This window comes from Roseovarius gahaiensis (assembly GCF_011601345.1).
Taxonomy (GTDB): Bacteria; Pseudomonadota; Alphaproteobacteria; order Rhodobacterales; family Rhodobacteraceae; genus Roseovarius; species Roseovarius gahaiensis.
The window spans coordinates 1-55,395 of sequence record NZ_JAAORB010000005.1 but is presented as its reverse complement, the minus strand read 5'-3'; the positions used below and the strand labels follow the sequence as shown (position 1 = coordinate 55,395).

Here is a 55,395-nt window from a genome sequence, read left to right as displayed (position 1 = left end):
CCGACAGGCGCAGATCGACCCGTCCTAGAAAGGTTTGAATTTCAACGACATCGGGCACGTTGCGGGCTGCGTCTAGAAAATCGTCGAAGGCCCGGGGCTGGGTTTTGTCCAGTGTGATCCGCAACGATACCTCAACCTCATACCCAAGCGCACGCCAATTGATGACCGCGCGGTTGGCGCGAATGACACCGGCGGCCTGTAACTTGTCCAGTCGGCGGGCGCAGGTCGCAACGGTCAGCCCGGCCAGATCGGCCAGATCGGCCGGGCCAAGGGTGGCGTCGTGTTGATAATGGCGCAGCAGGCGCAGGTCCACATCGTCAAGCATGATATTTCCACAAAATTGCAAACAAAGAATGAATACTGCTAAAATATTGGAAAATATACCCGATATGACCGCCTAATTTCCGTCTTTACGGTAGTCTACCTTGGAAACCTGAACCGAAGTGGAGAACTCAATGCGCGTTTATTATGACCGTGATTGCGACATCAACCTGATCAAAGACAAGAAAGTGGCCATTCTGGGCTACGGCAGCCAAGGCCACGCGCACGCTCTGAACCTGCGCGACTCTGGTGCCAAGAACCTGTGTGTTGCCCTACGCGACGGCTCGCCGTCGGCCAAGAAAGCACAGGCCGAAGGCCTTGACGTGAAAGAGATTTCCGAGGCCGCCGCATGGTGTGATGTGATGATGTTCACCATGCCCGACGAATTGCAGGCCGAGACCTACAAGAAATACGTGCATGATCACATCAAACCCGGTGCGGCGATTGCCTTTGCCCACGGTCTGAACGTGCATTTCGGCCTGATCGAGCCGAAAGAAGGCGTCGACGTGATCATGATGGCCCCCAAAGGCCCCGGCCACACCGTGCGCGGCGAATACGTCAAAGGCGGCGGCGTGCCCTGCCTTGTGGCCGTTGATACCGACGCGTCGGGCAAGGCTTTGGAAATCGGCCTCAGCTACTGCTCGGCCATCGGCGGTGGCCGTTCGGGCATCATCGAGAGCAACTTCAAGGAAGAATGCGAAACCGACCTGTTCGGCGAGCAGGCCGTTCTGTGCGGTGGCGTTGTGGAACTGATCCGCATGGGTTTCGAGACGCTGGTCGAAGCGGGCTACGCCCCTGAAATGGCGTATTTTGAGTGCTTGCACGAGGTGAAGCTGATCGTTGATTTGATCTACGAAGGCGGCATCGCGAACATGAACTACTCGATCTCGAACACGGCCGAGTATGGCGAATATGTCAGCGGGCCGCGCGTTCTGCCCTACGAGCAGACCAAGAAAGAGATGAAGGCGATCCTGCACGATATTCAGACCGGTAAATTCGTGCGTGATTTCATGCAGGAAAACGCGGTTGGCCAGCCGTTCTTCAAGGGCACGCGCCGCATGAACGACGCGCACCAGATCGAAGAAGTGGGCAAGAAACTGCGCGATATGATGCCGTGGATCAGCGCCGGTAAATTGGTGGATCAAGAAAAGAACTGATCGGGACCAACAGCCTTTGATTTCATGGATTGACCCCGGCCCATGGCTGGGGTCTTTTCCGTTCGAGCGGTCGAAAAGGGTATCGTAAGTGCCAGAAATTACCGGAAAAAGTTGGGTGATGGTGGCCGCGCTTGGCTTGGTCTGGGGCGCGACCTTCATGGTGATGGAAGTGGCCCTGCGTGGGATCACCCCGTTCTGGCTGGCCGCGGCGCGGATTGGATTTGCGACACTTCTGATGGTGGCGATCTGGGGCTGGCGTGGCTTTAAGTTATTCGCGCAACCCCTTGGAAAAATGGATGTAATACGTATCGTGGCCATTGGCGCGCTGTCGTCCGCCGTGCCCTTCATGTTGCTGAGTTGGGGGCAGCAATATGTGACATCGGGATTTGCGGGCGTGTCGATGGCCGCCGTGGCATTGCTGGTGCTGCCGCTGGCGCATTTCTTGGTTCCGGGTGAGTCTTTGACGCCGCGCAAAGTGGCGGGGTTCGTGATTGGTTTTCTGGGTGTCGTGATCTTGATCGGTGGGCAGGCCTTTGCATCGACTGGCCAATCTTTGGAGGGGTTTGGCCGTGCTGCCTGTGTCGCTGCGGCGGGGTGTTATGCGGTCAGTTCTGTTCAAATGCGGCTCTTGCCGCAGGTGGATTCGATAGGGCTAAATGCTGTGACGCTGCTGATCGGGGCCGTGATCGTGATTTTTGCCGCTTGGGCCATTGAAGGCCCACCGCCGTCAACTGACCGCAACACGTTGTATGTATTGCTATTTCTGGGGCTGGTGCCAACCGCCGGGGCCAGCCTGTTGCGGGTGTTGGTGATCCGCTCGGCGGGCCCGGTGTTCATGAGCCTTGTGAACTATCAGGTGCCGGTCTGGTCTGTGGTTCTGGGGGCGCTTGTCTTGGCCGAACCATTGCCGCCAAGCCTGTTGTCGGCATTGGCGCTGATCCTCTGCGGTGTGGGGTTGAGCCAATACGGCCCGTTAAGCCGCCTGTTTCGCCGTCAGTAAATTATAAAATCTCAATGCGAATGCTGCATATCTGGCCGTAAAACCGCCAAAAGTTACATTTTTTCGTCCATTTGGCGGAACCGATCCGAAATTCAGTCCTTGCCCTGTTGGCCCAAGGTGGCGGATTGCCACAGGCGCAGCGCCTCGGAGGTTTCGCGCACGTCATGCACCCGAAGCATCTGAACGCCTTGGGCGACGCCGGCAATGGCCACGGCAATCGAGCCGGGGGCGCGGTGGCGCGCCTCTTCGGCGCCGCCGATGGTGCCGATGAACCGCTTGCGCGACGCGCCCAACAGGATGGGGCAGCCAAGCGCGTGGAAGAGCGACAAATTCTGTAACAACGTCAGGTTGTGATCCAGCGTTTTGCCAAAGCCGATACCGGGATCGACGATGATCTGATCACGTGGAATGCCAAGCGCGGTCAGCACCTCAACACGGTCTGACAGGTAGTCATAGACATCAAGGGCCACGTTATCATAGCGCGGGTCCACCTGCATCATATCGGGTGTGCCTTGCGCATGCATCACGCAAACCGGCAGGCTGGCCGACGCCGCAAACGGCGCAAGGTCGGGATCAAAGGTGAAGCCTGCCACATCATTGATCAGGTTTGCACCAGCCTCGTGCGCGGCGTGGGCCACCGGCGCTTTGCGGGTGTCGATGGATATCGGGATGTCGGTTTCGGCGCGGATCGCCGCGATCACCGGGGCGGTGCGGCGGATTTCCTCGTCAATCGGGATTTCCGAGGCGCCGGGCCGGGTGGATTCGCCGCCCACGTCGATGATCGCCGCCCCTGCGCCGATCATGTCGCGGGTATGCGCCAGCGCCGAGGCGGGTTCAAAATGTAGGCCGCCATCGGAAAAACTGTCGGGGGTGACGTTGAGAATGCCCATCAGGCGCGGTTCGGACAGCTCTAACCCGGCCACAGGGGCGCGCGGGGCGGTCAACCGCGCCACAACCTCGGTCGGGGCGCTGTGTGCAGGGCTGAGCTGCGGCGGCGCATCACGGCGCAGCAGTTCCACGGTATCGAACCAAAGCGGCCCACCGGCAAGCGGCAGCGCGCCGTCAGGCCGGGCATGGTCATAGCGGGCAATAGGGCGGTAATAGGTGGCCATGAAACGCTCCGATCTGCGCAGGGTTGTCCCTTTATTGACGGATGAGGCGCAAGGTCAAGCCAGTGCTGCGCAGGTTTACAGCCCTGATTGCGCGATGTCCTGCACAAGAATTGGCACATCCGCGCCCGAGGCGGGCGGGGTTTCCCCGATCAACAGAAGGTCGGAGGCGTCAATATGGCCCGAAAACCATGCTGCAAGCGCCACGGGATCATCTGGCCCGGTTGACGGGCCATCGACCGCATCCAGCACGATTTTGGACGGCGCCCAAACGCTGATCTGGCCGTTTTTCATGGCCCAATCCAATTCGGTCCTTGTGTTAACGACAACGCAGCGGTCATCGCGCCCGGCCAGAACCCAAGCATTTTGTTCGATGGCCAGCAGATCGACGCGGCGTTGGGTCATGGTATGGCCGGTGCGCGGCGGGGCGGTGTCGGACATGCCGACACAAAGAATCACCGGTTCGGCCCGTTGTTCCAATTGATCCAGCCAGCGGCCTAGATTGGGTGAGCGGATTGCGGCATTGGTCAGAAACACCACATGCGGATGCGGGGTGGTGTCGGTGTGATGGGCCACGGGGTTGGTGGCAAGATCATCGACCGAGCGCACGATTTCCACGCCAAGCGCACCGGGGCCGCGATCAAGCTTTTCGATCCGCACGAAGGTGCGCACCGCTTGGGGCTCCCACAGGATGCGTTCGGCGATCCGTTCGGACAGTGTTTCCAGAAGGTTCAGCCGTTCTTCGGCCAGTTCTGCCGCGATGGCCTCGGTCACCTTGTCATAGCTGAGGATGCGATCAACATCGTCGTCAAGCGGGTCGGTGATGGGGCGCACTTCGACCACGACGTTAAAGCAAACCCGCTGCGTGACGCCGCGTTCGGCCTGAAACGCGCCGATCTCAACCTCGACGATATGGTCGCGCACCGAGATACGATCAAGCGGACCATCCGGAGCTGTGGCATCCGCGCGCTCGGACGGGTGAGCAAAGGCAAGGCGTATTTCGTGTGACATGGCGCGGTGTTCCGTGTGGCTGTGTTGCGCGGGGCTTAGCATGGCGGACCTGCCTCGTGAAGGCGCGAAAGCGACAGGGGTCGGGGCAGGGGCGGCAGCCAAGGGCAGGGGGCTTGTCCGCCTCTGGCGTGGCGGCCCGCGCCAGAGGGATAAACGCAAACAAGCCCCGGCGGGGTGCCGGGGCCTGTGGTTATTGTTAATCAGCCGTAAGGGTTAGTGGGCCGGTTGTTTGTCCCAGTCTTCCCGCTTGGGAAGCTGCTCGAACGTGTGTTCGGGCGGCGGGCTGGGCAGGGTCCACTCCAACGTGTCGGCGTATTCGTTCCACGGGTTCGCCTCGGTCGAGCGGGCACCACGGAACAGCGAGTAGAAGACGACGCCGAAGAAGAACACGAAGGACGCGAAGCTGAGGAATGCCCCGATCGACGACCAGTAGTTCCAGACCGCGAAGGCCTCGGGGTAGTCGATGTAGCGGCGCGGCATGCCCTGACGGCCCAAGAAGTGCTGGGGGAAGAAGGTCAAGTTGGCGCCGATGAACATCGCCCAAAAGTGCAGCTTGCCAGCCCATTCAGGATACATTCTGCCGGTCATCTTGGGGAAGTAGAAGTAGATCCCCGCGAAGATCGCGAACACAGCCCCAAGGCTCATCACATAGTGGAAGTGTGCGACCACATAGTAGGTGTCGTGATACGCCCGGTCGACGCCCGCCTGGCTGAGAACAACGCCGGTGACGCCGCCCACGGTGAACAGGAACAGGAAGCCGAAGGCCCACAGCATGGGGGTCTTGAACTCGATCGAGCCGCCCCACATCGTGGCGATCCAGCTGAACACCTTCACCCCTGTTGGCACCGCGATCACCATCGTAGCCAGCATGAAGTACGACTGCTGGGTCAGCGACATACCGACGGTGTACATGTGGTGCGCCCAGACGACGAAGCCCAGAACACCGATCGCGATAATCGCCCAGACCATTGGCAAGTAGCCAAAGATCGGTTTGCGCGCGAAGGTCGCGATGACGTGGCTGATGATGCCAAAGCCCGGAAGGATGATGATATAAACTTCGGGGTGACCAAAGAACCACAGGATGTGCTGGTAGAGCACCGGATCACCGCCACCGGCAGGATCGAAAAATGTCGTGCCAAAGTTACGGTCGGTCAGCAGCATGGTGATGGCACCGGCCAGAACAGGCAGGGCCAGCAGGATCAGCCACGATGTGACAAAGATCGACCATGCGAACAGCGGCACCTTGAACAGGGTCATGCCCGGGGCGCGCATGTTCAGGAAGGTGGTGATCATGTTGATCGCGCCAAGGATCGAGCTGGCGCCCGAAACGTGCACGGCAAAGATCGCCAAATCCATCGAAATACCAGTTTCGGTGGTCGAAAGCGGCGGGTACAGCACCCAACCGACGCCCGAGCCAAGCTGGCCATTGCCGCCAGGCGCCAGCAACGAGGCGACACCAAGCGCCGTCCCGGCGACAAACATCCAATAGCTCAGGTTGTTCATGCGCGGGAACGCCATGTCAGGCGCGCCGATCTGCAGCGGCATGAAGTAGTTGCCAAAACCGCCGAACAGCGCCGGAATCACCACGAAGAACATCATCAGCACACCGTGGTAGGTGATCATGACGTTCCAAAGGTGCCCGTTTGGCGTGCATTCGCCTGCGGCTGCGGCGGTAAAGCGTGCGCCTTCAAGGCACATATACTGAACGCCGGGTTCCATCAGCTCCAACCGCATGTAAACGGTAAAGAGCACCGAGATCAGGCCAACGATTGCCGAAGTCACCAAGTAGAGAAGTCCAATGTCCTTGTGGTTGGTGGACATGAACCAACGGGTGAAAAACCCGCGCTGGTCTTCGTGTTCGTGGCCGTGAATGGCTGCGTCTGCCATTGTCTGCCTCCTGCTGGTAAAAAATCCGGGCGCACGCCTTGTCTGACGGCACCCCCGTCCATTCAGGTTTTAGAATGACTGGGGCAGGCAGGCAATGCGAGAGTTTGACCCAGATCAAATAAATTTGTCGCACCCTCTTGCGCGGTCAGCGGGTGTGCCATGTCCGGGGCGTGTGCAAGCGTGCCGCGTCGGACGGCACTGGAGCGCCATGAAACAGCAAAGCCGCGCGGGTTTGCCCCCGCGCGGCTGCAGTTAACCGTCTGACGTAAAATGTTTATTCCGAGAATGTCGCCAAGAAGGCTGCGATGTCTTCGCCGCCTTTGCGCAGTTTGTAGGTCATCTTGCTGCGACCATCGAGGAAACCGTTGGGATCTTTGGCATATTCAACGATGTTGGTTTCATCCCAAACCAGACCTTCCTCGGCCTTAGCCATCAGGGCGTCGGAATAGCGGTAATCCTCAACCGAGCCTGCGGCACGGCCAATCACGCCGTATAGGTTGGGGCCGACACGCCCGCCCCGGACGATTGATTCACCTTCGGGCGATTGAATCATGTGGCACGCCTTGCATTGGCGATATTCTTTTTCGCCGGCGGCGGCGTCGCCCTCGGCCAGTGCCGGGGCACCAAGCGCCAGAAGCGCGGCAGTTGCTGTGATAAGAGTTCTCATTCCGACCTCACTATGGTGGTTATCTATCGCGCGTTTGTAGGCAATACATAACAATTTCACGCCATGCGGCAAGCGCTGCTTGTCCCTGCGCGGGGGAATTGGCAGCGGCGTTTTGTCGTCCTTCCGGCACGGGCCGGGGCAGGTGCGGCCTGTCGCGTGGCCCTTGCCAAGCGGCGCGCGTGCCCCTACGAGGCAGATCATGAGACTTCTATTTTTGGGCGATGTCGTGGGCCGGGCAGGGCGGCGTGCGGTGGCTGATACCCTGCCCAAGCTACGCGATGAATGGCGTCTGGATTTCGTTGTGGTCAATGGCGAGAACGCCTCGGGCGGGATGGGCCTGACGGGCGATCACGCCAAGGGTCTGCTTGAGGCGGGTGCGGATTGCGTGACGCTGGGGGATCATGCCTTTGATCAGCGCGACATGCTGCAATTTATAGAATCCGAGCCGCGCGTGATCCGGCCGATCAATTACGCCAAGGAGGCGCCGGGGCGCGGGCACCGGGTGTTTTCCGATCGGCGCGGGCGCAAGGTGCTGGTGGCGCAGGTGCTGGGGCAGGTGTTCATGAAGCGCTGTTTCGATGACCCGTTTTCAGCCGCCGACGCGGTGCTGCGCGCCCATCCGCCGGGCGGCGCGGTGCAGGCGTCGTTGATTGACATGCATTGCGAGGCAACCAGCGAAAAGATGGGCATGGGCCATTTTTGTGATGGCCGCGCCAGCGTGGTTGTCGGCACCCATACCCATATCCCCACCGGGGATGCGCAGATTCTGCCGGGCGGCACAGCCTATCAAAGCGATGCGGGCATGTGTGGCGATTACAACTCGGTGATCGGGATGGAAAAGGCCGAGCCGATGCGCCGCTTTGTCACCGGCATGGGCAAAGGACGATTCCAGCCTGCCATGGGCGATGTCACACTGTCGGGGTTGTTTGTGGAAACCGATGATAAAACAGGCAAGGCGCTGCACTGTCGGATGGTGCGCCAAGGTGGCAGGCTGGAGCAGGCCATGCCCTGAGCGCAGGTTTCGTGATGGTGCTTGCCGCATCTTGCGTCATCGGCGAAACTGCGCCGCGCAGTAAGAGTAGCACCCAAGGGGCAACGGATAAAAATAATGGAATTGTTCGAGTTTTCGCAAACGGGGCAGGCGATTGTCACGTTGCTGGTTGTGGCGGCGATGTTCACGCTGTTTATTCGCGAGATCTACCCCACTGAAGTGGTCGCTATCACTGGTGCGGCGGTTTTGCTGGCTTTGGGCGTGTTGCCTTACGATGCGGCGCTGGCCGTGCTGTCGAACCCGGCCCCGTGGACCATTGTGATGCTGTTCATCATTATGGGGGCCTTGGTGCGCACCGGGGCGCTGGATGCGTTGACAACACTGGCCGACCGCGAGGCCAAAGAACGCCCCAAGGTGGCGATTGTGCTGCTGTTCGTGTCCGTATTGATCGGATCGGCCTTCATGAACAACACCCCGGTTGTCGTGGTCATGATCCCGGTCTTTGTGCAATTGGCCCGCACTTTGGGCGTGTCGGCCAGCAAGCTGCTGATTCCGCTAAGTTACGCGGCCATTCTGGGGGGCACGCTGACGCTGATCGGCACCTCGACCAACCTGCTGGTCGACGGTGTGGCGCGCACCCATGGCATGGCGCCATTCACCATTTTCGAGGTCACGCCGCTGGCGATTGTTCTGGTGATCTGGGGGGCGATTTACCTGCGGTTCATCGGGCCGTATTTGCTGCCCGACCGCGCCTCGATGGCCGATATGCTGTCGGATCGTTCGCGCATGAAGTTCTTTACCGAGGCGGTGATTCCACCGGATTCTAACCTGATCGGGCGCGAAGTGACCGGCGTGCAACTGTTCAAGCGCGAGGGCGTGCGCCTGATCGACGTGGTGCGCGGCGATCAATCCCTTCGGCGCAACCTGAAGGGCGTGGAGTTGCAGGTGGGCGACCGGGTCGTTCTGCGGACCCAGATGACCGAATTGCTCAGCCTGCAGCGTGACAAAAGCCTCAAGCGTGTCGATCAGGTGTCGGCGGTCGAGACGACGACGGTCGAGGTATTGATCACCCCCGGCTGCCGGATGGTGGGGCGCACACTGGGCGCGATGCGGCTGCGGCGTCGGTTCGGGGTTTACCCGCTGGCGGTGCATCGTCGAAATCAGAATATCGGCCGCCAACTGGATGATCTGGTGGTGCGCGTGGGCGACACCCTGCTATTGGAAGGGGCGCCCGAAGACATTCAGCGCCTGTCGCGCGAGATGGAGCTTGTGGATGTCTCGAAACCCTCGGCGCGGGCGTTTCGGCGCGGTCACGCGCCGGTGGCGGTGGCGGCGCTGGCGGGGATCGTCGCCTTGGCGGGCTTTGCCGTGGCACCGATTCTGGGCCTTGCGGTGGTCGCCGTGGCCTTTGTGTTGGTAACGCGCTGCATTGATGCGGACGAGGCGTTTTCCTTCATTGACGGGCGGCTATTGGCGCTGATTTTCGCGATGCTGGCCATCGGTGCGGCGCTGGAATCGTCGGGCGCGGTGCGCTTGATCGTCGAAGCACTGGCCCCGATCTTGCAGGTCTTGCCGCCGCCCTTGATCATCTGGGCGATCTTTCTGCTCACCTCGGTCTTGACGGAATTGGTCAGCAATAACGCCGTGGCGGTGGTGGTCACCCCGATTGCCATCGGCTTGGCTGATGTCATGGGCTTTGATGCCCGGCCTTTGGTGGTGGCGGTGATGGTTGCGGCGTCGGCCAGTTTTGCCACGCCGATCGGATACCAGACCAATACGCTGGTCTATGGCCCCGGGGGCTACAAGTTCACCGACTTTATGAAGGTAGGCATCCCCCTGAACCTGAGCGTTGGCCTGCTGTCCAGCGCGCTGATCCCGCTGATCTGGCCGTTGTGATCAACGTGTGGGCTTATGCGGGCGCAGGCCGCGTACACTAAACGCGACGGTAGGTTTCCAAGCGTTGACTGCGCCCCGGTCAAATCTTGCCGACGTCCGATGCAAGCTGGCTTTGCAGCACATCCAGTTCGATATCCAGCTTTGATCTTTCATCGGTCAGATACTTTCTGGCACGGGCGTCGAATTGGCCTTTAAGCTCGTCCAGCATGGACAGATACCGCGCCTTCGTCTCAGGGTCTTGGGAGGCCATATAAAGAACCGAGAAGCGGTCAGTGGCGTCGCGCGCTGCATCCAGATACACGCCCAAATGGCGGCGCATCTCCCGATGGCGCTCGGGCGCTTCGTGCAAAATGTCGAACAGGCGTTCCGCGCTGTTCCGGAAGGCCATGAAACCGGCTGTCGTCTCGGTGTCGCCAATGGTGGCGATGCAATCTTGGATTTGATGCAACACGGTCTTGGCCTGACTGACGACATCGTTGGCGCGTAGCGTTTCTTCCGCCAGTGGTCCGGAAACGCTTTTGTCTTTCAAAGGGTCGATTCCGAAGGCGGTTATGAAAAGCCCCGATGCGACAAGGCCTACCAATGCGGCCTCAAGCGATAGACCGTGGCGGAAATAGACTGTAACGGCCACCGCGCCGCCCATCACCACAGCCGCGAGCAGTTTCAGAGGCAGCTTCGGTTTCCGGGCGATAGGCGCCGCGTTGTAGGCCTCTTCGGCCCGCAGCCCCAGCGTCAGAAGCCAGGTTGACGCTCCGTAAATCAGAATGAGGCCCAGACCCTCAACCATCGAGATTGCGACACCGAAAAAGACACTCAAGAGCAGCGGGGTGGCGGCAAATCCCAAGAACTGTGCGGATTTCAGGTTGCGGGGATTTTTGGGCAGACTGAAGGGCACCCCGGTTTTCTTTGAAAGCATGCGACCCCCTCAGATCAGACAGATACGGAAAATAAGCGCAAAAAGGACCAGATACGCGGTATTCGCGAGGAAGCCACTGCTGATCAGGCCTTGCTCAAGACTCGCGTTCACCATCGCGGCCGAGCGATGGAAAAGGCGGCGTGTAAATCGCACCATTTGAACGACGGCCAAAACGCCCAGACCGCAGACGAAGATATAAAGCAAACCACTCATGATGTTGGTCTACCGCTGAATTTGGGCGAAGCTTCGGCATTATCGGGACAGATTGATGAAAGATGGTGTGCGGCGGGGCCAGATCGCGTGTCGTCGCGCCCAGACATACGCGACCTGATAACAGCCGCTCTTTGCGCAGGTGTGTGGCGTGCGTGAGCGATAGCGCCAGACTATGGCAAGTCTTCTTGGGGCAGGCTCTAAAAGGCGTGGTCCGCATCTGCCATAAATGCCCAGCAGGGCAAGGGCCTTCAACTGGTAAGAATGCGGGACAGAGCGCGCGCTTCATCAATTGTCACGAGCCGAGACAGCGACGGGCCGTGGGTGCGGCCCGCCGATGGCGCGGCGGCCTTCGGCCTTGATTCCGCGCCTTGGGTTTCTGCCGAAAGGTTTTCATCAATGAACTCAAGATTGGCCAACATGGGCTCTGACCAGCGCTTTGCCGTATCCCACACGAATGGCGGCTTTTCGAAAGGCGCGCTAACTCCCACGTCCAGCACCCTACAGGGGCCAAACCAGCATGATCATCGGCACCGACACGGCGATCACGATCGCCTCAAGCGGCAGGCCCATGCGCCAGTAATCGCCAAAGCGATAGCCGCCGGGACCAAGGATCAGCGTGTTGTTCTTATGTCCGATGGGGGTCAGGAAGGCCGATGAGGCACCCACGGCCACGGCCATCAGGAACGCATCCGGGGCCACGTCCAGCCGGTTGGCGATTTCGATCCCCACCGGGGCCGCGACAATCGCCGTGGCGGTGTTGTTGAGCACATCCGACAGTGTCATTGTGACCGCCATCAGGATCGCCAGAATGGCCCAGATCGGCAACTCCCCGGTCAGCCCCACAAGCTGCGAGGCCAGAAGATCGGTGCCGCCGCTGTCGTTCAGCGCCTCGCCCAACGGAATCAGCGAGCCCAGCAACACGATCACCGGCCATTCGATCTGATCGTAAAGTTCGCGCAGAGGGATAATGCCGCTGATCACGTATCCCACGACAACGATGCCAAGGGCGATCGACAGGGGAAAAATCCCGGCCGTGGCGGCGGCCACGGCTGCGGCGAACAAGCCAATCGCCAGCCAACTTTTGTTTTGCTGCGTGATAGAATAGCCCCGTTCGGCCAAAGGCAGGGCACCCAGCCACCGGATCACCTGTGGTCCGGTGTCGGCGGGGGTCAACAGCAACAGGATATCCCCTGCCATGATCTTGGTGCGGCGCAGGTTCTCCGAGACCTTGCGGCCCTGACGGGACACACCCACAATGACCGAGCGTTGCCGCCAATGCAGCCCAACCGCCTGTGCACTGGTGCCCGCGATTCGCGCATCACGCGGCACCACCGCTTCTGATAGTGTCAGGCCTTGGCTCTCGCCTTCGATTACGTCGCGACGGTCTGAATCGGTAAAGGTCAGGTCAAGCGCTGCGCGGAAATCATCCAGCGCATCCGGGTGCGCTTCCAGCACCAAAACGTCGTCGGCCTGCAAAACCGCATTGCGCGAGCTGCCGTAGCGGCGGTTGCCGTCGCGGATCAGCCCAAGGACCGACACATCGCTTTTGGTCGCGGCGTCATCCAGTTCAGACAGGCGTTGGCCGATGATGTCATTGCCTTCGGGGATACACAGTTCGGCCAGGTAGGCCGACGCTTCTTGCAGGGCATCCGACGGATTATACTTGCTGGCACGGCTGGGGATCAGCCGCCAGCCAACCAGCGCGACAAACGCCATGCCAGCAAGGGCCGTGACGGCACCCACCGGGGCAAAATCAAACATCTGGAAAGGTTCGCCCAGTTTGTCCTGCCGGATCGAAGCAATGATGATGTTGGGGGGCGTGCCGATTAGCGTGACCATGCCGCCAAGGATGGTTGCAAAACTGAGCGGCATCAGCGTCAGGCCCGGTGCACGTTTGGCCTTGCGGGCCGCTTGTAAATCAACCGGCATCAGCAAGGCCAAGGCCGCGACATTGTTGATAAAACCCGATAAAACCGCACCGACCCCGCCCATCAGGGTGATATGCGCGTGAACGCTGCGGCTGCTGTCCACCACCGACCGGGTGATCATTTGCACCACACCTGCATTGACCAACCCCGCCGAGACCACCAGCACCAGCGCCACGATGATCGTGGCCGGGTGGCCGAACCCCGCAAAAGCGTCATCAGGCTTGACGACACCCAGAACAACGGCCGTTAAAAGCGCGGAAAAGGCCACAAGATCAAAGCGGTAGCGCCCCCAGATCAACAGGCCGAATACCGTGCCGAACAGGCCGAAAAGGATTATCTGGTCTTGGGTCATGTTATGCTCCGGTTGTGTGATGACAGCCAAGCCGATTGCGCCGCGCTGTGCAAGCGGGTTGCGATGCGGGCCGGGCGTGCCTTATATCAGGCCAAAATCAAGCAGCTTGAAATCGGAGACACGCATGGCCGGCCATTCAAAATGGGCAAATATTCAGCATCGCAAGGGGCGTCAGGATGCTGCGCGCTCCAAGCTTTTTTCAAAGCTTTCCAAAGAGATAACCGTCGCTGCCAAAATGGGTGATCCCGACCCCGAGAAAAACCCGCGCCTGCGTTTGGCGGTGAAAGAGGCCAAGTCAAGCTCGGTTCCAAAGGACGTGATCGACCGCGCGATCAAAAAATCCACCGCGGCCGATGGGGAAGAGTACGAAGAAATCCGCTATGAGGGGTATGGCCCCAACGGCGTGGCGGTGATTGTCGAGGCGATGACCGACAACCGCAACCGCACCGCCAGCAACGTGCGGTCCACCTTTACCAAGAACGGCGGTAATCTGGGTGAAACGGGTAGTGTCGGTTTCATGTTCGAGCGCAAGGGCGAGATCAGCTATCCGGCCGAGGCAGGCGATGCCGACACCATCATGATGGCCGCGATCGAGGCCGGGGCCGAAGACGTGGAAAGCGGCGAGGATGGCCACGTTATCTGGTGTGCCGACACCGATCTGAACGAGGTCTCGACCGCGCTGGAGGCCGAACTGGGCGAGAGCACCTCGACCAAGCTGGTGTGGAAGCCCACCACCACCACCGACATGGACTTTGAGAACATGCAAAAGCTGATGAAGCTGATCGAAGCGTTGGAAGATGACGACGACGTGCAGCGCGTCACCACCAATTTCGAAGCGTCCGATGAGGTGATGGACCAGCTGGCCGCCGAGTGAACACGTCCGCATGATTGATCACAAGCGGCGCCCTGACCGGCGCCGTTTTCGCATGAGGTTGCGGGCATATGCATGGTGACAGCCCAAATAGCAGGACTGAATGCACAGATTCCCGGATAGTCCCCGCCATCTCTGGCGGTTAATCGGACGCAAATAGGCGCGCGCTGCTGTAGCGTCACCTATTGGGGCAGCGGACAGATAAGATCGGGGCAGGTATCATGCAGGCATTGATGGCGGGATTCGCCTTGGGGTTTTCGCTTATTCTGGCGATTGGGGCGCAGAATGCGTTCGTGTTGCGGCAAGGGCTGCGGCGGGAGCATGTTTTGCCCGTGGTGCTGGTCTGTGCGATCTCGGATGCGGTTCTGGTGACGGCGGGCATCTTGGGCTTTGGCGCACTGGCGCGGGCGGTGCCGGGGCTTGAGACGGTGATGCGTTATGGTGGCGCGGCGTTTCTGATTTGGTATGGCGCGCGCAATTTCATCGCTGCGTGGAGCGGCCGTGAGGTGCTGGAGGCGGGTGCAGCTGCGGGCGGTCTGCGTCGGGCACTGCTGACCTGTCTGGCGCTGACATGGCTCAATCCGCATGTCTATCTGGACACGGTGGTTTTGCTGGGCTCGGTCAGTGCGCAATATGACGACACGCTGGCGTTTGGCGCGGGCGCGGTGACGGCCAGTTTCACGTTCTTCTTTGCACTAGGGTTTGGCGCGCGCGGGTTGGCCCCGCTGTTTCGACGCCCCGCAAGTTGGCGGGTTCTGGATGCGGGGGTGGGCCTGACCATGTGGGTCATTGCGGCCAAGCTGTTGCTGGGCTGAGCGCTTACAGCATAGGAAGTCGGCGTTCGCGCCGGATCACCAGCAGGATGGCGATCACGGCCGCAATCGCGGTTGTGAGCATGATCCACAAAAGCGGGTAGGCGCCCGACCCGGGTGTCAGCCACGCCCCGGCCATGGCCGACAGCGCTGCGCCGCCGCCGATCATCAAGGCACCCGACAGGCCGCTGGCCGTGCCAGCCAGATGCGGACGCACCGACAGCGCGCCTGCGGTGGCGTTGGGGATGACCATGCCGTTGCCGAGACCCATCAGCGTCATCAGCCCAAAGAAGGTCAGTGGCGTGCCGTAGCCTGCGTAAAACAATGCCAGATTCGCGCCGATACCGCCTGCGTTGATCAAAGTGCCCCAAAGGACCATCCGATTCACCCCAATGCGGGTTGAAAACCGCCCCGAGACGAAATTGCCCAGCATATAGCCGATGGCAGGCGCGCCGAAATACAGGCCCAGTACCGCTGGATCGAGGCCAAACACCCGGTCGCCCACGAAGGGCGCACCGCCGAGATAGGCAAAGAACGCGCCCGACGACAAAGCCGAGGCCAGCGCATAGCCCCAAAAGCGCGGCGAAGTCAGAAGCTCGGGATAATCGGTGATTTGCTGGCGTAGGGTCTGGCCCGTGCGCGGCGCGGTTTCGCCAAGGTCCCGCCATGTCAGCCACAGCACCAGCGCCCCAAGCACAAACAACGCCCAAAAGGTTGACCGCCAGCCAAAGGCCTGATCCAGTACACCGCCGATCGCGGGGCCGATCATCGGCACCACGGCCATGCCCATGGTGACATAGCCGATCATGCTGGCGGCTTGTGCCTCGGGGACCATGTCGCGCACCACGGCGCGGCTAAGCACCATGGCCACGACGACGGTGGCTTGCAACATGCGAAAACTCAGGAACATCAACGTGTTGGTGGACAGGATGCAGCCCAGCGTGGCCAGCAGAAAAATCACCAGCCCGCCAAGGATGACTGGACGACGGCCCAGCCGGTCCGAGATGGGGCCCATGACGATTTGCAACGCCGCATTCACCGCCAGATAAAGCGCCACCGACAGTTGCAGCACACGGTATTCGGCCCCGAATTCCGCCGCCATGCCGGGCAGGGACGGCAGGAAAATGTTCATCGCCAGCGCCGAAATACCCGCTAGCAGGATCAGCGTGGCGATATGCGGTGGCGTGGCGCGATCAAGAAATCGAACGGGTAAGGGCTTGGTCATGGCACAGGGGTAGGCCCGCGATTGGTGATTGTCCATGCACAAGGGTCTGTGGCAGGTTGCACAGATAGGCGCACAGACCGGCGTATAGGGTTGGCGCAGTGATGGTGGATGCGGGACAGGAAAAATTTGCACTTTTGCAGATTAGCAAAACTTTATTTGCTTTGGTTTGCAAATTTGCCCGAATTTCCTTTGTCCATGGCGCGGCATTGCTTATGGTCGCGCAAAATCGCAAGGGGACCGACATGAAAGACATTCTTCAAGAACTTGAGGATCGCCGCGGCGAGGCCCGCATCGGGGGCGGCCAGAAACGGATCGACGCGCAGCATTCCAAAGGCAAGCTGACGGCCCGCGAGCGGATCGATCTGCTGCTGGACGAAGACAGCTTTGAAGAATTCGACATGTTCATGGCGCATCGCTGCACCGACTTTGGGATGGAAGACAATCGCCCGTATGGCGATGGTGTCGTCACCGGCTGGGGCACGATCAATGGCCGTCAGGTCTATGTGTTCAGTCAGGATTTCACGGTTCTGGGCGGCTCGGTCAGCGCGACCCATGCGATGAAAATCTGCAAGATCATGGATATGGCCATGCAGAACGGCGCGCCGGTGATCGGGATCAACGATTCGGGCGGGGCGCGCATCCAAGAAGGCGTCGACAGCCTTGCCGGCTATGGCGAAGTGTTCCAGCGCAACATCGAAGCCTCGGGCGTGGTGCCGCAGATCAGCGTGATCACTGGGCCGTGCGCCGGTGGCGCGGTGTATTCGCCCGCAATGACCGACTTTATCTTCATGGTGCGCGACAGTTCATACATGTTCGTGACCGGCCCTGACGTTGTGAAAACCGTGACCAACGAACACGTCACCGCCGAGGAGTTGGGCGGGGCCTCCACGCATACGCGCAAAAGCTCGGTCGCGGATGGTGCCTTTGAGAACGATGTCGAGGCGATGGCCGAAGTGCGCCGTCTGGTCGATTTCCTGCCGCTGAACAATCGTGAATCGGTGCCGGTGCGCCCGTTCTTCGATGATCCCGACCGCGCCGAGCCCAGCCTTGATACGCTGGTGCCCGCCAATCCCAACATGCCCTATGACATGAAAGAGTTGATCACCAAGATCGGCGATGAGGGGGATTTTTACGAAATCCAAGAGGATTTCGCCAAGAACATCATCACCGGGTTCATTCGTCTTGAGGGGCGCACCGTGGGTGTCGTGGCCAATCAGCCGATGGTTCTGGCGGGCTGCCTGGATATCGACAGCAGCCGCAAGGCGGCACGGTTCGTGCGGTTCTGCGATTGCTTTGATATCCCGATCCTGACGCTGGTGGATGTCCCCGGCTTTTTGCCCGGCACCAAGCAAGAGCATGATGGCGTGATCAAGCATGGTGCAAAGCTGTTGTTCGCCTATGGCGAGGCGACGGTGCCCAAGGTCACGGTGATCACCCGCAAGGCCTATGGCGGCGCTTATGTGGTGATGTCGTCAAAGCATCTTCGCGGCGATATCAACTATGCGTGGCCCACCTCGGAAGTGGCGGTGATGGGGGCCAAGGGCGCAACCGAAATCCTGTACCGCTCGGAATTGGGCGACGAGGAGAAAATCACCAAGCGCACGCAGGATTACGAGGATCGGTTCGCCAATCCCTTCGTCGCCGCCGAGCGCGGGTTCATCGACGAGGTGATTCAGCCGCGCAGCACCCGCAAGCGTGTCAGCCGCGCCTTTGCCGCGCTGCGCAACAAGGATCGCAAGATGCCGTGGAAGAAGCACGACAACATCCCGCTGTAGGGCGTTTTGCCCGACGATGGCAACGCGCCTGCATATCCCTGCCGCGCTGCTGGCGCTGACCCTTGGTCAGGGCGCCGCGGCAGAGCAGGACAAGGCGAAGGAGGAGCGCCTTGTCCTGCCCTCGGGGTTGGAAGCCCGGTTGCAGGACATGCTGTGGAATGAGCCCGGTCAGGGCCTGATGTACAGGTTCCGATTCGTGGCGCCGGATTTTACCGGCGAGGAAGATTTTGAGACAATCATGACTGATCTGGAATATCTATGCAGCGACTACGCCATTCCGCGGCTGTCCAATATCGGCCCGGCCCCCAGCCAAGTGGTGATTTCGCTGGCCGATCGCGAGTCGGAGTTCGGCGTGATCGATCCGTCGGTGAAACAGGTGTTCGAGGCCTACAGCGTAGACAATGGCACCTGCATTTGGGAGGTGTTCTAATGCGCCCACAAGATGTAGCTGCACATGCGGAATCACGCCCGCAGGTTGAGGCTTTAACGCCACATACGCGGGCGTTTGCGCATGCTGCGTATGCATTTCTTGGAAATTCCGTTATGGTGCCAGATGGTTGCACCCAAGTAACCCATACCTCGGAACTGGGGCAGATGGGGCGTTTTTCGCTGCATGTGCCCGTTACAATTGACAGGAGACACATAAAATGTCGAACAGCATCAAGAGCATCGTGGCCATCGGTCTCGTCGCATTCGTTGCAGCTTGCGCCCAGCAGGCAGAAGAAGAGTTCGTGGTCGTCGAGCCCGAGCCCATCAGCCAAGAGCCGGTCCACACCGGTAAGTACAAGTAATCCGCTTGCGGGTTACACGGGGCAGGCCTTTTGGCCTGTCCCCACCAACAAAGCGCGGTCAGGGCAGGACACCGACCCACCGAGTGACACGTTAGCAGCCCAAGCCATATCGACACCGCGCCTTGCCCCTCTGCGCAAGGCGGCCGAACTTGGCCATCGGGTTTCCAAACATCAGTCATCCAATACGCAGCCTTTACTGCGTTCAAACATGGGCGCCGCAACAGGTGCCGCATGTTGAAGCATCGTGGCTTTCCGGGGCGTCTGGCCGGCACTGATTTTCAATTCGTCATTCGTCGCGCCAATCCGCGCGGGGTGACGTCGATCACCCGGCGCGAGCGTTATCGCGACCGCAAACCGGCGGATCGCCGGGCGGACACGGCCTTTTTGCAGGCGCTTTGGGATCATTTTGGCGATCAACCCTTTGAGCGGGGCAATCTGGATGCCGGGCGGCTGAGTTGGCTGTTCGAACGCGAGGTGATTGCCGCCGAAGACCCGTTTGATCCGGCCAGCTACGAGGCTTTGCTGAAGTTGGACGTTGACGCGGTCCGAGAGAATTTTCCCGATGTCGTGCTGGACGAGGGCGGCTGGTAATGCCCGTGACGCCCATGGATACCCAGCCCGACGCGGGCATATTTTCGCCGACAGCGGCTGAAAATACGCAAAGACCTGCCAATTTGCGCCGCGAACGCATGACTGGCTTGGGTTATCGCGCCGATGACGCGAGGGTGGCGGTGTTCGTAACGTTGCCCCTCCCCCACGGGGCTAAGACGCGACGTCTTAATTGTTACCCTTCCCCTCATGGGCGGCTTTGCACGGATCTGTGTGAGCCGTCCATTTTTTTCAGCTACGCCAGCGATTTGTGCTGTGTCCGCCCTGCGCGGAGCGCTGCCGATCAGGGGGGCACCCGTGGCGTTGGCTTTGACGCGGCGCGTGAACTGCCTCAGGATTCCGGCCAGATTGAACCGGAAACATCACAGGGCAGATACACATGCGACAGCGTTTCATCACGATCTTGGCAGGTCTTGGGCTGTTGGGCCTTGCGGCCTGCGGCGAAAGCCTGCCCGAGCAGGCGCTTTTGGGCGCCGGTGCCGGGGCGGGCACAGCGGCGGTGCTCAACGGTAGCATCGGCGCGGGCGCGCTTGTCGGGGCTGCGGGCAACGTCGCCTATTGCAAGGCCTATCCGGGCCGCTGCCGCTGACCCACGCGGTTTCGCGCCCCGTGCGCGAAGACAGACCAATTGTTGCAAAGCCATCGGTGCGTCCTGCGCCGGTGGCTTTTTTGATGTGACCCCCAAGGGGGGAAGAACCGGAAGAAGGGACGACAGATGTTCAAGAAAATCCTGATCGCAAACCGGGGTGAGATTGCCTGCCGGGTGATCAAGACCGCCCGCAAGATGGGCATTCAGACAGTGGCGATTTACTCGGACGCTGACGCGCAGGCGCTGCATGTTCAAATGGCCGACGAGGCGGTGCATATTGGGCCGCCGCCGGCCAATGAATCCTATATCGTGATCGACAAGGTGATGGACGCCATCCGCCAGACCGGCGCTGAGGCGGTGCATCCCGGCTACGGCTTTCTGTCGGAAAACCCCAAGTTCGCCGAGGCGCTTGAAGCCGAAGGCGTGGCCTTTATCGGGCCGCCCAAGGGCGCGATCGAGGCGATGGGCGACAAGATCACCAGCAAGAAAATCGCCCAAGAGGCTGATGTCAGCACCGTTCCGGGGGTCATGGGCCTGATCGAGGACGCCGACGAAGCGGTGAAAATCTCGAACGAGATCGGCTATCCGGTGATGATCAAGGCCAGCGCCGGGGGCGGTGGCAAGGGCATGCGGATTGCCTGGAACGACGAAGAGGCGCGCGAGGGGTTTCAAAGCTCGAAAAACGAGGCGGCCAGCAGTTTCGGTGATGACCGGATATTCATTGAGAAATTCGTCACCCAGCCGCGCCATATCGAAATTCAGGTGCTGTGCGACAGCCACGGCAACGGGGTCTATCTGAACGAGCGTGAATGCTCGATTCAGCGGCGAAACCAAAAGGTCATCGAAGAAGCGCCCAGCCCGTTTCTGGATGACGCCACGCGCAAGGCGATGGGCGAACAGTCGCTCGCGCTGGCGCATGCGGTGGGCTATGCCAGCGCCGGGACGGTGGAATTCATCGTCGATGGCGACAAGAATTTTTACTTCCTTGAAATGAACACCCGCTTGCAGGTCGAACATCCGGTGACCGAACTGATCACCGGGATTGATCTGGTCGAACAGATGATCCGCGTGGCCGCAGGCGAAAAGCTGTCCTTCGGGCAGTCGGATGTGCAGCTGAATGGCTGGTCGATTGAAAGCCGCCTTTATGCCGAAGACCCCTATCGCGGCTTTTTGCCGTCGATTGGCCGCCTGACGCGCTATCGCCCGCCCGAGGAATTGGATGTCGACGGCGCGGTGGTGCGCAACGATACAGGCGTCTACGAGGGCGGCGAGATTTCGATGTATTACGACCCGATGATTGCCAAGCTATGCACATGGGGGCACACCCGGCTGGAAGCGATCGAAGGTATGCGCAATGCGCTGGACGCCTTCGAGGTCGAAGGCATCGGTCACAACCTGCCGTTCCTGAGCGCGGTGATGGATCATCCGAAATTCGTATCCGGCGATATGACCACGGCCTTTATCGCCGAAGAATACCCCGACGGGTTTGACGGGGTCGAGCTGCCCGAGGATGCGCTGCGCCGGATCGCGGCCAGTTGCGCCGCGATGCACCGCGTGGCCGAAATTCGCCGCACCCGTGTGTCGGGACGGATGGACAACCATGAACGTCACGTCGGCGAGGATTGGGTGGTGAACCTACAAGGCCATCGCTTTGCCGTGACCGTAGCCGCCGACCGTGAGGGCGCGACAGTCAGCTTCGAGGATGGCGCCACCCTGCGTGTGTCCAGCAATTGGACACCCGGCGACAGCCTTGCCCGCCTGACGGTGGATGGCAATCCGCTGGTGCTGAAGGTCGGGAAAGTGTCCGGCGGTTTCCGCATCCGCAGCCGTGGCGCCGACCTGAAGGTGCATGTGCGCACACCGCGTCAGGCTGAATTGGCCGAATTAATGCCCGAGAAACTTCCGCCTGATACATCGAAAATGCTTCTGTGCCCGATGCCCGGCTTGATCGTGACGATCAATGTCGGCGAAGGCGACGAGGTGCAGGAAGGTCAGGCATTGTGCACGGTCGAGGCGATGAAAATGGAAAACATCCTGCGGGCCGAACGCAAGGGCACCGTCTCCAAGATCAACGCCGGCCCCGGCGACAGCCTTGCCGTGGACGAAGTGATCATGGAGTTCGAATAAGGGGATGCCACAAGCCGCGGGACATATCGGGCGTAGGGGGGGGATGCTTCTGGCGTTGGCCTCTCTCGGCCTTGCCGCGGCTTGTGTGCGAGAGGATGAGGCCGCCTTGCGCGACCGGCTGAATCAGTGGTTTTCGCTGGGTGACACTGTGGGCTTTGACTCCACGCAGGCCTGTGCCGCCGGGGCCTTTCGGTTGGTTGACCCGTCGATCAAGGCACCGATGCCGGTGGCTTTCGGGGTCGGCGCAATGCGGGTGCAATTGGAACAGGCAGGGCGCGTGGCGCTGGATGATAGCGCGCAAAGCCCGGATCGCGGCATGGTGGCGATGGTCAATCTACAGCGCCATACCGGTATGCAGATGCGCCGTGCCGCGCTTGAGGGGCGGGCCTGTATGGATGACACAGTGATCAGCGCCTTTCGCCATGCCCTTGATGAGCCGCGCGCGGTGCTGGCCTTTGATCAAGACGCCGGCAGCCTGATGATCCTAGATCCGGTCACGGGGCTTTTGGTTGTGGCGATGGGGGCGCGGTGATGTTTGGCATCCATCAGTCGCTTGGGGAACTTGTCGTGCCTTCGCGCATCTCGCGTTGGCGGGACGGGAGCTTGTCAATGGAACTGGTGATTTCCCTAACGTCCCAAGGGATGGGTTTTCTAAGGTATATCGTGCCGTTCTTGTCCAGAAGCATCAGCATGAAACCACGCGGCCTGAACTCTTGGCGCAGACTGCCTTCGGCGGCGGGGTCTGTATCGGTCAAGACCACAACGTCGCGCGCGTCAAGGGCATCCAGCCGGTCGGTGATGTACTCCATCTGTTGGATGTACCGCGGGTCGGCTGGTGAGTCAGCAAAAACGATCACTGGCCTTTTTATCCATAGAAATTCGCTCAAATCCCTGTCAACCGCATCCACTACGATCTGCGGCTCAACAGGATCTACATCATCCGGGTCGTCCTGCGCCATGGCGGGCAGGGCGATCAATGTCATTATAATAAAGGCTATTAATTTCTGCATCATCTCACCTGTTTGGCAAGATATAGGCGTGTCTGCTGCAATTGCGAAGGCCGAATGCCCTGCGAGCCGGGAAAATTTTAACGTTAAGCGCATCCTCAGGTTTCGGGGGGCAGCATGGGCGTGATCAATTTTCCAAGCCCGCACCGCGCGGCAATCCGGCAAGGGGCCAGCAAGACCATGGAGATCATACTGCACCTTGGGGCGCACAGGACCGCCTCGACCAGTTTTCAGCACTACCTGCGGCGCAATGCCGAGACGCTGGCCAAATCAGGGATCGGCGTTTGGGGGCCGTTGCGCACCCGTGACGGATTGTTGACCGGGGTCGTGCCCGCCTCTGGCAGCCTGCGCGCGCCCGCACAGCAATTGGCGCGGGCCACGGGGCGGGTTTCAATCGCGTTGACCAAGGCCGAACAGACCGGCATTGCGCAACTGGTGGTCAGTGATGAGAATATGCTTGGCGCGCCGCGCCGCAACCTGCGGCACAGCGCGCTATATGATGACGCCGGGCAGCGCATGGCGCGGTTTGCACAGGCCTTTGGCCGACGCGTGACGCGTGTGGTTCTGTCGATCCGCGCGCAAGACAGCTATTGGGGTTCGGCGCTGGCCTTTGCGGTGGCGCGCGGGCACCGTGTGCCACGCCGCGATGATCTGGATCGTCTGGTCACATCGCCACGCCATTGGCGCGATGTGATCGCAGATGTGGCTTGTGCTTGTCCGGGCGCCGATATCCATGTGTTGCCCTACGAAGTGTTCGGCGGGCAGCCCGAACGCAAGCTGCAAGCCATCACCGGGCAGGCAAAGATGCCGCGCAAACATGCGCGGGCATGGCTGAACCGTGCCCCGACCATCGAGTCACTGCGCGCCATTGTGGCCGAACGCGGTGGACATTCCGCGCGATTGGGCGAAGGAGAGGGGCGCTGGCAGCCGTTTGATGCCGCGCAAACTGCGGCCCTGCGCGAATCTTATGCAGATGATCTGTTTTGGCTGCGGGCCGGGGCGGATGGTCTGGCGACATTGATCGAGGAAACCGAACCGGGAGAGGCGGGGACACAACCGCCCCTCGGTCAGACGACAAGAGGACATTCAAATGACGACGAAGAAAGACGAATGGCGTAAGATTGCCGAGTCCGAGCTTAAGGGCCGGCCGCTGGACGATTTGACCTGGAAAACCCTTGAGGGCATCGAGGTTGAGCCGCTTTACACGCAAGAGGACGTGGAGGGGCTGGCGCATCTGGGCTCGATCCCCGGACAGGCACCGTTCACGCGCGGGCCGCGTGCCACGATGTATGCCGGGCGTCCCTGGACGATCCGGCAATATGCCGGCTTTTCGACCGCCGAAGATTCGAACGCCTTTTACCGCCGCAATCTGGCCGCAGGTCAGCAAGGGGTGTCAGTGGCCTTTGATCTGGCGACGCATCGCGGCTACGACAGCGATCACCCGCGCGTGGTGGGCGATGTCGGCAAGGCCGGTGTGGCGATCGACAGCGTCGAGGATATGAAGATTTTGTTCGACGGCATCCCGCTGGACAAGGTCAGCGTGTCGATGACGATGAACGGCGCGGTGATCCCGATCTTGGCCAGTTTTATCGTCACCGGCGAGGAACAGGGCCATGACAAAAGCCTTTTGTCGGGCACGATCCAGAACGACATCCTCAAGGAATTCATGGTGCGCAACACCTATATTTATCCGCCCAAACCGTCGATGCGGATCATCAGCGATATCATTGAATATACCAGCAACGAGATGCCGCGCTTCAACTCGATCTCGATTTCGGGCTACCACATGCAAGAGGCTGGCGCGAACTTGGTGCAAGAGCTGGCCTATACGCTGGCCGATGGCCGCGAATATGTGCGCGCGGCGATAGATGCGGGCATGGATGTCGACAGCTTCGCGCCGCGCCTGTCGTTCTTCTTTGCAATCGGGATGAACTTCTTCATGGAAGCCGCCAAGCTGCGCGCGGCGCGTCTGCTGTGGCACCGGGTGATGACGGAGTTCGAGGCCAAAAGCGAAAAGTCCAAGATGCTGCGCACGCATTGCCAGACAAGTGGCGTCAGCCTGCAGGAGCAGGACCCATATAACAACGTGGTCCGCACCGCATACGAGGCGATGAGCGCGGTTCTGGGCGGCACACAATCGCTGCACACCAACGCCCTGGACGAGGCGATTGCCCTGCCCACCGATTTCAGCGCCCGGATCGCGCGCAATACGCAGTTGATCTTGCAGGAAGAAACCGGCGTGACCAATGTGATCGATCCGCTGGCCGGGTCGTATTACGTTGAAAAACTCACATCGGATCTTGCCGAAAAGGCCTGGGAGTTGATGGAAGAGGTCGAAGAGATGGGCGGCATGACCAAGGCCGTGGAATCCGGCATGCCCAAGCTGCGCATCGAAGAAACCGCCGCCACCCGTCAGGCCATGATCGACCGCGGTGACGAGGTAATCGTCGGGGTCAACAAATACCGCAAGGACCAAGAAGATCCGATTGATATTTTGGATGTCGATAACGTCAAGGTGCGTGAAAGCCAAATAGCGCGGCTTGAAAAGATCCGCGCGACCCGCGACGAGGCGGCCTGTCAGGCGGCCCTGGATGACGTGACCCGCCGCGCCAAAGAGGGCGGCAATCTGCTGGAGGCGGCGGTCGAGGCCGCGCGCCAGCGTGCCTCGGTTGGAGAAATCAGCATGGCGATGGAAAAGGAATTCGGTCGGCATCGCGCCGAAGTGAAAACGCTGGCCGGTGTCTACGGTGCCGCCTATGAGGGCGATGAGGGCTTTGCCGCCATTCAGAAATCGGTGGAAGAGTTTGCCGAAGCCGAGGGCCGCCGCCCGCGGATGCTGGTCGTCAAGATGGGTCAGGACGGGCATGATCGTGGGGCCAAGGTGATCGCCACGGCCTTTGCCGATATCGGCTTTGACGTGGATGTGGGGCCGCTGTTCCAGACCCCGGACGAGGCCGCGCAGGATGCGGTGGACAACGACGTGCATGTGATCGGGATTTCCAGTCAGGCCGCTGGCCACAAAACGCTGGCCCCGCAATTGATCGAAGCGCTGAAAGCCAAGGATGCGGGCGATATCATCGTGATCTGTGGCGGCGTGATCCCGCAGCAAGATTACGCGTTTCTGCAAAAGGCCGGGGTCAAGGCGATCTTTGGCCCCGGCACCAATATTCCCGAGGCGGCGCAGGATATTTTGCGCCTGATCCGCGACGCGCGGGGCTGATGGAAAGGGTTGTGAGGGGGCGTTGCCCCCTCTTGGCCTTTGGCCAATTCACCCCCAGAGTATTTTGGGAACAATGAAGGGGCAGGGCATGGACATGCGTGCGCGGACAATGGCGGCCTCGGGGCTGGGGTTTTTGTGGGCGGTGGTTTTGGTATGGGTGGCCGCGAGGGTGGTAGAGTTGCCGGTTTTCACCCTGATGCCGACGATCATGACTGCGTTTTTCGCGCCCGGTTTGGTCATGGCGGCGATGGTGATGCGTGTGGCCACCCGCAGGCTGGGCGATGAGAGCGCGATGCGCGGCGCGCCGTTACACGGAAAAGCGGCCGTGGACCAGCGCGTGTTGCAAAACACGCTGGAGCAAGTGGTGCTGGCGCTGTGCATCTGGCCTGCCGCGGCGGTTTTGCTGGGTGAGCAGGGGCCGGGCATGATCATGACCCTTGGCGCAGGGTTTGCCGTGGCACGCGTGGTGTTTTGGGTGGGCTATCACCTGTCGCCGATGTTGCGTGTTGTCGGGTTTGCGGCCTCGTTCTGGCCCACGGTTCTGGTGGCGCTTTGGGCCTTGTGGCGACTGGCCACGGGCATGGCATAGGAGAGCGACATGTTGCAATTGGATCATCTGGCGGTTGCCGCTGGCACCTTGGAGGAAGGGCGCGCGGCGGTCGAGCAGGCCCTTGGCGTGCGGCTTCAGCCCGGTGGGCAACACGCGCATTTTGGCACGCATAACATGCTGTTGGGGTTCGATGACGGTCTCTATCTTGAAGTGATCGCGATTGACCCAACCGCGCCTGCGCCGGGCCATGCGCGATGGTTCAATCTGGACCGGTTCGAGGGACCGCCAAAATTGAACAACTGGATTTGCCGCAGCGATGATCTGTTGGCCGAGATCGAACGGTTTCCTGCGGCCGGGCACCCTGTGGCGTTGTCGCGGAGCGATCTGACCTGGCGTATGGCGGTGCCTGAAACGGGTCTTTTGCCCTACGACAATGTGTTCCCGGCGTTGATGCAATGGGATTGCGCGGAGCATCCCGCGCAGCGGTTGCAGGCGTCGGGCTGCGCCTTGGCGCGCTTGCGTGTCAGCCATCCGCAGGCCGGTGCCTTGGCAACTGCTTTGGGCCCGATGTTGCGTGATGATCGGGTGCAATTTGTGGCTGGTGCGCCGGGCCTGCGCGCCGAAATCACAACGCCCGGAGGGCTAAGGGTGCTGGAATGACCCCGCGCGCGGCCCAACTGGCCGATGCACAGGCCATCGCCGACATCATCAATCCGGTGATCCGCGAGACGGCAATCAGCTTTAACTCAAAGCCAAAAACCCTGCAGGATATGGCAGCCGAGGTTGAGCAAACTATGGCCAATGGTCATGGTTTCTTGGTCGCAGAGGCGGCGGGTGCGGTGTTGGGCTTTGCCAGTTACAAACAGTTCCGCGCCGGTCCGGGATATGCGCGCACCGCAGAGCATTCGATTGCCCTTGCTGCCGATGCGCGGGGTCGCGGCGTGGGCCGGGCGCTGATGCAGGCGCTTGAGGATCACGCGCGCGCGGCGGGCATGCATTCGATGATTGCAGGTGTCAGCGGGGAAAACCCCGGCGGCGTCGCGTTTCATGATCGGCTGGGATATGCGCAGGTCGCCGTGTTGCCGCAGGTGGGCTGGAAGTTTGACCGCTGGCTGGATCTGATCTTGATGCAAAAACTTCTTTAAGCGCGCGCTGACAAGCCCTGCGAAAGGGGCTAGGGTGCTGCGCATGTCGATCTGGACCCGCATATCCGAGGCCGTGTCGGCCCTTGCCAAAGGCGAGGGGCTGAGCGCCGTGTTTGACAAGCTGCGCAGCCCGCCCGAGCGCAGCGTGGCCTTTACCATTGCGGTGATCGCGCTTGGTGCGAAAATGGCCAAGGCCGACGGGTTGGTGACCCGCGACGAGGTGACGGTCTTTCGCGAGGTGTTCCAGATTGCCCAAGAGGATGAGGCCGGGGCCGCAAGGGTGTTCAATCTGGCCCGGCAGGATGTGGCCGGGTTTGAGGATTACGCCGCCCGTATCCAGCGCATGTTTGGTGATCAGAGCGGCACGTTATGCGATCTGATGGAAGGCCTGTTTCATATCGCCATGGCCGACGGGGAATATCACCCGCGCGAGGATGCGTTTCTGCGCCGGGTGGCCGAGATCTTTGGCTTGGACGAAGGCGATTTCCGCCGCCTGCACAGCCGGTTCGTGGCCGAGAGCGAACATGACCCATACGCTGTTCTGGGGGTGACCCGCGATATGTCGATGGGACAGATCAAAAAAGTGTGGCAGCAGCATGTGCGCGACAGCCACCCCGACCAGATGATGGCGCGGGGCGTGCCGCAAGAGGCGATTAAACTGGCCGAAAAGCGGATGGTTGATATCAACCGCGCTTGGGAAGAGATCCGCCAGAAAGAGGCCCATGCGGATCGCCACGTATAATGTCGAGTGGTTCAACGCCTTGTTCGATGATTGCGGGCAGTTGCTGGCCGATGATGGCCTGTCTGGCCGCCATGGCGTGACGCGCGCTGATCAACTGGCGGCTTTGGGGATCGTGTTTACCGCGTTGGATGCCGACGCTGTGATGGTGATCGAAGCGCCCGACGAAAGCAGCCGCCGCGCCAGCGTGCTCGCGCTAGAGACCTTTGCCGCGTTTGCCCAGATCCGTGCGCGCAAGGCGGTGATCGGGTTTGCCAATGACACCCAGCAGGAAATCGCGTTGCTTTACGATCCTGATGTGCTCTCGTGCCGCCACGATCCGCAGGGCGCGTTGGTGCCGGCCAAGACTGATGACAGCGCGCCGCGCTTTGATGGGGTGTTTCGGATCGACTTGGATATCGACGACACCCAAGACCGGGTGGAGTTTTCCAAACCGCCGCTGGAATTGGCCTGCGAAACCGCGAGCGGCAAGACGTTTCGCATGATCGGGGCGCATTTGAAATCCAAGGCCCCACATGGCGCACGGACCCGAGATCAGGTGATGCGCATGTCGATTGCAAACCGGCGCAAGCAGCAGGCGCAAGCGGTGTGGTTGCGCCGCCGCATCGAAGAGCATTTGCACGCGGGGGAGCCGCTGATCGTTTTGGGGGATCTCAACGATGGCCCCGGTCTGGATGAATACGAACATTTGTTCGGACGCTCATCGGTGGAAATCGTGATGGGCGACGGGGATGTGGGGGCGTTGCGTCTGAGCGATCCGCACGCCAGCCGGGCGCTGACCCGGCGGATTGGCGCGATGAACACCACGGCGCGATTCTACCTCGCGGATGAGGGGCGCTATTTACAGGCGTTGCTGGATTATATCATGGTCTCGCCCGATTTGGCGGCGCGGCGACCTGCCTGGCGAATCTGGCATCCCTTCGATGACCCCGGCTGCTGGAAGGTGCCAGAGTTGCGCGCGGCGCTGATCACTGCGTCTGATCATTTTCCGGTGACAATGGATATTGATTTGTGACTTAAAATTGTCGTCAGCCGCGCTTATATTACCTGCATGACACGTTTTGCCCTGATCACTGCCGCCGTCTTGTCCATTGCCTCGCCGCTATCCGCGCAAGAGGCGGAGCAAGACAAGTCGGGGACATCATTGATGGAACGTGGCGCGCAGATGTTTATGGAAGGAATCATGCGCGAGATGGAGCCAGCCATGGAAGACCTCAAAGGGTTGGCTGAAACCATGGGGCCGGAATTGCGCCGCTTTGTCGAGGAAATGGGCCCGGCCTTTGCCGAGTTGATGGGTAAGATCGACGATCTCAGCGTCTATCATCCGCCGGAAATGCTGCCCAATGGCGATATCATTCTGCGCCGCAAGGAACCATTGGACCCCGACGCGCCGGACCAGCCCCCACTGGACGACGGTGAGATTGAAATCTAAGCGTCAGCTGCGCGCGGTTTTGATCAACGTATCCGCCGATAGCGAGGCGGCCAGAGATTGAAAACGCGCCTTGGCCACTTCACCGAAAAGCGCGGCCGCTTGCGGCGATAGCCTGAGTTCCAGCATCTTTTTCTTGGGGTACCAGCGCATCTCGCCCAGCTTGGCATCTTCGCGCAACCAGAGCATCGCGGCAAAACGCATTGCTTTGCCCAGAACTTCGGCCTGTTGGGCATCCTGCGGGTCGATCAGATCATAGAGATCGGCAAATCGCGTGCCTTCACGGTTGTTGGAATAGCGGTGCAGCAAGGCCAAACCAAGGTAGACCCGTTCGGAATGTTTGAGCCCGCCCAGATTGGCGCGCGTGGCGTTGTCAAAGCAATCGGCTGCGCGGTAATCGGGGTGCGAGCGCCAACTGACATCATGCAGCAGACACGCCGCCTTGATGATCCGGCGGCGATCGGGTTTGGCGGATTTGAACAGCGGCTCGATGAAGTCATAGACCACACGGCCAAAGCCGGGCAGGCGGGCATCCTTGGATTCGGCAAAACGACAGGATTCGATCAGCGGATCACGGTCGCGCAATTGCTGGGGCATCTGTTCGTATAACAGCCCCTCGCGGATGCCGTAGCTGGATATCGCGATATCACGCGGTTTGAAGGTGCGGACGACTTCGCGCAGCACTTCGATCGCGTAGGGCACCAATACGGCCCGTGCCGATGATACGCCCGCGCGGTTGCGCAGCTCGTCCAGATCGTTTTTGGCGATGTATTTCGCGGTGTCGCGCACGGCCTTGGGGGTCATGCGGTATTCGTGCAGCACATGCAGCGGATAGCCGCGCCGCGCCATGTCGATCTTGGCGATGGCCCGCCATGAACCACCAACCAGAAACAGGCGGTTTTTCTGTTCGCCCAGTTCCGTGCGCATCCGCGCCACAGTGTCCTTGATTACGGCCTTGCGGGCTTTCTTGCCGCCCTTGAGGTCACGTAGTTTCAGCGGGCCAAGCGACGAGGACATGCGATTGCCCACCGTGCCGCCGTCGATCTCGGCCAGTTCCATCGACGATCCGCCGATATCGCAGACCAAGCCATACGATCCGGGCCAGCCCAACAGAACACCTTGCGCCGACAGCCGGGCCTCTTCGCGGCCGTCGATCACCCATAGGCGAATGCCAGTTTCGCGTTCCACCTGTGCGCGGAAGTCTGGCCCGTCTTCTGCATCGCGCACGGCGGCTGTGGCCACCGCCACCAGCGGGCCCGTGCCCATCCCATCGCCCAACAGCTTGAATCGCCTGAGCGCGTCCAGCGCGCGCACGCGGCCTTCTGGGTTCAGCCGCCCGGTTTCGGACATGCCCGCGCCAAGCGCGCACATGATCTTTTCGTTGTAGAAATACGCCGGGCTGCGGGCGGCCCCGTCAAACACCACCAACCGGACCGAGTTTGATCCGACATCAACCACGCCGACGCGGCTTAGCGCGCGGGCGGAGGGTTTATCAAACAGGGGTCGGCCAAATGGCCCGCCATCTTCCTGCGCCGGATCGTTGGTGCCGTCCATATGCCCCTCGGGTCACTTTGGACCTTCTGTATGCGACAGCGGAGCGGTGCCGTCAATCTTCGGCATGGGTCAATTTCGGCACATCCCCGGCGCCTGCGCTTCCGCGTCCCGACAGAGACGGATTTTCCATGAAGAACCGGTGACAGTTGAAGGCAAATGCGCCTTCGGGCGGTTCTGCACGTGCAAAGCTGCCATCGGGGGCCATTACCCAACTTTGCGCGATGTCGGCCATATTGGCGGCCATGACCTGACCGACGATCTGCGCCTTGACGGTGGGATTTTCGATCTCGACCAGCGTTTCGACGCGTCGGTTCAGGTTGCGGCCCATCCAATCAGCGGAACTGATATAAACCCGCGCCTTTTTCGAGGGCAGATCGGCCCCGTTGCCAAAACAGACAATACGCGAATGTTCCAAGAACCGCCCGATGATGGATTTGACGCGGATATTCTCGCTCAGGCCTTTGATGCCGGGGCGCAGCCCGCAAATGCCGCGGACCACGAGGCTGATTTTGACCCCGGCCTGACTGGCGGCATAAAGCGCGTCGATCACATCGGGGTCGATCAGGGCGTTCATCTTGGCCCAGATTACGGCGGGTTTGCCAGCGCGGGCATTTGCGGCCTCGTTCGCGATCATTTCAAGCAGGCGGGGCTTGAGCGTGATTGGTGAAAAGGCCAAGTTTTCCAGCTTTTCGGGCTGTGCGTAGCCCGACAGGTAGTTGAATACCTTGGTCGCGTCGCGGCCAAGCGAGGCATCGCAGGTGAACAGGCTAAGATCGGTATAGATGCGGGCCGTGATCGGGTGGTAATTGCCGGTGCCATAATGGGTGTACGTGACCAGTTGATCACCCTCGCGCCGCACCACGGTAGAAATCTTGGCGTGGGTTTTCAGATCGAGGAACCCATAGACGACATGCGCGCCCGAGCGTTCTAACCGTCGTGATTGGCGGATATTTGCGGCCTCGTCGAACCGCGCCTTGAGTTCCACAAGCGCGGTGACCGATTTGCCATCCTCGGCGGCCTCGCACAATGCGCTGACAATCGGGCTGTCCTTGGATGTGCGATAGAGCGTTTGTTTGATCGCCACAACATCGGGGTCGCGCGCGGCCTGATGCAGAAACCGCACCACCATGTCGAAGGTTTCATACGGGTGGTGCAGCAGCATGTCTTTTTGACGGATCGCGGCCAACATATCGCCGTCATGATCCTGCACCCGTTCCGGCACCCGCGGCGTGAAGGACGGCCACAGCAGATCGGGGCGGCTGTCCAGCACCAGTTCCTTGAGGTCGGCCAGCCCAATCATGCCCTCGACCTCGACCACCTCGTCGGGGATGACGTGCAATTCATCCATGATCACGCGGCGCAGGGCCTCGGGCGCACCGGACGAGATTTTCATTCGCACCACTTCGCCACGGCGGCGGCGTTTCAGGGCCACCTCGAATTCGCGCACCAGATCTTCGGCTTCTTCCTCAACCTCCAGATCGCTGTCGCGCAGCACCCGGAACGAACAGTGCCCCTTGTGCTTGTAACCGGGAAACAGGCTGTCGAGATGGACAAGCAGCAATTCCTCTAGCGGGATAACCCTGTGCGTGCCTGCGGGGGCGGGCAGGCTGACGAAGCGGTCGATCTGTTGCGGGATCGGCAACAGCGCCTGCAACGGGCGCTTGTCGGATTTGCGTTCCAGTTGCAGCGCCAGCGAATAGCCAAGGTTGGGAATGAACGGGAACGGGTGCGCCGGATCAATCGCCAAGGGCGACAGGACCGGGAACACGTTGTGCATGAACACATCGGCCAGATGGTCGCGGTCTTCGGCCGTCAGCCCCGCATTGTCGAGGATCGAGATGTTCTCGGCCTCCATCTCGCGGCGCAGGGTTTCGTAAGTGTCCTGTTGCGCCTCAAGCAGTTTGCGGGCGTCTTCGTTGATCAAAACCAGTTGTTCAGCAGGCGTCAGCCCGTCGGCGGCGGGTGTTGTGTTGCCAGCATGGGCCAGTTCGCGCAGGCCCGCAACGCGCACGTTGTAAAACTCGTCCAGATTGGTGGCCGAGATCGACAGAAAGCGCAAACGCTCCAACAGGGGAACGCGGGGGTTTTGGGCCTCTTCCAAAACCCGCCAGTTGAAGCCCAGCCAACTGAGTTCGCGATTATAAAAACGGCCCGGCCCCGCCATGTCCAGATCGGGAATCTCGACGGGTTCGGGCATCGGGGATTTGAGAAAATCTGCGTGTGTCATACGGGCCTTATGGCGATGTCATGTAACGGAACGGTGACCAATCGTGCCGGTCTGCTTGTCAGTTGTCCAGCAGCTTTGCCGCCAATGTGCGATTGATCGGCCGGCCCGATGACAGGGCCATGCTATCCAGGCGAACCACGACATCGCGCGCGGCGGCAAAAGACCGGTCGATGCGCCGCACCAGATAGGGCACGGTATTGGGCGTGGGCGTCACCTGCCGGTCGGCCAGAAGTTTCAGCATCACCACCCCAAGCAGCGTATCATCGGGTTCATGCAGGGGGCTGGCCGGGGTGCCCTGCATCCGGCTGGCCAGATCGGGCAGCGACAGGTTCCACAGATTGGCCGGCTTGGTGGCAGTGAACAGGATCGACCGACCTTCGGCAAGGACCAGATTATGCAGGTGAAACAGGGCTTCCTCGGTGGAGTGGTGTCCGGCGATGGTGTCGCAATCTTCAACCGCGATGTGGTGTCTGGCAAGCTCGGGGATATCCGCGTTGGTCAGATCAGCCGCCCGGACAATGCGTGCGCCCGACAGTTTTGCCCAGACATGCACCAGATGTGTTTTGCCCGCGCCGGGCGGGCCGGTCAGCACCAGCTTGTGCGAGGGCCAGTCTTGCCAGCCTTCGATCATCGCCACAGCTTCGGCATTGGCGGGCGAGACAAAGAAATCCTCGCGGCCCAGTGCTTCGCGCACGGGGAGGTCGAAAATGAGTTGTTCGGCCATCATTCGTCCGTTTGCGACAAGCCGCGATAGAGGCGGCTGTTGGTGTATTGGCTGATCGCAAAGCGGGCCAGAACGCCGATTGCGGCGGCCACGGGAACCGCCACCAACATCCCGACAAAGCCAAATAGCGCACCAAACACAGACAGCGCGAAGATCAGCCAGACAGGGTGCAGGCCCACAGAACTGCCCACCAGCTTGGGGGTCAGGAAATTGCCCTCGGCCACCTGTCCTAGCACGAAGATGCCGGCAACCAGCCCGATCGTCAGCCAATCCCCCCAGAATTGGAACAGCGCCAGTCCGATGGCCAGTGCCCCGCCAACAACCGCGCCCACGTAAGGGATGAAGGTGATCAGCCCGGCAACGGCCCCGACGACAAGGCCAAATTGCAGCCCCACCAGCATCAGCGCGACGGCATAATATGTGCCAAGGATCAGGCAAACCGTGCCCATGCCGCGGATAAAGCTGGCCAGCGTCCTGTCGATATCGCCCGCCAGTTGCCGGATCACCGGCGCGTGATCGCGCGGCAGCAGATCGTCGATGCGGGCGATCATGCGGTCCCAGTCATAGAGCAGGTAAAACGCCACCACCGGCACGATGACGAACAACAGCACGATATTGATCAGCCCCGCCGCCGAACTGAGCACCGATTCCAGAACTTGGCCGCCCCGGTCGCGGATGGTTTCCCCCACTGCGATCAGCGATTTGCGCAGGGTCGAGTCGGCATCGACAAGCGACGGGAAGCGTTCGGTCAGCGCCTGCTGGAATTGGTTGAACAGTTTCGGCGCGGTGTCGAACAGGCTGATCGTTTGCTGAATCAGCGTCGGCACCACCAAAAGCGCCATGATCACGAAAATCAGCAGCGCGACCAGAGTGATCAGGGTAACCGCCACGGCGCGGCTGGCGCCCCAGCGTTCCAGCCTGTCCGCCACCGGATCAAGGAAATAGGCAATCGCGCCACCCAGCACGAAGGGCAGGATCACGTCGCCCAGAAACCACAGCATGATCAGGAACACCGTCGAAGCGATGCCCCAATATTTCATCTGTGTGCCGACCGGCAAAGCCATGTGCGCCTCGGGTGGTTGTGATGCATACACATCGCCCAACTGGGCAACGCTTGCAAGGGTGGCGCGGCGAAATCGGCGCGCGGTGGCTTGTCTGCCAAGGCGCAAAGCCATAAACGGGGCAAAACGTCATATCGCCGCGAGGGTTTACCATGCGCCTGTCCCGCTATTTTCTGCCGGTTCTCAAAGAAACGCCCGCCGAGGCACAGATTGCCAGCCACCGCCTGATGCTGCGCGCTGGCATGATCAAACAGGCCAGCGCCGGGATTTATTCTTGGCTGCCCCTTGGCTTCAAGGTGCTGCGCAAACTGGAAAACATCGTGCACGAGGAACAGGTTCGCGCGGGCCACACCCCGATGCTGATGCCGACCTTGCAATCGGCAGATCTTTGGCGCGAGTCCGGGCGGTATGACGATTACGGCGAAGAAATGCTGCGCATCACCGACCGTCAGGGACGGGACTTGCTGTATGGCCCGACCAACGAAGAGCTGATCACCGATATTTTCCGCAGCCATGTGGGCAGCTACAAGGATTTGCCGCTGACGCTCTATCATATCCAATGGAAATTTCGCGATGAGATCCGGCCCCGCTTTGGCGTGATGCGCGGGCGCGAGTTTTTCATGAAGGACGGGTATAATTTTGACCTGACGAAAGAAGACGCGCTGCACGCTTACAATCGCCACATGGTCAGCTATTTGCGCACCTACGAGCGGATGGGCCTGCAGGCGATTCCGATGCGCGCTGACAGCGGGCCAATCGGCGGGGACGACACCCATGAATTTCTGGTGCTTGCCGAAACCGGCGAGTCGGAGGTGTTCTATGACAGTGCGATCACCGATCTGAAATTGGGTGACAGATCAGTCGATTACGATGATTGGGATCAATGCGCGTCCATCGTGAAAGAATGGACAACACCCTATGCCCGCACCGACGAAACCCATGATGATGCCAAGTTCAATGAGGTGCCCGAGGCGCGGCGGATGAAAAGCCGTGGCATCGAAGTGGGGCAGATTTTCTATTTCGGCACCAAGTATTCCGAAGCGATGGGCGCAACGGTGCAGGGCAAGGACGGCAAGCCGGTGCCGGTGCATATGGGCAGTCACGGAATAGGCGTCAGCCGCCTTGTGGGCGCGATCATCGAGGCCAGCCATGATGACAAGGGCATCATCTGGCCCGAGGGCGTGACCCCGTTCCATGTGGGAATCGTCAACGTCAAACAAGGCGATAGCGAGGCCGACGCGGCCTGCGACGCGATTTACAAATCCATCGAGGCGCTGGGCCTTGAGCCGCTGTATGACGACACCAGCGACCGGGCGGGCGCCAAGTTTGCAACGCAAGACCTGATCGGGTTGCCATGGCGGATCACCGTCGGGCCACGCGGATTGAAAAACGGTGTGGTCGAGCTGACCTGCCGCCGCACCGGGGCAAGCGAAGAATTGCCGCCCGAGCAAGCCGTTGAAAAGATCGCGGAAATCTATACGCCGCATCATCACACCGAACGACCCGAGCCGATGGCGAAACGATCCTTCCATACTTGGATGTAAGATTGGTATACTGCCTGCAAAAAGAACGAGGCAGGACAGATGATTTTCAGGGCAATCGCTATCGCGGGCGGCTTGGTCGGCGCGGCTGGTTTGTCGCAGTTTCCTGATTATTCTCAACAGTATACGCAGCGTCTTTCAGGTGCTGTGGACGAATTGTCGGGGGTCGTGGCGCAGTTTGATGCAGATGCGGCCGGTCTGGGGCTGAACCGGGACGAGGCATTGGAGGCGTTGCACGCGGGTGGCCGAATGGGCGAAGCACGCGCGATTTCAATGGGGTATGTGCTAGAGCGTCACCAAGATTTGAGCCGCGATTTGGCCGCGCTTGAAGGATCAACTTTGGCCGGTAAGATTTTGAATGCAAAGCATTTAATGGATTTAGAGTTGGCGCATAAAACATGGGCTGACTTCAAGCCAGCTCTGCCCTTGTCTCAGGCCGGTCTTATCTTGACCGGATTGGGGTTTCTTGCTGGATACGGGGTGTTGGTCGGCATGGTCAGTGGGCTGGCGCGCTTGCGGCGCCGACGCAAGTCCGCACAGGCCTGAGAATTTGCAACCCTCGCCATCTGCCGCGACGGCCTGACGCAGCTTTGGCGTGTGGGGGTTTAAACGCGTCACATCGTTCATATGTCAAAGTCTGAATGCGAAACGCGGTGCCAAAGCGTGTGCCGCATGTCCGGAAGGAGGGCGAAGATGACCGAAACGATGAAAACCACGCAGCCAATTGTCGAGATGGCGAAAGCCAACGACGAGTTTCGCAAGGTGGTGATGACCGGCGACAAGATGCAGGTTGTTCTGATGGCCATTCCCGAAGGTGGGGAGATTGGCGCCGAAACCCATGATGGCCATGATCAGGTTCTGATTTTTGTCGAGGGTGAGGGCAAAGCCAAGATTGGCGACATCGAAACCAAGGTCAAAGCCGGTGATCTGAGTTTCGTGCCGTCGGGCGAATTCCATAACTTCGTGAACACCGGATCGGGTATGCTGAAGCTTTACACGATGTATGCGCCGCCCGAGCATGAGGCGGGCACAGAACACACCACCAAAGCCGAGGCCGACGCGGACCCATCCGAGCACTGAAGTCGCGATCAGAGGCCACCGCGCAGCGCAAACGCGATGAGTGCGCCAGCCAGCCCCGCACAGATCAGCAGCACGGCGCGCAGAATGCGCTGGCTGCTGGTTTTTTGGTTGAACGGGTCAGTCATAGGTGAATTGCTCGGACAGTATGTTGGCTGGGGACACGCCCATATCCAGCAGGGCGTGTTCAACACTTTGCAGCATCGCGGGTGGCCCGCATAAGACGTATAGCCAGTCGCGATGCGCGGGCCTGCCAAAATGGCGGCGCAACAGGGCACCGTCGATCAAGCCGGTCGCACCCGTCCAGTCTGGCGGCGGGTCTGACAGGACGTGATGCACCTCTGCGCCGTGGGTTTGTGCGATCTGTTCCAGTTCGTCACCGCTAACGATCTGGCTTTGCGCGCGGTTGCCATAAAGCAGGACGGCGGGCCGCGGATCATCTGTAGCGGCCAGTTGGCGCAGGATGCCCAACAGCGGCGCGATGCCCACGCCGCCGGCGATCAGGGCTATGCCCGGGGCGCGGTCATGCGCGGCAAGGGTCAGGTGGCCGTGCGGGCCTTCGGTCCATGCGCGGGTGTCGGGCCGGACCTGACCGATGCGGTTTGTGCTGTCGCCCAATTCCTTGATCAAGAATTCCAGCTTGTCGCTTTGTGCCGGGGCCGAGGCGATGGAAAACGGGTTTTCATTCAAGGAAAACGGAGAGTGCCCGATATTGAGCCATGCAAATTGCCCTGCGCGATAGGGGAATGGCCGGTCGCTGTCGGGGCGCAGGGTGATGCGCCAAATGCGCTCTGCGGCAGGTGTCACAGACTCAACGCGCCACGGATGGCGCAGCCGCAAGAGCGGCGCAATCACATAGACATAAAGCAGCGCCGCGATGGCGACGGCCAGCATGCCGCCCCAGACCCAAGCCAAGCCCGGATCGGCGCTGTAGCGGCCGGCGCGCAAGGCGTGCAGAACGCCAAGCCCGGCCACCAGAACCGCCAGTGCACCGTGCAGCGCGCGCCAGATCTCGTATCCGTATCCCAAAAGGTCACGCCCGATGGCCATGGCAACAAGCGCGCCCAGCAATAGCCATGCCGCGATGCCCGGCCACAGCGCGTGCCAGCGGTATTCCAATACTGTCTGGCCGGTCATGTCCCATGCCGGGGCGGGCCCCATCGGCGAGACGTAGAAAAATGGGTGCAGGATCACGAAAGCCAACGCCGCGCGGGCCAGAAATTGGTGCGCGCGCATCACCACATCGCTGCCGACGCGGGCGGTGATGATGCGAAACCGGCCCAGTTGCAGAAACTCGATCAGGATCATCGCCAGAGCCACCATCACCAGCCCTGTGGCCAATTCATCCCAAGGGCTGCGCGGATCAAGGCCCTGCGCCCATGCCAGCCCCAAAGGCAGCAATGCGGCGGCAAGGTAAAGCGCGACAAGAAGGGCGGCTGGCACTGATCACGTCCTTTGCAATCTATGGATGGAACAGTATCGGCATGTTTTGGCTAGGATGTGAAGGGGCACGGCCTTGACCCCGGACGGCTTTGACAGCACTGTCCGCGCCAAACAGAGCCCTAAAGGCGGAGCACAGGCAGACACATGGCAGGCACACCCGCGCCCTTCGCGCCGTTTGAGTGGATGATCGCATGGCGCTATTTGCGCGCCAAGCGAGCCGAGGGCGGCGTGAGTGTCATGACATGGATCAGCCTGATCGGGATCACGCTGGCGGTGTTTGCGCTGATTGCCACCTTGTCGGTGCGGTCAGGGTTTCGGGCCGAGTTCGTGGACACGATCCTTGGGGCCAATGCCCATGTGACTGTTTACAGCATGGGTGAGGTGGACGAGCAGACCGGGCGTCTGGACCGCACGATCACCGAATATGACGCCATGGCAGACCGCGTGCGCGACGTGCCGGGCGTGACGCGGGTGGCGCCGCTGGTCAAAGGGCAGGTGATGGCCAATGCGGGCCAGCAGAATGCGGGCGTTCAGGTGTTCGGCATCCGCGCCGGGGATTTAAAGACCATCCCCCGCATCGCCGACCCCGAGACGGGGCGCGGCGATATCGACGCTTTCGAACAGGGCATTGCCATCGGCTCGGGCGTGGCGCGTGAACTGGGTGTCAGCGTTGGCGACAGGATCAGGTTGATTTCACCCAATGGGGTTAAGACCGCCTTTGGCACCAGCCCGCGGGTGAATGCCTATGACGTGGTCTATATTTTCAGTGCTGGGCGCTATGACATCGACCGGGTGCGCGTTTACCTGCCGTTTGAAGAGGCCCAGAGCTTTTTCAACCGTGAAGGCCGCGCCGACGAGCTGGAAGTGATGCTGAGCGACCCAGATCGCGTGGCCGACATGACCGTGCCTTTGTTGCGCGCGGCAGGTGACAGGGCGCAGATCTGGACGTGGAAGGATGCCAGCGGCGGTTTTCTGCGCGCGCTTGAGGTCGAGGACAACGTGATGTTCGTGATCCTGTCGATCCTCGTGCTGATCGCGGCGATGAATGTCACCAGCGGGCTGATCATGCTGGTCAAGAACAAAGGGCGCGATATCGGCATCCTACGCACCATGGGCCTAACCGAGGGCGCCGTGTTGCGGGTGTTTTTCATCTGTGGGGCATTCACCGGCATCATCGGCACGGTCTGTGGCGTGATCCTTGGCTGCCTGTTTGCGATTTATATCGACCCGATTTTCAGTTTCATAAATATGCTGATGGGCGGTCAGGTGTGGGATCCGTCCATTCGTGGCATTTACCATCTGCCCGCGCAGTTGCAGTTCGGCGATGTGATGTCGGCGGTGGCACTGTCGCTGGGGCTGAGCTTTGTGGTGACGATCTTTCCGGCGCGGCGCGCGGCCCGGATGAACCCGGTGGAGGCGCTGCGCTATGAGTGATGCCATGCTGGATCTGGAGGGGGTCAGCAAGACCTACAATGCCGGCCGCGAGACCGAGGTGCGCGTTCTGGACGATACCGCGTTGCAGGTGGCTCCGGGCGAAATGGTGGCGCTGGTGGCACCCTCGGGTGCAGGCAAATCGACCTTGCTGCATATTGCCGGGCTGCTGGACACGCCCGACACCGGGCAGGTGCGTATCGGCGGCACGGATTACACCGGCTTGAGCGACCGCCGCCGCACCGTGGCGCGGCGACAGGAGGTGGGGTTTATTTACCAGTTTCACCATCTGTTGCCCGAGTTTACGGCGCTGGAAAACATCATGTTGCCGCAGCTTGCCAATGGCATCCCCAAGGCCGAGGCACAGACGCGTGCCGCCGATCTGTTGGCGCGGGTGGGGATCGGGGCGCGCGCCGATCACCGCCCCTCGGCAATGTCGGGCGGCGAACAGCAGCGGGTGGCCTTTTGCCGGGCCTTGGCCAATGAGCCGCGTCTGCTGCTGGCTGACGAGCCGACGGGCAACCTTGACCCTGCGACATCAGAGCAAGTGTTCGGCACGCTTCTGGGGTTGGTGCGCGACACCGGACTTTCAGCGCTGATTGCGACCCATAACCTTGAACTGGCCGCCCGGATGGATCGGGTCATGCGTCTGGATCAGGGGCAGGTCGTGCCGGGGTGAATGCGCCGGTCGGGGCTGAGTCGTGAAACAGCGATCACCTTGGGCTAAGGATTTTCGAAAATCCTTAGCCAAGCGGTTTCGAAACCGCTTGGCTCATGGGTTCAGCCGGATTGCATGTATTTTCAGAAGGTTTGAATTGACCTGAAGTGCGACCCTGCCCAATGTGCCGCGACACTGGAAAAAGGATCGGGGCACATATGGCTGACGTCACGCTGGATGAGATTGAACAGACCACCAAAGCGGCTCTCGTGCGCCATGGCGCGGCGGGATGGGTGGCCGATTGCGTGGCCGATGCGGTGCGCAAGGCCGAAAGTGTCGGCAACAAGATTTGCGGCCTCTATTATCTTGAAAGCTATTGTAAGCAGCTGGAAACCGGCCGTGTCAAAGGCGATGTTGCACCGGTTGTGACGCGGCCGCGCCCCGGTGTGGTTGAGGTAGATGCGAAGTTCGGCTTTGCACAGCCTGCCTTTGCCAAAGGGCTGCCCGAGGCACTGGAGGCCGCGCGCGATTGCGGCGTGGCCAGCCTTGCGGTGGGGCACGCGCACACTTGCACCAGCCTTGGTTATTTCACCGAACAGATCGCGCGTGCGGGGTTGATCGGGCTGGGGCTAACCAATGCCTCGCCCATCGTGGCCCCTCCGGGGGGCAAGACGCGGGTGATCGGCACCAACCCGATTGCCTTTTCGGTGCCGGATGGCAAGGGCGGGATCGCCATGCAGTTCGATCAATCGACCACCACCGTGGCGCTGGGCAAGATCACCATGGCCAAAGCGGCGGGCGAGGCCATTCCCGAAGGTTGGGCCGTGGATGCCGACGGCCAGCCCACCACCGACCCCGAGGCCGCGCTGGGCGGATCGCTGGTGTCGATGGGCGGCTACAAAGGTTGGGGCTTTGGCCTGATGGCTGAACTTCTGGCGGCGGGCCTGACCGGCGGTGTCGTCAGCCGCGATGTCAAGCCGTTGAAGGCCCCGGACGGGCCGCCGCATGATCTGGGCCAGTATTACCTGTTGATGGACCCGGACGCGTCGGGCGCGTTTTTCGACCGTCTGGCGCAGGTCGAGGCGGGCGTGGCGCTGGATGCCGAGCGCGGCGCGCGCATGCCGGGGCAGGGCAAGGCGCCGACAGATCCGGTGACCCTCGACGATGCCGTATGGCAGCAGGTGCGCGCCCTGGCCGGTCTGACCTGATCACGCAGAGATGATTTGAGCGCGGCCTATGGTTGGTGCACACCTGATTGAAAGGGGTTTATCATGCGTCGTTTTCTGAGTGCCGTCACCATCGCCGCCAGTATTGCCAGCCCGGTTTGGGCCAATGCCATATCGTTCGATGGCGGCTGGACTCATCAACGCTTTTCGCTGTTTTCGCGTAATGACTATACGCAGAAGGGCGGCGCGCTGGATATGACCTCGGACGGGAGCGTGTCGCTGCTGTATCACGCCTTGCCCGAGCAGAGCTGGGGTGCGTCCGGGGCGCAGTGGGCGTGGCAGGTGTCGCAAAGCGTGCCGCCAACGGATTTGCGCCTGAAAGGCGGCGATGACCGCAATCTTGCCCTGTATTTCGTGTTTCTGCCCAAGGCGGATGCAGAGCGTCTGAAGGGGGCCAAGATCACCCGCTTACTGGACAATGACGCGGTGCGCGTCCTGATCTATGTCTGGGGCGGCGCGCACAACCGTGGCGCCATGCTGGACAGTCCCTATTTGGGGGCGCGGGGCAAAACCGTCGTGCTGCGTGGGTCAGGCACCGGAGAGGCGCGCGAGGCGGTTGACCTGAAAGCCGATTACGCGCAGGCCTTTGGCGGGCCTTTGACATCGCTGGTGGGCTTGGCCGTATCAGGCGACAGTGACGACACCGACAGCCGGATCGCCGCGCGCATCTCGGGTCTGACGCTGCGCTAGATGCGCGCCAAGGTGGGGACGTGGCCAGTGCGGGTTTTGGATTGAGAGTGGTGTTTTGAGGGTTGCGGTCGGCCCAGAAGGGGACGGGATCTGAACCGCTGTTTTTTCACAACAAGATCAACCGTAGGCCCCACATAAGCTGTGGTGAGGTGCGTCACAGCTATACACAGACACGAGTAGGAAGGATGTTGCCGTGCCAAAAGACGAAGAACGCGATACGCGAAAAGCAGTTTTCAGAGGTCTCCGGTTGGAGTGCCCCTCCTGTGGGACGGGAAAAATCCTTTGCGGTTATCTTAAGGTTAAAGAAAAATGCGATTGTTGTGGGCAGGAACTTCATCACGCAAGCGTAGATGATGGGCCCGCTTATTTTACCCTGATGGTCGTGGTTGCGATCATCTTTCCGATGTTTGGCGTGGTTTATTCCCTCTTCGAGCCCAGACCGCTTTGGGTCGCTCTGTCGATGATGGTTCTGGCAACGGTTCTGGCATTGTTTATCCTTCCCCGCGTCAAAGGTCTGTTTATCGGTCTCCAGTGGGCGAAGAGACTTCACGGCTTCTAGGGTTTGTGGACATTCAGGTCATGGGCTGTGCCGCAGGGGCAACCAGCGGCCCTTCGGTCAAGTTGCGGCGATCTTGGTAGGGGCCCGCACGCCGCTAGGCTGCTGATCCAGATCAATGCGCCGTGGCGCGGGGTCTGTCTTGATTGCTAGGGCGATTAGAGGCGACGGGATAAACAGATGCGGATCATTTTTGCGGCCTTGGCCGTTTTGCCCCTTGCGGGCTGCATGGCAGAGCAATCCGCTGATGCGAGCACATCGACCAACATGGCGCGTGTGGCTCATGGGGCAGACATGTATGAGGTCTATTGCACCAGTTGCCACGGTCGGGCCGCACGCGGGGATGGCCCCTTGGCTGATGATCTGTCGGTGCGCCCGGCGGACTTGACGGGGCTTGCGGCGCGCAACGGGGGTGTGTTTCCCTATGCCGAAACAATGGCGCGGATTCATGGCTATCCGGGCCGGTTCCATGAAATGCCGCAATTCGGCCCGCTGCTGCAGGGGCCGCATGTGGCGTGGCAAGACCCTGCCACCGGAGCGGTGATAGACACACCAAGGGCTTTACTTGCGCTGGTCAGCTATTTGGCCAGTGTGCAGCGCGGCTAAACAAAGGCCTTAACATAGGGAGCATGACGATGATCCGGATTTTTACTAGAACGGTTTTGGCCAGTGCTCTGGCGCTGTCGGCCGGTATGGCCATGGCAGAGGGCGATGCGCAGACCGGTGAAGCGATTTACGACCGCTATTGTGCGGCCTGCCACGGGGCGACAGGCACCGGAGACGGCCGGATGCGGGCGGTGCTGACGGTGCAGCCCAGTGACCTGACCGCGCTGAGCGCGGGGAATGACGGGTCTTTCCCGATGGAGCGGGTGGTCAAGCGCATTGATGGGCGCGATCCGTTGGTGGCCCATGGCAGCGAAATGCCAATCTATGGCGATTTCTTTGATGGGGATGGCGCGTCGCTGCGCACGGACAGTGGCCAGCCGGTGATCACCTCGACCCCGGTGGCTGATCTGGTAGCTTATTTGCAGGGCTTGCAGGTGCAGTAGCCGCGTTGGACTTGGGGCAGGGGCGCGCTACCTTTTCGCCGTGATCGTGAACAGGAGGCGGCGCGATGTCCCGGTTTTTAGCTTTGATCCCTGTGATTGCGTTGATTGCAGTTCTGGCGGCGCCTTTACGTGCGAACGAGTCTGCAATCCAATCGGTGATCGAGGACCAGATCGAGGCGTTTTTGAACGACGACCTGACCAGCGCGTTCGCCCATGCCAGCCCAATGATCCAGCAGCTTTTCGGCACGCCGGGGCGGTTTGGCCAGATGGTGCGCGACAGCTATCCGATGGTCTGGCGGCCTGACGAGGTGACGTTTCTACCGATGGATGACGCAAAAGCGCGCCCGGTCCAGCCGGTGATCCTGCGGGACAGCGCGGGCGCGCTGCATATTCTAGACTACGAGATGATCCAGACAGATGAAGGCTGGAAGATCAACGGTGTCCGGCTGCGCCGCGCCCCGGCAGGGGCTGTGTGATCCTGAGGCTTTCCTAACATTTAGCTGACAGATTGGCCTTTGGTTGGTGGTCACGCCCGTCACGGTGGTGTCGGGCCTCGTTAATCCTTGGTTGATACCTCCCTTTCGCATCGGGTGCGGGGGCCGCGCCTGTCCTGCACTGACGTATGACATCCAAGCCGCTGTGGCCGGGATGCGGAAAGGGATTATTGATGAACAAGGCAATCACCGATGGGATCGTTTTCATGCCGCCTCAATTTGCAGGCGGGCTTGAGGTCTGGTCAAGCGGCGATGGGACGCCGGGGGCAGACACCTACGAGGACGCGCTCAATGCCGCTTTTGTTCCGGCGGATCAGGATTTTGGCGGCGCGTTGGAACTGCAAAAAGCCGATACAGTTCAAAAGCTGCGCTATATGGGCGAAACGCCACTTTTGCCGGGGTGTTACCTGCGCGTGCGGGCGCGTGTGAAGGCGATCTCGGGGAATTTGCCGTCGGTGCGTATTGCGGGTTGGGCCGGCGGCGCGGGCGGCGCGCATGTGACCGGTGTGGCCGAGACCGGGCCAGCGGTGGCCCTGAGCAGCTATGGTCAGGTGGTCGAGGTCAGCGCCATTGTGGGGGCAGGCGCGCGCACTGGCGTTGACATGGTCTGGGGCACCGAGGCCCTTTATGGGCATTTCGGGTTGGACCTGACCGGCCCAAGCGGCGGCGTAGTACGCATTGACGACCTTGTGATCGAGGATGTCACCCATGTGTTCCTGCGCGACATGATCAGCCTAGTGGATGTGCGCGACTACGGCGCACAGGTCGATGGCGTGACCGATGACACCGCAGCCTTTGAATTGGCCGACGCCGCCGCAGCAGGGCGCGAGGTGTTGGTGCCAGCGGGCAGTTACTATCTGGCCGACAGTGTGACCTTTCAAAACCGGGTGCGGTTCGAAGGGTCGGTTGTCATGCCCGAGGACAAGATCCTTGGCCTGACCAAGAACTTCGATCTGCCCGCCTATATTGACGCCTTTGACGATGACGAAGAACTGGCGTTCAAGAAGGCGTTTCAAGCGCTGTTGAATACAGCGGGGCATGAGACATTGGATCTGGGCGGGCGGTTGATCGGGGTGCGCGCCCCCATTGACATGCAGGCGGCGTTGGCCAATCGGACGTTTTTCAACCAGCGCCGGGTCATTCGCAACGGGCAGTTTTCGATCTTTTCCGGCCCGGCATGGGACACCGAAATTGTCACCTCGCAAGCCCGCTATTCACCGAATGACGCCAAGCGCCTGACCGGGGTGGCCAATGTGGCCAATGTGCCGGTCGGCGCATTGGTTGAAGGGAACGGCGTGGGCCGCGAGGTCTATGTGCGCGCCAAAAACCCCGCCACCCAAAGCCTTGAGTTAAGCGCGCCGTTATATGATGCGGACGGCACGCAGGTGTTCACCTTCAAGCGGTTCAAATACATTCTGGATTTCAGCGGGTTTGACGATCTGGGCCGGTTTACCCTGTCGGATATCGAGATCCAGTGCAGTGGCGAATGCAGCGGCATCTTGTTGCCGCCGCAAGGCAGCGGTTTTGCCTTGCGCGATTGCTTCATTACCCGCCCCAAGGATCGCGGCATCACCAGCCATGGCGAGGGGTGTCAGGGGATGTTGATCGACCGTTGCCAGTTTCTGTCGAACGAAAGCCCGCTGGCCGCGGTAGATCGGCAATCCATTGCCCTCAACGCCAATGCCAATGACGTCAAGCTGCGCAATAATCGCGCGGTGCATTTCCGGCATTTCGCGGTTGTCGGTGGATCAAGCACGATTTTGACCGGCAATCACTGGTTTCAGGGCGATACCTTGCAAAATTCGCCGCGCATGGCGGGGCTGTTGCTGACCCGGACGAACAACCGTGGCACGATCAACGGCAATTACGTGGATAACAGTTTCATCGAGTGGTCGAACGAACACGATCAGGCCCCGGAGTTTTCCAACGAGTTTTCGTTTAGCCAGCTGAGTGTGACCGACAACACGTTTTTGGCCAGCCATGTGGCATCTTGGTTCAACTATATCGTGGTCAAACCGCATGGCGCGGGGCATTTTCTGAATGGCCTGACGGTCACGGGCAATTCGTTTCGCATCATCGGCACCCCGATTGAGAGGGTTGAGGGGATCGACACCAGCTTTGCCGATCTCGATTACAACCGTTTTCAAAATGTCACCTTCCGCGACAACATGTTCAACAACGTGATCCGGACGGTGGCCAGCCCGATCACCATTGAACACACCCAGACCACGCCGGCGCAGGCGTGGACAGTGGATGCAGGGCCGCGCCTGCCGTTCAATGCTTGGGTGCAAGGGGTGGATGCGGTGCTGGCCGCTGGGCCGTTGCGCGATGACAGCAATGCGATTGTCTATGCGACGCCCTATTATCAGGCCAAGCAGGGGCCGGATAACGATCAGGCGGTGCTGCGTTGGGAAGGCGAGTTGAAGGGAACGGTCATGGTGACAGTGCGCATCGACGATCCGTTCTGATCGGCACCAATCAGCCGCTGGTGGCGATCAGAACGCGTGCCAAAGCGCGATCTTGGCCGCCAGCGCATCACTGTTTTTAAGCCCGGTCACCACGCCGAATTCGATGTGGCGGCCGGGTGGGCCTTGCATCACCCAAGACGAGCCAAGCTTGACATACGCGTCACCTGTGACCGGCTGACCGGTTTGCAGTTGCATGATCGCCTTGCCCCGCGCCGTGGCATTCAGGCCCAGTGTCAGGTCGCTTTCCCACGCGGCGTCAAACGTATCCTGAAACACGGTGGCGCGGATATCCAGCGTCAGCCAGCCGGATCGCCCGACCATATCAATCCCACGGCCAAACGACATCGCAGGGCGCATCACCGGGCGCTTGTCGGTTACGCCGGTGCCCATTTCCAGCGCCAGTCGCATTCCACCGGGGGACTGGCCAAAGGGAAACCGCGCAAAGGCTATCGCCTTGGACAGCCCGTCAGGATCGGCACCGATATCCAGCCCCAGCGTCAGGCGGTCGGACAGGCCATATTCGGCATACACCGTCGCATAGCCGATGTCGCGCATCAGGTCGCGCTCCCATGATAGCGACAGAAACGTTTTGCCCGCCTCGCGCGGCCATAGCCCGGCATTGGCCGTGCGCGCGGCAAACGATGCGACAACGCTGCATAGGCAAAGCAGGATCATAAGGCGGTGCATGGCCCCTCCGGCTGGGTGGATGGCGGTCTGCTCGTCCGGTTAACAATCGTTAGTCTTGGTAAATTGCGGGTTAACGCGGGCATGACGCCTGCTAATAATTTGCGCTGAGCGGCAGGAATGCTAGGCTGGGGTGCAATAAGGGGGGCACCATGCCAAGAATTCAAACCGACAACAGCTATCAGACCGTGATCACCACGTTTGATGCGACGCCCGGCACCTGTCAGGATCTTTTGGATGCTTTGACAGATGCCTACGAGGCGTTTATTTCCAAACAGCCCGGATTCATCGCGGCGGGCCTGCATGTAAACGATGCGCAGACCCGGATTGCCAATTATTCGCAATGGGAACGCCGTGAGGATTACCAAGCGATGTTGCGCAGTGATGAAATGCGCAAACGCAACCGCGAGATCAATGATATGTGCAAGGCGTTCGAGCCTGTGATGTATGAGGTTGCGGCCTGTTTTGACTGACGACGACAAGCGAGACTTAAAAGATCAAAACAGCGCACAGGCGCAAGACGCGCTGGCCAGCGAAATCGCGGCGTTGCGCGCCGAGGTGGCGCATTTGAACGCGCATCGTTTCGTGCGTATTCACAATTCGATCCCGCGCCTTTTGGCGTTCAATTTCGCGCGTGGTGCCGCATTTGCGCTGGGCACCTTGCTGGGGGCGTCGATGATCCTGTCTGCCTTGGCATGGACGATCAGCCAGATCGAATTTCTGCCGGTGATCGGTGAGTGGGGGGCCGAGATCATGCGCCAGATCGAGGCGGCAACCGACGCCCCGTAGCACCTGACCTGTATCAATGACGCACACGTCAGACTATGGCAAAGTAAGTTATTAACAATCGGAGGTTCCTAATGTACAAAAACATTCTTGTTCCCGTATCGTTCGAAGAAGACCGTGATTCAGCGGGCGCCATCAACGTGGCGCGCCTGTTGGCCGGTGACAGCGGCAAGGTGACTCTGCTGCATGTGATGGAGCAAATTCCCGGCTACGCGATTTCTTATGTGCCCGACAATTACCTTGTGGAAAGCCGTCAGGCGATCGAGACTGAACTGCGCGATATGGCCGCTAGCCTGCCCAATGCAGAATCGCAGGTGATCGACGGGCATTCCGGGCGCACCATTCTGGATTTTGCGGAACAATCCGGTATCGATTGTATCGTCATTGCCAGCCATCGGCCGGGCATGCAGGATTTGTTGTTGGGCAGCACCGCCTCGCAAGTGGTGCGGCATGCCGCATGCGCGGTGCATGTGATCCGCTAAGCCCTTGCAGGCCCATTCGCTTAACAGGTTCCATCGGTGACGGATTTGGTGCTGCGCTTGCTGCTGATCGGTATTGCCATCGCAGCAAACAACACGGCTGTTGCATTGGCGCTTGGCAGTGTTGCGCAACGCCAGCTGTGGCCGCGGATTCTGGTGGTGTTCGGGGCGTTTGAATTCACCATACCCTTGATCGGGGCGTGGCTGGGGCAGCATGCCGCGCGGTTGATCGCCGACCATGCCAACTGGCTTGGGCCTTTGGTGTTGATGTCCTTGGGTGGGCTGACGATCGTCAGCGCAGCGCGCAGCCGGTCCGAGCGCCGGGATCTTGCACATTATTTGACAGGTTGGACCGGTCTTGTTGTTCTGTCGGCCGGTTTGTCATTGGACAATCTGGTTGTCGGCTTCAGCATGGGGTTGGGCGGCGTGCCACCGCTTGCGCTGGCTTTGACAATCTTGACCTGCTCGGTCCTGTTTGCTTGGGCCGGTCTGGCCTTGGGCCGCACGGCACGGCGCAACTGGGGCGGTTTTGCCGGGGTGGTCAGCGGGCTGATCCTGATGGGATTGGCGATCATTGTTTGGATGGGGTGGGCGTAATCTTGAAACCGTGTTAGCCTTTTGACCAAAAGGGAGGGCGCCATGCGTATTCAAATTGTCATAACCGCAATCAGCCTGCTGGCGGCCCCTGTGGCCGCGCAAGAGCCGGTCAATATCCGTTCCGACATTCCAACAGTCACGGTTCAGACGCCGTCAGGGCCGGTTGAAATTCAACGCATTCAAGACCCCACCAACGAGGTGACGGGCGAATGGGCGCGCACCTCGCGGCCCTGTCCGCCGTTTTGTATTCAGCCGATGACGCCCGCGCCGGGCGTTACGACCATCGGTGAGATCGAAATGCTGGACATGCTGGCCGACGAAGAGGCCATCGTCGTCGACAGCCGCACCCCCGACTGGTTCGAGGGCGGCACAATCCCCGGCGCGATCAACATTCCTTACACGCAAGTGGTGGACCGTTTAGAGGATCTGGGATGCGAGATCGACTTTGACGGCTGGGATTGCACCGAGGCGCGGCCTGTGGCGCTGTTTTGCAACGGGCTATGGTGCGGGCAAAGCCCCTCGGCCATTCGCAACATGATCTCCGCAGGATACCCGGCTGATCGGATTTTCTATTATCGCGGCGGAATGCAAAGCTGGCGGGTGCTGGGCCTAAGCGTTTCCGGGGCGTCGAATTGAGACGCAGGATGCGCGCGGCGGTGCTGCTGGCGGTGTTGGCCGGTGTGGCAGGCTGTGGCGTTCCATTCGTGCCGTTGATCTGACGCAGACGGGTGTGATCTGTCCATGCGCGATCTGGTCTGCCCGCCTCTTGCAGAGGGCGAGTGCGATCCCACATTTAAGGGGCAACACGCAATCAGGAGGACCGCCCACATGCAATGCCCAATCGACGGAGAACAACTGGTCATGGCCGACCGCGCCGGAGTTGAAATTGACTACTGCCCGAAATGTCGGGGTGTGTGGCTGGACCGGGGCGAATTGGACAAGATCATCGAACGGTCAGCCCCGCAGGCCGATACGTCGTCTACTGCACCGCAAGCGCGGCGCGAAAGTGCTGACCGGGGGGATTACAAGCGCAAAAAGCGCGGTGGCTTCTTGGAAGATCTTTTCGATTTTTAATCATCAGCGCAAATTGCCTTGCGGCGCGTTACAAAGATAGCGCGTGCCGCGCGGCTGATACCCCAGGCCCTGGCAGAACCCGTCTGTCAGGGCGTTTTATTGGGGCGCCCGCCGCCTGTGGTATGGCGTCTCGGTATGGTCTGAACACGCCGCTATGTCATAGCGTGCTGATGGTTCGACGCGACGTTGCTGGAAAACGTGACGGACACGACCGCGCCGAACGGAACAGGCCGCTTTGCCCCTTGAACCGGACTGAAAACACATCAACTGTGCAGCAACGCCGATAACCCCCAGGATCCCATGCCCTACGCCCATTCCGACACATCCGAAGCCCTGCTGCACAGCCCCGCCCCCGAGGTAAAGGCGCGCCCCAAGCTGGAGGGCGGTAAGCGCTTTGAGATGGTCAGCGACTTTTCGCCAGCTGGCGACCAGCCCACCGCGATCGCCGAAATCAGTCAGGCCGTTCTGGACGGTGAGCGCGATCAGGTGTTGCTGGGCGCGACCGGCACCGGCAAGACCTACACCATGGCCAAGGTGATCGAGGAAACGCAGCGCCCGGCGATCATTTTGGCCCCCAACAAAACACTGGCGGCGCAGCTTTACGGGGAATTCAAAGGGTTTTTTCCCCATAACGCCGTCGAATATTTCGTCAGCTACTACGACTATTACCAGCCCGAGGCCTATGTGCCGCGCAGCGATACCTTCATCGAGAAGGAAAGCCAGATCAACGAACAGATCGACCGCATGCGCCACTCGGCCACGCGGGCTTTGTTGGAACGCGACGATGTGATCATTGTCGCCTCGGTCTCGTGCATCTACGGCATCGGCAGCGTCGAAACCTACGGCGCGATGACGCAAGACCTTAAGGTTGGCGGGGAATATGATCAGCGCAAGGTGATGGCCGATCTGGTGGCGCAACAATACCGTCGCAACGATCACGGCTTTCAGCGCGGCAGTTTCCGGGTGCGTGGCGACAGTCTTGAGATTTGGCCCGCGCACCTTGAAGATCGCGCTTGGAAGCTGAGCTTTTTTGGCGAAGAGCTTGAATCGATTTGTGAATTTGACCCGCTGACCGGCGAAAAAACCAACAGTTTCGAACAGATCCGCGTCTATGCCAATTCGCACTACGTCACGCCCAAGCCGACGATGCAGCAGGCCGTCATCGGCATCAAGAAAGAGCTGCGCACCCGGCTGGATCAGCTGGTGGGCGAAGGCAAGCTGCTGGAGGCGCAGCGGCTGGAGCAACGCACGAACTTCGATATCGAGATGTTGGAGGCCACGGGCGTCTGCAACGGGATCGAGAATTACTCGCGCTACCTGACAGGCCGCGCCCCCGGCGAGCCGCCGCCGACCCTATTCGAATTCATTCCCGACACCGCGATTGTCTTTGCCGATGAATCCCACGTCAGCGTGCCGCAGATCGGCGGCATGTACAAAGGCGACTTCCGGCGCAAGATGACATTGGCCGAACACGGCTTTCGCCTGCCAAGCTGCATGGACAACCGCCCGCTGAAGTTCGAGGAATGGGACGCCATGCGCCCGCAATCGGTGTTCGTCTCGGCCACCCCCGCCAAATGGGAGATCGAGCAGACCGGCGGGGTGTTCACCGAACAGGTGATCCGCCCCACCGGCCTGCTGGACCCCGTTATCGAAATTCGCCCGGTCGAAATGCAGGTCGATGATCTGCTGGACGAGGTGCGGCGCGTCTCGGCGGCGGGGTATCGCACCCTATGCACCACGCTGACCAAACGCATGGCCGAAGACCTGACGGAATACCTGCACGAACAGGGCATCCGCGTGCGCTATATGCACTCGGATATCGACACCATCGAACGGATCGAGATTTTGCGCGACCTGCGCCTTGGGGCGTTCGATGTGCTGATCGGCATCAACCTGCTGCGCGAGGGGTTGGACATTCCCGAATGTGGGCTGGTGGCCATTCTGGATGCGGATAAAGAGGGTTTTTTGCGCTCGGAAACCTCGTTGATCCAGACCATCGGACGCGCTGCGCGCAACTCGGACGGGCGGGTGATCATGTATGCCGACAAGATCACCGGCTCGATGCAGCGGGCGATGGATGAAACCGACCGCCGCCGCGCCAAACAGATCGCCTATAACGAAGAACACGGCATCACGCCCGCGACCATTAAGAAGAATGTCGATGACATTCTGGCCGGGCTGTATCAGGGCGATGTGGATATGAACCGCGTGACGGCGACCGTGGACACGCCGATGGTGGGCAGCAACCTTCAGGCCCATCTGGACGGCCTGCGCACCGACATGCGCAAGGCCGCCGAGAACCTTGAGTTCGAAGAGGCCGCCCGCCTGCGCGATGAGGTCAAACGGCTGGAAGCCGTCGATCTGGCCATCCACGACGACCCGCTGGCGCGCCAACAGGCGGTGGAAAAGGCCAGCACCGAGGCCACCAAGGGCCGCGGCCGCTCAACCGCCGGACGGCCGGGGCAGAGGGGTGGGAATGTGAAGCGGAAGGGGCGGTGAGAAAAGATACTAATTGGCAAGTGGATTCAGTGGTCGAGCTGGCGCATTGGACGCCCGCCGAAACCTGAGCACTTCTTCAGAAAACCGGTAAGATATGGTGATCAATTCTTTGAAGGCGGGCGCGAGGGTGTAGGTGTCACTGAATATTTCATCGCCAGCCATAAACGCTGATCGAAAAAGCTGTCCATGTGCGAATTCATTCCTCCACAGAACTATACCGCAGTAACTTTGCGGATTTTTGGGGTTTGGCTTTGATGATGCCAGTTGTTCCATTGAACCAGACTCACAAGGGAAAGCTAGTGTTTCTATATCGAATCCTCGGTCGTTAGCCTTTTTGAGAAGCGGATGATTCAGGTTTGGACCTTTGTCCAGATCGTCAAGTTCAGTCGAATTTTCTGTTTCTTGAATGCAGTATCTGAGGGATCCCTCTATTCCACATAAAATACTGGTTATCCCGGCTGCGCTCAGCGGCGGATTTGCTTCCGCGCAGCGGATAGCGTCGAGAAAAAGATGCCGTGCCGCTACGCCGCCAAGGCATTGTTCGAAAAACTCAAGATTTTTTGCTATGGCAATCTCCTTGGCCAGGTCCATTCTGCGATCTCCAACTCAAGTTAATTAACAGTGTCAAATGCTATTGTTGGTAACATCTTACGCAAATATTTCTAGAGCGTGTCGCCCCTGATCAGATTCAGGATTCCCATGATGCTTGCTTTGTGATTCCATGCTTTTGAGGCATATAT

58 protein-coding genes (1 of these 58 only partly in view) are annotated in these 55,395 nt (G+C 60.4%); 40 read left to right on the top strand and 18 right to left on the bottom strand.

The annotated features are described in order from the left end of the window. Nucleotides 1–325, bottom strand: partial view of an Lrp/AsnC family transcriptional regulator gene (locus HAT86_RS04735; protein ID WP_167193937.1) — the 5' portion only. The gene continues 131 nt to the left of window position 1, outside the view; 325 of the gene's 456 nt are visible here — the first part of the coding sequence; the start codon lies at nt 323–325; the stop codon falls past the left edge of the window. 130 nt (nt 326–455) lie between these two features. Between HAT86_RS04735 and ilvC the strand changes: the two genes are divergently transcribed. Together ilvC and HAT86_RS04725 are read left to right on the top strand one after the other, a co-directional pair. Then, on the top strand, nt 456–1,478 hold the full coding sequence (ilvC, locus tag HAT86_RS04730) for a ketol-acid reductoisomerase (protein WP_167193935.1): 1,023 nt from the start codon (nt 456–458) through the stop codon (nt 1,476–1,478). A gap of 118 nt (nt 1,479–1,596) precedes the next feature. Next, the gene (locus HAT86_RS04725) at nt 1,597–2,478 is read left to right on the top strand and encodes a DMT family transporter (protein WP_167194104.1); all 882 of its coding nucleotides are present in this window, start codon (nt 1,597–1,599) and stop codon (nt 2,476–2,478) included. A gap of 92 nt (nt 2,479–2,570) precedes the next feature. Here the strand turns inward: HAT86_RS04725 and folP are convergent, their stop codons facing one another. The 4 genes from folP to HAT86_RS04705 form a co-directional block, all read right to left on the bottom strand. Then, entirely contained in the window at nt 2,571–3,590 is a 1,020-nt protein-coding gene (folP, locus tag HAT86_RS04720) for a dihydropteroate synthase (RefSeq protein ID WP_167193933.1), read from the bottom strand. 75 nt (nt 3,591–3,665) lie between these two features. Next, the gene (locus HAT86_RS04715; protein WP_167193931.1) at nt 3,666–4,598 is read right to left on the bottom strand and encodes a dihydroneopterin aldolase; all 933 of its coding nucleotides are present in this window, start codon (nt 4,596–4,598) and stop codon (nt 3,666–3,668) included. A 213-nt stretch (nt 4,599–4,811) separates the two neighbouring features. Beyond that, a complete protein-coding gene (gene ctaD, locus HAT86_RS04710) occupies nt 4,812–6,485 on the bottom strand; it encodes a cytochrome c oxidase subunit I (RefSeq protein ID WP_167193929.1) in 1,674 nt (557 codons plus the stop codon). A gap of 274 nt (nt 6,486–6,759) precedes the next feature. Then, nucleotides 6,760–7,152 (bottom strand): c-type cytochrome, encoded by a 393-nt coding sequence (locus tag HAT86_RS04705; RefSeq protein WP_167193927.1) that lies wholly within the window; start codon nt 7,150–7,152, stop codon nt 6,760–6,762. A gap of 199 nt (nt 7,153–7,351) precedes the next feature. On the opposite strand from HAT86_RS04705, the gene HAT86_RS04700 reads away from it, so the two are divergent. Beyond that, entirely contained in the window at nt 7,352–8,164 is an 813-nt protein-coding gene (locus HAT86_RS04700; RefSeq protein ID WP_167193925.1) for a TIGR00282 family metallophosphoesterase, read from the top strand. A gap of 96 nt (nt 8,165–8,260) precedes the next feature. Further along, entirely contained in the window at nt 8,261–10,039 is a 1,779-nt protein-coding gene (locus HAT86_RS04695) for an SLC13 family permease (protein ID WP_167193923.1), read from the top strand. 79 nt (nt 10,040–10,118) lie between these two features. Here HAT86_RS04695 and HAT86_RS04690 read toward each other — a convergent pair whose 3' ends face one another. The 4 genes from HAT86_RS04690 to HAT86_RS04675 all read right to left on the bottom strand — a co-directional run bounded on the left by HAT86_RS04690 (nt 10,119) and on the right by HAT86_RS04675 (nt 13,448). Next, the gene (locus tag HAT86_RS04690) at nt 10,119–10,955 is read right to left on the bottom strand and encodes a 5-bromo-4-chloroindolyl phosphate hydrolysis family protein (RefSeq protein ID WP_167193921.1); all 837 of its coding nucleotides are present in this window, start codon (nt 10,953–10,955) and stop codon (nt 10,119–10,121) included. Nucleotides 10,956–10,964: 9 nt separating this feature from the next. Further along, nucleotides 10,965–11,168, bottom strand: a complete 204-nt coding sequence (locus HAT86_RS04685) for a hypothetical protein (protein ID WP_167193919.1) — start codon at nt 11,166–11,168, stop codon at nt 10,965–10,967. A gap of 248 nt (nt 11,169–11,416) precedes the next feature. Continuing rightward, a complete protein-coding gene (locus tag HAT86_RS04680) occupies nt 11,417–11,587 on the bottom strand; it encodes a hypothetical protein (protein ID WP_167193917.1) in 171 nt (56 codons plus the stop codon). 79 nt (nt 11,588–11,666) lie between these two features. Further along, nucleotides 11,667–13,448: an SLC13 family permease gene (locus HAT86_RS04675; RefSeq protein ID WP_167193915.1), complete on the bottom strand. Its 1,782-nt coding sequence runs from the start codon at nt 13,446–13,448 to the stop codon at nt 11,667–11,669. A 124-nt stretch (nt 13,449–13,572) separates the two neighbouring features. Here HAT86_RS04675 and HAT86_RS04670 point away from each other — a divergent pair, with 124 nt between their 5' ends. Then, nucleotides 13,573–14,322, top strand: a complete 750-nt coding sequence (locus HAT86_RS04670) for a YebC/PmpR family DNA-binding transcriptional regulator (RefSeq protein WP_167193913.1) — start codon at nt 13,573–13,575, stop codon at nt 14,320–14,322. 218 nt (nt 14,323–14,540) lie between these two features. Further along, nucleotides 14,541–15,134, top strand: coding sequence for a LysE/ArgO family amino acid transporter (locus HAT86_RS04665; RefSeq protein ID WP_167193911.1), 594 nt, complete (start codon nt 14,541–14,543; stop codon nt 15,132–15,134). A gap of 4 nt (nt 15,135–15,138) precedes the next feature. Here HAT86_RS04665 and HAT86_RS04660 read toward each other — a convergent pair whose 3' ends face one another. Beyond that, on the bottom strand, nt 15,139–16,356 hold the full coding sequence (locus tag HAT86_RS04660) for a multidrug effflux MFS transporter (RefSeq protein WP_167193909.1): 1,218 nt from the start codon (nt 16,354–16,356) through the stop codon (nt 15,139–15,141). A 242-nt stretch (nt 16,357–16,598) separates the two neighbouring features. Between HAT86_RS04660 and HAT86_RS04655 the strand changes: the two genes are divergently transcribed. The 7 genes from HAT86_RS04655 (at nt 16,599) to HAT86_RS04625 (ending at nt 22,779) form a co-directional block, all read left to right on the top strand. Then, a complete protein-coding gene (locus HAT86_RS04655) occupies nt 16,599–18,131 on the top strand; it encodes an acyl-CoA carboxylase subunit beta (RefSeq protein WP_167193907.1) in 1,533 nt (510 codons plus the stop codon). A 16-nt stretch (nt 18,132–18,147) separates the two neighbouring features. After that, the gene (locus tag HAT86_RS04650) at nt 18,148–18,561 is read left to right on the top strand and encodes a DUF6497 family protein (protein ID WP_167193905.1); all 414 of its coding nucleotides are present in this window, start codon (nt 18,148–18,150) and stop codon (nt 18,559–18,561) included. A 217-nt stretch (nt 18,562–18,778) separates the two neighbouring features. Further along, the gene (locus tag HAT86_RS04645) at nt 18,779–18,922 is read left to right on the top strand and encodes a hypothetical protein (protein WP_167193903.1); all 144 of its coding nucleotides are present in this window, start codon (nt 18,779–18,781) and stop codon (nt 18,920–18,922) included. Nucleotides 18,923–19,153: 231 nt separating this feature from the next. Next, complete coding sequence (locus HAT86_RS04640) at nt 19,154–19,513, top strand: hypothetical protein (protein WP_167193901.1); 360 nt, start codon at nt 19,154–19,156, stop codon at nt 19,511–19,513. Between the two features lie 397 nt (nt 19,514–19,910). Then, nucleotides 19,911–20,120 carry a hypothetical protein gene (locus HAT86_RS04635; RefSeq protein ID WP_167193899.1) on the top strand — a complete coding sequence of 70 codons (210 nt, stop codon included), beginning with the start codon at nt 19,911–19,913 and terminating at the stop codon, nt 20,118–20,120. Nucleotides 20,121–20,246: 126 nt separating this feature from the next. Then, nucleotides 20,247–22,247, top strand: coding sequence for an acetyl-CoA carboxylase biotin carboxylase subunit (locus HAT86_RS04630; RefSeq protein WP_167193897.1), 2,001 nt, complete (start codon nt 20,247–20,249; stop codon nt 22,245–22,247). Nucleotides 22,248–22,290: 43 nt separating this feature from the next. After that, entirely contained in the window at nt 22,291–22,779 is a 489-nt protein-coding gene (locus HAT86_RS04625) for a hypothetical protein (RefSeq protein ID WP_167193896.1), read from the top strand. A gap of 13 nt (nt 22,780–22,792) precedes the next feature. On the opposite strand, the gene HAT86_RS04620 is transcribed toward HAT86_RS04625, so the two are convergent. Then, a complete protein-coding gene (locus HAT86_RS04620) occupies nt 22,793–23,260 on the bottom strand; it encodes a DUF4174 domain-containing protein (protein WP_167193894.1) in 468 nt (155 codons plus the stop codon). 111 nt (nt 23,261–23,371) lie between these two features. On the opposite strand from HAT86_RS04620, the gene HAT86_RS04615 reads away from it, so the two are divergent. The 8 genes from HAT86_RS04615 (at nt 23,372) to HAT86_RS04580 (ending at nt 30,340) form a co-directional block, all read left to right on the top strand. Beyond that, nucleotides 23,372–24,373 carry a hypothetical protein gene (locus HAT86_RS04615; protein WP_231125815.1) on the top strand — a complete coding sequence of 334 codons (1,002 nt, stop codon included), beginning with the start codon at nt 23,372–23,374 and terminating at the stop codon, nt 24,371–24,373. Beyond that, nucleotides 24,345–26,474 carry a methylmalonyl-CoA mutase gene (gene scpA, locus HAT86_RS04610; RefSeq protein ID WP_167193891.1) on the top strand — a complete coding sequence of 710 codons (2,130 nt, stop codon included), beginning with the start codon at nt 24,345–24,347 and terminating at the stop codon, nt 26,472–26,474. Before HAT86_RS04615 ends, scpA begins: the two co-directional genes overlap by 29 nt. Nucleotides 26,475–26,562: 88 nt before the next feature. Beyond that, on the top strand, nt 26,563–27,063 hold the full coding sequence (locus tag HAT86_RS04605; RefSeq protein ID WP_167193889.1) for an MAPEG family protein: 501 nt from the start codon (nt 26,563–26,565) through the stop codon (nt 27,061–27,063). A gap of 9 nt (nt 27,064–27,072) precedes the next feature. After that, nucleotides 27,073–27,684: a VOC family protein gene (locus tag HAT86_RS04600; protein ID WP_167193887.1), complete on the top strand. Its 612-nt coding sequence runs from the start codon at nt 27,073–27,075 to the stop codon at nt 27,682–27,684. After that, entirely contained in the window at nt 27,681–28,169 is a 489-nt protein-coding gene (locus HAT86_RS04595) for a GNAT family N-acetyltransferase (protein WP_167193885.1), read from the top strand. The genes HAT86_RS04600 and HAT86_RS04595 overlap by 4 nt, the downstream gene beginning before the upstream one ends. Nucleotides 28,170–28,212: 43 nt before the next feature. Then, nucleotides 28,213–28,911 (top strand): molecular chaperone DjiA, encoded by a 699-nt coding sequence (locus tag HAT86_RS04590; RefSeq protein WP_167193883.1) that lies wholly within the window; start codon nt 28,213–28,215, stop codon nt 28,909–28,911. Then, nucleotides 28,892–29,923 (top strand): endonuclease/exonuclease/phosphatase family protein, encoded by a 1,032-nt coding sequence (locus HAT86_RS04585; protein WP_167193881.1) that lies wholly within the window; start codon nt 28,892–28,894, stop codon nt 29,921–29,923. Before HAT86_RS04590 ends, HAT86_RS04585 begins: the two co-directional genes overlap by 20 nt. Nucleotides 29,924–29,959: 36 nt before the next feature. Further along, the gene (locus HAT86_RS04580) at nt 29,960–30,340 is read left to right on the top strand and encodes a hypothetical protein (protein WP_167193879.1); all 381 of its coding nucleotides are present in this window, start codon (nt 29,960–29,962) and stop codon (nt 30,338–30,340) included. Nucleotides 30,341–30,343: 3 nt separating this feature from the next. Here HAT86_RS04580 and HAT86_RS04575 read toward each other — a convergent pair whose 3' ends face one another. From HAT86_RS04575 to HAT86_RS04560, 4 genes are read right to left on the bottom strand one after another with little or no spacing between them, the layout of a single operon-like run. Then, the gene (locus tag HAT86_RS04575) at nt 30,344–31,891 is read right to left on the bottom strand and encodes a Ppx/GppA family phosphatase (RefSeq protein ID WP_167193878.1); all 1,548 of its coding nucleotides are present in this window, start codon (nt 31,889–31,891) and stop codon (nt 30,344–30,346) included. 52 nt (nt 31,892–31,943) lie between these two features. Continuing rightward, on the bottom strand, nt 31,944–34,118 hold the full coding sequence (locus tag HAT86_RS04570) for an RNA degradosome polyphosphate kinase (protein ID WP_167193875.1): 2,175 nt from the start codon (nt 34,116–34,118) through the stop codon (nt 31,944–31,946). 58 nt (nt 34,119–34,176) lie between these two features. Continuing rightward, nucleotides 34,177–34,842: a P-loop NTPase family protein gene (locus HAT86_RS04565; RefSeq protein WP_167193873.1), complete on the bottom strand. Its 666-nt coding sequence runs from the start codon at nt 34,840–34,842 to the stop codon at nt 34,177–34,179. Beyond that, nucleotides 34,842–35,906: an AI-2E family transporter gene (locus HAT86_RS04560; protein WP_167194100.1), complete on the bottom strand. Its 1,065-nt coding sequence runs from the start codon at nt 35,904–35,906 to the stop codon at nt 34,842–34,844. Before HAT86_RS04560 ends, HAT86_RS04565 begins: the two co-directional genes overlap by 1 nt. A gap of 149 nt (nt 35,907–36,055) precedes the next feature. On the opposite strand from HAT86_RS04560, the gene proS reads away from it, so the two are divergent. From proS to HAT86_RS04545, 3 genes are all read left to right on the top strand, one after another. Next, complete coding sequence (gene proS / locus HAT86_RS04555) at nt 36,056–37,447, top strand: proline--tRNA ligase (RefSeq protein WP_167193871.1); 1,392 nt, start codon at nt 36,056–36,058, stop codon at nt 37,445–37,447. 39 nt (nt 37,448–37,486) lie between these two features. After that, nucleotides 37,487–37,990, top strand: a complete 504-nt coding sequence (locus HAT86_RS04550) for a DUF2937 family protein (RefSeq protein WP_167193869.1) — start codon at nt 37,487–37,489, stop codon at nt 37,988–37,990. A gap of 147 nt (nt 37,991–38,137) precedes the next feature. After that, entirely contained in the window at nt 38,138–38,524 is a 387-nt protein-coding gene (locus tag HAT86_RS04545; RefSeq protein ID WP_167193867.1) for a cupin domain-containing protein, read from the top strand. Between the two features lie 117 nt (nt 38,525–38,641). Here HAT86_RS04545 and HAT86_RS04540 read toward each other — a convergent pair whose 3' ends face one another. After that, nucleotides 38,642–39,964, bottom strand: a complete 1,323-nt coding sequence (locus tag HAT86_RS04540) for a ferredoxin reductase family protein (RefSeq protein ID WP_167193865.1) — start codon at nt 39,962–39,964, stop codon at nt 38,642–38,644. A 144-nt stretch (nt 39,965–40,108) separates the two neighbouring features. Between HAT86_RS04540 and HAT86_RS04535 the strand changes: the two genes are divergently transcribed. The 9 genes from HAT86_RS04535 to HAT86_RS04495 all read left to right on the top strand — a co-directional run bounded on the left by HAT86_RS04535 (nt 40,109) and on the right by HAT86_RS04495 (nt 48,536). After that, on the top strand, nt 40,109–41,398 hold the full coding sequence (locus HAT86_RS04535; RefSeq protein ID WP_167193863.1) for a lipoprotein-releasing ABC transporter permease subunit: 1,290 nt from the start codon (nt 40,109–40,111) through the stop codon (nt 41,396–41,398). Beyond that, the gene (locus HAT86_RS04530) at nt 41,391–42,074 is read left to right on the top strand and encodes an ABC transporter ATP-binding protein (protein ID WP_167193861.1); all 684 of its coding nucleotides are present in this window, start codon (nt 41,391–41,393) and stop codon (nt 42,072–42,074) included. Before HAT86_RS04535 ends, HAT86_RS04530 begins: the two co-directional genes overlap by 8 nt. Before the next feature lie 197 nt (nt 42,075–42,271). Next, on the top strand, nt 42,272–43,261 hold the full coding sequence (locus tag HAT86_RS04525; RefSeq protein WP_167193859.1) for an Ldh family oxidoreductase: 990 nt from the start codon (nt 42,272–42,274) through the stop codon (nt 43,259–43,261). A gap of 63 nt (nt 43,262–43,324) precedes the next feature. After that, nucleotides 43,325–43,969 (top strand): DUF3047 domain-containing protein, encoded by a 645-nt coding sequence (locus tag HAT86_RS04520; RefSeq protein WP_167193857.1) that lies wholly within the window; start codon nt 43,325–43,327, stop codon nt 43,967–43,969. A gap of 193 nt (nt 43,970–44,162) precedes the next feature. Next, nucleotides 44,163–44,528, top strand: coding sequence for a DUF983 domain-containing protein (locus HAT86_RS04515; RefSeq protein WP_167193855.1), 366 nt, complete (start codon nt 44,163–44,165; stop codon nt 44,526–44,528). Nucleotides 44,529–44,705: 177 nt separating this feature from the next. Next, nucleotides 44,706–45,131 (top strand): cytochrome c family protein, encoded by a 426-nt coding sequence (locus HAT86_RS04510; protein ID WP_167193853.1) that lies wholly within the window; start codon nt 44,706–44,708, stop codon nt 45,129–45,131. Between the two features lie 29 nt (nt 45,132–45,160). Next, nucleotides 45,161–45,574 carry a c-type cytochrome gene (locus HAT86_RS04505; RefSeq protein WP_167193851.1) on the top strand — a complete coding sequence of 138 codons (414 nt, stop codon included), beginning with the start codon at nt 45,161–45,163 and terminating at the stop codon, nt 45,572–45,574. A gap of 65 nt (nt 45,575–45,639) precedes the next feature. Further along, complete coding sequence (locus tag HAT86_RS04500; RefSeq protein ID WP_167193849.1) at nt 45,640–46,050, top strand: DUF4864 domain-containing protein; 411 nt, start codon at nt 45,640–45,642, stop codon at nt 46,048–46,050. 191 nt (nt 46,051–46,241) lie between these two features. Further along, nucleotides 46,242–48,536 (top strand): glycosyl hydrolase family 28-related protein, encoded by a 2,295-nt coding sequence (locus HAT86_RS04495; protein WP_167193847.1) that lies wholly within the window; start codon nt 46,242–46,244, stop codon nt 48,534–48,536. Nucleotides 48,537–48,563: 27 nt separating this feature from the next. Here the strand turns inward: HAT86_RS04495 and HAT86_RS04490 are convergent, their stop codons facing one another. Then, a complete protein-coding gene (locus tag HAT86_RS04490; protein WP_167193845.1) occupies nt 48,564–49,211 on the bottom strand; it encodes a hypothetical protein in 648 nt (215 codons plus the stop codon). Nucleotides 49,212–49,372: 161 nt separating this feature from the next. Here HAT86_RS04490 and HAT86_RS04485 point away from each other — a divergent pair, with 161 nt between their 5' ends. The 7 genes from HAT86_RS04485 (at nt 49,373) to uvrB (ending at nt 54,655) form a co-directional block, all read left to right on the top strand. Next, entirely contained in the window at nt 49,373–49,693 is a 321-nt protein-coding gene (locus HAT86_RS04485) for an antibiotic biosynthesis monooxygenase family protein (protein ID WP_167193843.1), read from the top strand. Further along, on the top strand, nt 49,686–50,009 hold the full coding sequence (locus HAT86_RS04480) for a DUF5665 domain-containing protein (protein ID WP_231125814.1): 324 nt from the start codon (nt 49,686–49,688) through the stop codon (nt 50,007–50,009). The genes HAT86_RS04485 and HAT86_RS04480 overlap by 8 nt, the downstream gene beginning before the upstream one ends. A gap of 71 nt (nt 50,010–50,080) precedes the next feature. Then, the gene (locus tag HAT86_RS04475) at nt 50,081–50,488 is read left to right on the top strand and encodes a universal stress protein (RefSeq protein WP_167193840.1); all 408 of its coding nucleotides are present in this window, start codon (nt 50,081–50,083) and stop codon (nt 50,486–50,488) included. Nucleotides 50,489–50,524: 36 nt separating this feature from the next. Continuing rightward, nucleotides 50,525–51,082 carry a manganese efflux pump MntP gene (locus HAT86_RS04470; RefSeq protein WP_167193838.1) on the top strand — a complete coding sequence of 186 codons (558 nt, stop codon included), beginning with the start codon at nt 50,525–50,527 and terminating at the stop codon, nt 51,080–51,082. A 42-nt stretch (nt 51,083–51,124) separates the two neighbouring features. Next, the gene (locus HAT86_RS04465; RefSeq protein ID WP_167193836.1) at nt 51,125–51,718 is read left to right on the top strand and encodes a rhodanese-like domain-containing protein; all 594 of its coding nucleotides are present in this window, start codon (nt 51,125–51,127) and stop codon (nt 51,716–51,718) included. Between the two features lie 192 nt (nt 51,719–51,910). After that, nucleotides 51,911–52,156 (top strand): TFIIB-type zinc ribbon-containing protein, encoded by a 246-nt coding sequence (locus tag HAT86_RS04460; RefSeq protein ID WP_167193834.1) that lies wholly within the window; start codon nt 51,911–51,913, stop codon nt 52,154–52,156. 300 nt (nt 52,157–52,456) lie between these two features. After that, entirely contained in the window at nt 52,457–54,655 is a 2,199-nt protein-coding gene (gene uvrB, locus HAT86_RS04455; protein ID WP_167193832.1) for an excinuclease ABC subunit UvrB, read from the top strand. Nucleotides 54,656–54,664: 9 nt separating this feature from the next. Here uvrB and HAT86_RS04450 read toward each other — a convergent pair whose 3' ends face one another. Further along, entirely contained in the window at nt 54,665–55,246 is a 582-nt protein-coding gene (locus HAT86_RS04450; RefSeq protein ID WP_167193830.1) for a hypothetical protein, read from the bottom strand. Nucleotides 55,247–55,395 lie beyond the last annotated feature (149 nt).

Excerpts from the sequence above, each read along its gene's own strand:
- ilvC (WP_167193935.1), top strand. The coding sequence starts at position 456 with ATGCGCGTTTATTATGACCGTGATTGCGACATCAACCTGATCAAAGAC.
- HAT86_RS04725 (WP_167194104.1), top strand. The coding sequence starts at position 1,597 with ATGGTGGCCGCGCTTGGCTTGGTCTGGGGCGCGACCTTCATGGTGATG.
- folP (WP_167193933.1), bottom strand. The coding sequence starts at position 3,590 with ATGGCCACCTATTACCGCCCTATTGCCCGCTATGACCATGCCCGGCCT.
- HAT86_RS04715 (WP_167193931.1), bottom strand. The coding sequence starts at position 4,598 with ATGTCACACGAAATACGCCTTGCCTTTGCTCACCCGTCCGAGCGCGCG.
- ctaD (WP_167193929.1), bottom strand. The coding sequence starts at position 6,485 with ATGGCAGACGCAGCCATTCACGGCCACGAACACGAAGACCAGCGCGGG.
- HAT86_RS04705 (WP_167193927.1), bottom strand. The coding sequence starts at position 7,152 with ATGAGAACTCTTATCACAGCAACTGCCGCGCTTCTGGCGCTTGGTGCC.
- HAT86_RS04700 (WP_167193925.1), top strand. The coding sequence starts at position 7,352 with ATGAGACTTCTATTTTTGGGCGATGTCGTGGGCCGGGCAGGGCGGCGT.
- HAT86_RS04695 (WP_167193923.1), top strand. The coding sequence starts at position 8,261 with ATGGAATTGTTCGAGTTTTCGCAAACGGGGCAGGCGATTGTCACGTTG.
- HAT86_RS04690 (WP_167193921.1), bottom strand. The coding sequence starts at position 10,955 with ATGCTTTCAAAGAAAACCGGGGTGCCCTTCAGTCTGCCCAAAAATCCC.
- HAT86_RS04685 (WP_167193919.1), bottom strand. The coding sequence starts at position 11,168 with ATGAGTGGTTTGCTTTATATCTTCGTCTGCGGTCTGGGCGTTTTGGCC.
- HAT86_RS04680 (WP_167193917.1), bottom strand. The coding sequence starts at position 11,587 with ATGTTGGCCAATCTTGAGTTCATTGATGAAAACCTTTCGGCAGAAACC.
- HAT86_RS04675 (WP_167193915.1), bottom strand. The coding sequence starts at position 13,448 with ATGACCCAAGACCAGATAATCCTTTTCGGCCTGTTCGGCACGGTATTC.
- HAT86_RS04670 (WP_167193913.1), top strand. The coding sequence starts at position 13,573 with ATGGCCGGCCATTCAAAATGGGCAAATATTCAGCATCGCAAGGGGCGT.
- HAT86_RS04665 (WP_167193911.1), top strand. The coding sequence starts at position 14,541 with ATGCAGGCATTGATGGCGGGATTCGCCTTGGGGTTTTCGCTTATTCTG.
- HAT86_RS04660 (WP_167193909.1), bottom strand. The coding sequence starts at position 16,356 with ATGACCAAGCCCTTACCCGTTCGATTTCTTGATCGCGCCACGCCACCG.
- HAT86_RS04655 (WP_167193907.1), top strand. The coding sequence starts at position 16,599 with ATGAAAGACATTCTTCAAGAACTTGAGGATCGCCGCGGCGAGGCCCGC.
- HAT86_RS04650 (WP_167193905.1), top strand. The coding sequence starts at position 18,148 with ATGGCAACGCGCCTGCATATCCCTGCCGCGCTGCTGGCGCTGACCCTT.
- HAT86_RS04645 (WP_167193903.1), top strand. The coding sequence starts at position 18,779 with ATGTCGAACAGCATCAAGAGCATCGTGGCCATCGGTCTCGTCGCATTC.
- HAT86_RS04640 (WP_167193901.1), top strand. The coding sequence starts at position 19,154 with ATGTTGAAGCATCGTGGCTTTCCGGGGCGTCTGGCCGGCACTGATTTT.
- HAT86_RS04635 (WP_167193899.1), top strand. The coding sequence starts at position 19,911 with ATGCGACAGCGTTTCATCACGATCTTGGCAGGTCTTGGGCTGTTGGGC.
- HAT86_RS04630 (WP_167193897.1), top strand. The coding sequence starts at position 20,247 with ATGTTCAAGAAAATCCTGATCGCAAACCGGGGTGAGATTGCCTGCCGG.
- HAT86_RS04625 (WP_167193896.1), top strand. The coding sequence starts at position 22,291 with ATGCTTCTGGCGTTGGCCTCTCTCGGCCTTGCCGCGGCTTGTGTGCGA.
- HAT86_RS04620 (WP_167193894.1), bottom strand. The coding sequence starts at position 23,260 with ATGATGCAGAAATTAATAGCCTTTATTATAATGACATTGATCGCCCTG.
- HAT86_RS04615 (WP_231125815.1), top strand. The coding sequence starts at position 23,372 with ATGGGCGTGATCAATTTTCCAAGCCCGCACCGCGCGGCAATCCGGCAA.
- scpA (WP_167193891.1), top strand. The coding sequence starts at position 24,345 with ATGACGACGAAGAAAGACGAATGGCGTAAGATTGCCGAGTCCGAGCTT.
- HAT86_RS04605 (WP_167193889.1), top strand. The coding sequence starts at position 26,563 with ATGGACATGCGTGCGCGGACAATGGCGGCCTCGGGGCTGGGGTTTTTG.
- HAT86_RS04600 (WP_167193887.1), top strand. The coding sequence starts at position 27,073 with ATGTTGCAATTGGATCATCTGGCGGTTGCCGCTGGCACCTTGGAGGAA.
- HAT86_RS04595 (WP_167193885.1), top strand. The coding sequence starts at position 27,681 with ATGACCCCGCGCGCGGCCCAACTGGCCGATGCACAGGCCATCGCCGAC.
- HAT86_RS04590 (WP_167193883.1), top strand. The coding sequence starts at position 28,213 with ATGTCGATCTGGACCCGCATATCCGAGGCCGTGTCGGCCCTTGCCAAA.
- HAT86_RS04585 (WP_167193881.1), top strand. The coding sequence starts at position 28,892 with ATGCGGATCGCCACGTATAATGTCGAGTGGTTCAACGCCTTGTTCGAT.
- HAT86_RS04580 (WP_167193879.1), top strand. The coding sequence starts at position 29,960 with ATGACACGTTTTGCCCTGATCACTGCCGCCGTCTTGTCCATTGCCTCG.
- HAT86_RS04575 (WP_167193878.1), bottom strand. The coding sequence starts at position 31,891 with ATGGACGGCACCAACGATCCGGCGCAGGAAGATGGCGGGCCATTTGGC.
- HAT86_RS04570 (WP_167193875.1), bottom strand. The coding sequence starts at position 34,118 with ATGACACACGCAGATTTTCTCAAATCCCCGATGCCCGAACCCGTCGAG.
- HAT86_RS04565 (WP_167193873.1), bottom strand. The coding sequence starts at position 34,842 with ATGGCCGAACAACTCATTTTCGACCTCCCCGTGCGCGAAGCACTGGGC.
- HAT86_RS04560 (WP_167194100.1), bottom strand. The coding sequence starts at position 35,906 with ATGGCTTTGCCGGTCGGCACACAGATGAAATATTGGGGCATCGCTTCG.
- proS (WP_167193871.1), top strand. The coding sequence starts at position 36,056 with ATGCGCCTGTCCCGCTATTTTCTGCCGGTTCTCAAAGAAACGCCCGCC.
- HAT86_RS04550 (WP_167193869.1), top strand. The coding sequence starts at position 37,487 with ATGATTTTCAGGGCAATCGCTATCGCGGGCGGCTTGGTCGGCGCGGCT.
- HAT86_RS04545 (WP_167193867.1), top strand. The coding sequence starts at position 38,138 with ATGACCGAAACGATGAAAACCACGCAGCCAATTGTCGAGATGGCGAAA.
- HAT86_RS04535 (WP_167193863.1), top strand. The coding sequence starts at position 40,109 with ATGGCAGGCACACCCGCGCCCTTCGCGCCGTTTGAGTGGATGATCGCA.
- HAT86_RS04530 (WP_167193861.1), top strand. The coding sequence starts at position 41,391 with ATGAGTGATGCCATGCTGGATCTGGAGGGGGTCAGCAAGACCTACAAT.
- HAT86_RS04525 (WP_167193859.1), top strand. The coding sequence starts at position 42,272 with ATGGCTGACGTCACGCTGGATGAGATTGAACAGACCACCAAAGCGGCT.
- HAT86_RS04520 (WP_167193857.1), top strand. The coding sequence starts at position 43,325 with ATGCGTCGTTTTCTGAGTGCCGTCACCATCGCCGCCAGTATTGCCAGC.
- HAT86_RS04510 (WP_167193853.1), top strand. The coding sequence starts at position 44,706 with ATGCGGATCATTTTTGCGGCCTTGGCCGTTTTGCCCCTTGCGGGCTGC.
- HAT86_RS04505 (WP_167193851.1), top strand. The coding sequence starts at position 45,161 with ATGATCCGGATTTTTACTAGAACGGTTTTGGCCAGTGCTCTGGCGCTG.
- HAT86_RS04500 (WP_167193849.1), top strand. The coding sequence starts at position 45,640 with ATGTCCCGGTTTTTAGCTTTGATCCCTGTGATTGCGTTGATTGCAGTT.
- HAT86_RS04495 (WP_167193847.1), top strand. The coding sequence starts at position 46,242 with ATGAACAAGGCAATCACCGATGGGATCGTTTTCATGCCGCCTCAATTT.
- HAT86_RS04490 (WP_167193845.1), bottom strand. The coding sequence starts at position 49,211 with ATGATCCTGCTTTGCCTATGCAGCGTTGTCGCATCGTTTGCCGCGCGC.
- HAT86_RS04485 (WP_167193843.1), top strand. The coding sequence starts at position 49,373 with ATGCCAAGAATTCAAACCGACAACAGCTATCAGACCGTGATCACCACG.
- HAT86_RS04475 (WP_167193840.1), top strand. The coding sequence starts at position 50,081 with ATGTACAAAAACATTCTTGTTCCCGTATCGTTCGAAGAAGACCGTGAT.
- HAT86_RS04465 (WP_167193836.1), top strand. The coding sequence starts at position 51,125 with ATGCGTATTCAAATTGTCATAACCGCAATCAGCCTGCTGGCGGCCCCT.
- HAT86_RS04460 (WP_167193834.1), top strand. The coding sequence starts at position 51,911 with ATGCAATGCCCAATCGACGGAGAACAACTGGTCATGGCCGACCGCGCC.
- uvrB (WP_167193832.1), top strand. The coding sequence starts at position 52,457 with ATGCCCTACGCCCATTCCGACACATCCGAAGCCCTGCTGCACAGCCCC.
- HAT86_RS04450 (WP_167193830.1), bottom strand. The coding sequence starts at position 55,246 with ATGGACCTGGCCAAGGAGATTGCCATAGCAAAAAATCTTGAGTTTTTC.